Genomic DNA, 57,671 nt, shown 5'->3' on the forward strand with positions numbered 1-57,671 from the left:
TGGTCGGTGTGCCGTGTAGCGACCAGTCGGACATTTCTACTTTGCATATCGGCGGACATTTCAACATGGCTGCCACAACGTATGTAGCCGGGTGGGTTCAAGGATGAAGTGCGACTTGCGAATGATACCAATGGGTTGTCACTCGCAAGGAAGCTGCAATGAAACGCACCTACTCCCACATCGACATGGATGAACGGCGTAAGATCGCCCGCTGGCGCATGGCGGGCCTGACTGTTGACATCATCGCCGAGAAGCTTGGGCGCCATCGCTCAACGATTTTCCGGGAGATCAAGCGCAACATGTTCATCGACGAGGTCATCCCGGATCTCAACGGCTGTTACTGTGTAACAGCGCATGACATGGCCTGCGAACGACGCGCCAAGCTGAGGAAGCTGGCGCGGTTCGCGCGCATCCGTCAGTCGGTGATTGATCGGATCAAGCACGGTTGGTCGCCGCAGCAGATTGCCGGAAGGATGCGTTTGGAGCGTCATCCTATATCGGTCAGTCACGAAACGATCTATAAGTTCGCGTATTCGCCCGACGGCCAAGCGATCAAGTTATGGCGGCACCTCCCGGAGCATCGGGCTCGGCGGCGACCTCGACATGCAAGACGCAAGCATGGCCGACGGTTTAGCCCGGAACTCAACATTCTGCGCCGCCCTGACACTGTCGCTGACCGAAAGCAGTTCGGGCACTGGGAATGCGATCTCAATCAGTTTCCGCAAGACGTTCGGAAAAGCCAATGTGACGTCGCTCGTCGAACGCGTGAGCCGCTTTGCCATCTTCCTTCGCAACAATGATCGGCAATCCCGGCCGGTCATGGACGGCCTCGTCCAGGCACTGCAAGCCCTGCCCCATCTAGCGCGTCGCTCCATCACTTTTGACCGCGGCACGGAGTTCACCGACTGGCCTTATCTGCAAGCCAGCATCGGTACACAGACCTGGTTCTGTGACCCGCAGTCGCCGTGGCAGAAAGGAACCGTCGAAAACACCAACGGCAGAGTGCGGAAATGGCTTTCGAGAGATGTCGACCCGCCGACCGATTGCTGATCAGTGCGACGTCCGCCGCCAATATCCGGTAACGAGGTGATCGACGTTTCCAAATGTCGGCTCTGCCCGCAGCTTGCTGCGAATACGGCGTGCAACTTCGGCCTCGCATCCAACCCAAAGGCAGACCGGCTCGGCGTCGATCGATCGAAGACAGGTGTCAATAACCTGTTCAAGCGGCAAAGGCGTCTCGCAGCGCTTGAGCCAAGTCAGCGTCACTCCGGCAGGAAGCGCGAGCGGCAATGTATCCGCCGCCTCGGAAACCTCCACGAAGACGTCACCCCTTGCGTCCACCGGCAGCATCTCCAGGATCCGGGCGATAGCCGGAAGCGTTGTCTCGTCGCCGGCAATCAGGTACCGGCCGGCCTTGCCGATGCCGATACCGCCGCCGCTCGGACCCGCGACACCAACCATATCACCCACGGCAAGTGCCGACGCCCACGCGGCGCCCGGACCGTTCCCCCCGTGCAGAAACACGTCAACATCGATCGTACCGTTCGAAACATCAATCGAACGAACGGTGTATCGGCGCCATATCGCGGCCGGCTTAGCATCATCCCTTGCCTGGGAAAGCGCCGCGAAATTTACGAGCAGTTGAATGTGAAGCGCATCCTTTCGATCAAAACGAGCGACATCCGGACAGCTGAGCGTGATGCGCTTCATGCTTCTCGAGATCATCCGCATCGCCTGCACTTTCAGGATCGAGAAGCTTGGCGGCAATCCGCGCGTCTTCCAGTTTTCCTCGAAGCTGACCCTAACGGGTTCGCCAGCGGCAAGATGCCGAAACGCCGCGTCCAGCCAGCTTCTGACGAAATAGGCCGTTTCCGCATCCTTGGACGTGGCCTGAACGACCAGTTGGCCGTCCTCGCACCACATTCGACCATGCACGTCAGGAAGCGTGACGATCAGCGCGCCATGTTCCTCGGCAAGCTCAAGACCATCTTCCCTCAGATGCTCGGCCAGATGGCGCAGACAGTGTTCAGGTTCAGGCAATTCGGCGCACGCCTTCAAAACGAAGGCAGCTGGCATGCTCACGGTCATTAATTGGTCTTTCGCTCGTCATCGACGGGATGCCAGAGACGATCCGAAAAGAACTTCCGGCGGGATATCTCGACGATGGCGGCCCGTTTGTTGGGTAGCTCCACTGTGCCGGTGCGTGAAAAGCCGGAACGCTGGAGATTGCGGAGCTGGCGGTGGTGATCGGCCTGCGGCTCCTGGACGATGCGCTCGGTACGCGGATCGTCCAGAAACATGAAGTGCAACAGCGAGGGCAGCCACGCCGTAAACCAGGCGCGGCCACGGCAGGCCTCCTCGCCAATGATGACGTGGCATCCCCGATCGTAATCGCCTGCCGCGCAGAAGGGGCCGATCAGGTCCTCCTTGGCCCAGTAGACCTCGAAATATCCGAACGAACGGCCCTCGAAGCGCGCAATCAAAGGGATGATATGCGGATCCGCGAACATGCCTTCGAGATATCGACGATGACGAAGCTCATCGCCGGCCTCCTGCCAGAATTCGTTGACGCGCGGCTGGTTCATCCATCGGTGAACGTCAGGCAGATCGCCAAGTGTTGCGACATCGAGCGTCAGCTCGCCGCCAAGCCAGGGAATGAAGCGCGCATAGACGCGTCCGCTTGGCTTCGGCGGACGCAACGGGTGGAAGGTTCGGCCGTCATAGACATCGTGCCGCGGATAAGGAACGGCTTGCGTCGGGCTCCACAGGCGCGCGGCCTGCCAGAACATATCCGCTCGCACGCTTGGACCGGCCGCGTCGAAGTGGCCACCGATCGCGCATAGGCCGCCGATAAAAGGCTCCCAGCCCTCCCCGCTGAGATGAACCGCGAGACAGTCCGGCTCCATCGAAAATACGAAACCGAGCAGAGCGCTGAGAAGGCGCGTGTGGTCTTCTGTCGATAGTTTGCTGTCCGCCCTCGGCTCGGTCAGGTCGTTTGCGTGCGCGGCAACAGTCATCCAGTTGCCGCGCTCGTCGCTTGCCGTGAGAGTTGATCCTTGCCTGATGACGCGCAGGCCGCCGCACGCGTCAAGCGAGAAGCAACGATAGCTGGGAAACGTCTCGGATGCGGTATCCTTGATGCGCGTCGATTGCAAAGCGGTTCTATCTCCCGATCAGAATATCTTGGTCAACGAGACCGCGAAGGTGCGACTGCGACCGTGATAATCGAACACGGATTCGTCGGCGAGCGCACCGTAGAGCGCCTTGGCCCGCGAACCCCAGATGGTCGTGTAATCCGTGTCGAAGACGTTCTGGATCCCGAAGTTGATCGTGGTGTCGGTGTTTTCGAACGTGTAGCTGCCCAGAAGATCAAACAGCGTGTAGCCATCGATCTTGAAGTCGTCGGCATCCGTCAGGCTGAATACGTGCTGACCGGAGAAGCGAAGCTTCAGCTCATCATTGCTCCAGCCGACATAGCCGCCAAGCTTCGAAACACTGGCCGTGCCGATCGTGTCGTTTTCCCAGCCGTTGTCGCCCTTGACCTCGGTCTTCACCCATTGGCCGAGCGCGCCGACATCGAAACCATGATCGAGCTTGACGCCGGCCTTGGCTTCGATCCCGTAGACCCGGCGTTCGCGATCGAGCACATCGACGGCAAGCGTGGTTCTGTTGAGCTCGATGGAGCGATCGGAGAACGAGTAATATGCCGCGGTCTCAAGGCTGTAGGTGCCATCGTCGAGACGGTAGCCAACTTCGAAGGAGTTGGTCTTGATGGCCTCAAGCGCAGACGATCCGACATTGACGCTGTTGTTCAGGCTGAAAATGCCGCCGGCAAGGGTATAGCTGCCGACACCGTAGTATTTGCCGGGATCAGGCAACTCGAAGCCCTGGCTGAAATTGGCATAGACCTGCTGATCCGGTGTGAGTTCGTATGTCACGCCGGCGTTGACCAGAAGCGCGTCATAGCTCACCTCTCCGCCGGGAATCGCCGCGGCTGACGTCGCGCGACCCTGAAGGATCGCGACCTGCTGCGCGGCACCAACAAAATCCGAGACCTCGGTGTTCACGAACTGGTAGCGAAGGCCGCCATTGAGGGTCAGCCGGTCAGTCGCCTCGTAGGAGGCTTCCACGAAGCCGGCGATCGTCGATACGTCGATGTCGGGATACAGACCCGTCACGCCCATTGTTTCGAAATTCAGCCCGCCGGTCGTGGCCGCGGTCAAGAGATCGAACACGTTCTGGCGCGATGTAAAGCTGTCGCGGTCGGCGTCGATGCCATAGGTGATCTTCAGGTTATCGGTCGGCTCGGCGACCAGCGCCGCCTTGATGCTGTAATAGTCGGTGTCCTGCGAGCTCCCGGCGAAATACGAGCCGGTGAATGCGCTTGAGGACGGGAACGGGTTGAACTTCAGCCGTTCGCTGCGGAACGCGCCCTGGAGCAGCAGCTGCTGACCCAGAAAGTCCTCATCGGTATAGGTGACGTTGAACATCGAGCGGCGCGTTTCCGGATTGAAATCCGACTGGTAGCCAGGCCGCGTTTCGAAGAGATCCGGATTGGAAAGTGCTGCGAAGAACGGGCCGTAATAAAGGCCGTAGTCGGATTCCTGCTTGCTGTCGAAATACTGGCCGGAGAGTTCGAGACGCCTGTCATTGTCGATCTGGAAGCCAACCGAACCCATGATGTCGAGACGCTCGTTGAAAGCCGTCGACGTCTGCGTGATATCGGGCACGACCATCGTACCGGTGCCGTCGTAATAGGCGCCGGTCTTGTTGCCGGAGATCGAGAAACGAGCGTCCCAGTCGTCGCTGTTGTAGGTGATCGCGCCGCCGGCATTGCGGTCGAAATCCTTGCTGCCCTGGAAGCCGCCGCCAAGGCCGACGGTGCCTTCGCCATGCAGGCCGGGAGCGGCATCCTTGCCCTTCTTGGTGATGATGTTGATGACACCACCGGTCGCGTTGCCGCCATAGATCGACGTCGCACCCGACAAGACCTCGATACGCTGGATGTTGAAGGGATCGATGGAATCGAACTGCCGGCTGAGCGAGCGCGCTGAGTTCATCGACACGCCGTCGATCAGGATAAGCGCCGTTCGCCCACGAAGGTTTTGTCCATAGGACGTTCTCGCCCCCTCGCTTGCGGGGTCAAAGCTTGGAACAGTGTCGGCGAGGATCTGCTGCAGGCTCTTGCCCGAACGCGCTTCGAACTCGATATCCTCGGAGGTGACGACATAGATCGTCTTGGCGGTCTCGGAAATCTGCTGCGGCGAGCGGGTACCCGTTACCACAATGGTCTCAAGCAGCGTCGTGGAGCCTTGTGTCTTGTTCTCCGTTGCCTCAGACTGCGGCCGTTCCTGCGCGAATGCGCCGACGCCCCAGCTTACACTGCCCGCCACCGCGCAAAGTAAAATGCCGCGCTGTCTAATTCTACCCATTCATGCCCCCAAAACAATAAAATCAATTTCGGAACCGTGTTCAGCGGCTCCATTTTTTTAAATAGAAGACTATTTAAGTCATGTTTTATGGGGTAAGGCTGCGAGCCGCTTGGATCAGGGCGAACCTCATTTGGACTGACGCGAACAGCAACAGGAAAGCCAAGGCCCCATGGAGACTATCCGACCGCTGAAATTGGGAGCGCTGTCGTTGCCCGACAATGACAGCAGAATCATGTGCCGCAGCATCCTTCTCGACATGCTCGGCGAAGCAACCATTACCGTGCAAAATGGCGATCTTTCGGGTCTGACCGGCCTGTTCTGGCGCTATGTTTCGCTGTCCCTGGCGACGATCTACCTTCCCAGAACACCGCTCACGCTCACCGCGAAGGGCGTGGTCGATGCGGGCGTGGTGATCTTGCGATCCATGGATGGTCCGCTTGAACTGAGATACCGACGGCGCAAGATCATAGTGCCGCGTAGCGACGTCATCTTTATCCCGGCGGACGGCCCAACCGATATCGTGCTGCCGGAAGGCGGGCGACTCGATTTCGCGCACCTGCCCGCCTATTCGCTGGCGGCCAAGCGGGATCTCCTCAAGCCGGTGATGCTGAAGCCGATCGACGCCGGATGCCTGCCGCTGCAACTGCTGACCAACTACGCGGGATATCTGCTGCGCCAGGAACATCACAGCGAACAGGACGCCGGCATGATGGTGGAGCACTTCTACGACCTGCTGCCGGTTCTCGCCCAGCATATGGGCAACGGTTCGGCGCCAAGCGCGCCGCAGACGCGGCTGGATTCCATCAAGGCAAGGATCGAGGAGAACCTGGCGAGCGGGACCTATTCCGTCAGCGATGTCGCCGAGGCAGAAGGGATCACGCCACGCGCCGTCCAGAAATTCTTCAGCCGCGAAGGCGCGACCTTCTCGCGCTACGTGCTGGAAAGGCGCCTTGCGGTCGCCAAGACGATGATCATCGCGGAGGGCGCCACCCGCCCGATCAGCCAGGTTGCCTATCTCGTCGGCTTCAACGACCTGTCCTATTTCAACCGGACTTTCCGCAATCGCTACGGCATGAAACCATCGGAATGGCGCAAGGTTGCCGCCGGCCGCGAAGCCTGATGTGATCTCAAAAACGGCCGGATGTGGATACATCCGGCCGTCTGTTTTTCATCTCTATGCCGCGTTGCTGCGCCGCTCGAAGACGACGAGAGGATTGTCGACCGTGCCCTGAAAATCGGGCACCGGACGCTCGTCGTCTTCGGCATAACCATGCGTGAACAGGCGCACGCGGTTGAGGCACAAGCGCGGATACTCGTCGCCGAAGAGATCGAATGCCGCGAAGCGATCGGCAAGATCGGGGAAGCGTTTCTGGTAGCGCAGCACGCTGTCGCGCGCCAAGCTCCAGAACGTGTTTTCCGACAGACCCGAGCGCTGATCGAGCAGCACCGAGATGTAGCGGAAGACGCAGATGAAGAGCGTCGTCTGGATGAAGTGCACGAGGAAATCGGCAGGGAGCTTCAGAAGCACCGCCTTTACCTCGTCCGGCAGACTTGCCGTCTCGGGGAAATCGAGGTCGCAGACGATGACGTCATCGATGAAATCGCGCAGCGCAAGACGCTCCGGCCGGCCGTGCTTCAGGATCAGGGTGGCATTCTGGCCATGCGCCGAAAACGCCAGCCCGTGCTTGGCAAGCAGATGGAAGACCGGCGGGATGACCACGTCGAAGAACCGCGCCATCCACGCTTCCACCGATAGCCCGGCCTTGTCGGCCAGCGCTTCGATGATCGGTCGCCCGTCCGCCCCCGCATGCAGCAGGCCAGCGAGAGGGATGCCTGTCTCGCCGTCCTTCAGATGTCCCGCGAGGCTGTCGCGCCAAAGGCAACCGAGCATTTCGTTGAACTGATAGGGCGCGCCATCGACCTTGGAGAATTGCGGGTGCACGTAGTGCACGCCGGCCCGCTCTCCGAGCAGCACCAATCCGCACTCGTCACGCAGGAAGCTGTCGCGCGCAAGCAACCCGTCCAGCCAGGTCGTCAGTGGCGCTGCCGTCAGCGCGCGCTTGCCCGGAATGCCGCGGTAGACGGCGGTATTCAGGATCGTCATGCAGAGCTTCAGCGTCGAGGCCTGCGGCCGCGTGACGTTCGATAGCGTTCTCACCGACTGCTGCGGCAGATAGAGATCGTCGCCCTGGCCGAGATAGACGATATGGCCTGCCGCGATGTCGGCGGCGAAGTGCGGCACGATCATGTGATCCCACTGCCATGGATGCGCGGGCATGACCGAATGCGTTTCGGCCGAGCCGCCGCCTTTCTTGAGCGTGTCCATGAACTCACGATAACGGTCCGCGCCGACGGCCTCGGTGACCAGATGTTCGTTGGTCAGCCCTTCCTCGGCGACGAAGGAGGCGCGCTCCTTGCTGACGCCGAGCCAAAGGATGGTTGTCGGGGTGCGGTTTTCGGGTGTGTAGGCGAGATAGTCCTGATAGCCGAGGCCGATGCGTCCCTTGCTTACCGTGACCCATGGATGGCCCGTCGTCTCGCCTTCCATCCTGATGTCATCAAGCTCCGCAAGGTCCGCCGCGGTCTTGTCGGCGCTCGCGACGATATGGGCATCCGATACCAGCGTATTGCCGAGCTCCTTGATGAAATGCGCGACGGTCATCGGCTTCACGCCGAGCTGCGGCAGGAACTCGGCGCAGAAGGCCAGCGGATCGGAAATCGGCGTGGCGATCCCGCCGTCATGCCTGACGATGCTGCCCGGCTCGACCGAGAGATTATCGAAGACATAGCGCTTCGCCCGGAAGCGGATCCTCACCGTTCCGATATCAACGCGGTAATGTCCCGGCTTTTCGGCGACAGCATCGAAGACGCGCTCATAGGCGAATTCTTCGATCACCTTGGCAAGCAGGCGCGATGCAGCAAGCTGCCAGACCTGCGCGGAAAAAGCCGAGGGAACGGTGTTGTTAAGAGGCTTGTGCATAGAGATCTCCCGAAATGTCTGCGGCGCTCAGCGCGCCCTGCGGCAGGCCAAAATTCTGGAATGCGGCATTGGTCTTCACGCGATAGCGTTCGTGACCGAGTAGCTGGTTGACGATCGCGGCGTTGCGGAAGGCACCCAGGCCAAGATCGGGTGCCCCTACCCCGTGATGGAACGTCTCGGCGTTCTGGACGAAGACCGAGCCTGGCCCGCCATCCGCCCGTTCCGCCCGGAAGTCTTCGCCGACGATCAGATCGCCACGGTCGCATGTCTTCAAGACGCCGCCCTTCAACGCCTCTAGCCATGCCGGCCATGCGTGTCGGTAGCCGGTCGCGACAACAACCGCATCGGTTTCGATGGTGGCCCGCTCGTCGAGTTCGCTATGCCGAATGCCGAGCCTGAAGCCGCGCGGCTCCGCGTCCAACGTCTCGACAGCGCAATTGGAGGCAAGCGTCAGTCCCGAGTTCTTGCCGGCCGCCGAGCGGTGGTAGAGCAGATCGAAAATCTCGCCGATCGTCGAGAAGCTGATCCCCTTATGCAGCAGGTCCTGGCTCGCCACGATCTGCCGACGCTTGTCCGGCGCCAGGCGATGGAAGTGGTGCATATAGTCGGGCGTGAAATACTCCAGACCGAGCTTCGAGTATTCCATCGGGAAGAAGCCCGGCGAGCGGGTGATCCAGTGGATCGATGCACCAGTGGCAACCGCCTCCGGCGTCAGGTCGTTGAAGAGCGCCAGCACGCATTCGGCCGCACTCTGGCCGGAACCGACCACGGTGATGCGGCGGCGCTTTGCAAGCTCGGCCCGGCGTTTGCCGAACTCGCTTGAATGCATAATCGGCGCACGCGCTTTCACGCGCGCCCATTCGGGCATCTGCGGTACCGTGCCGATGCCGAGCGCGATGTTGCGGCTGTCGTAGCGGCGTGTCTTGCCGGCCTCGTTCGTCGTCTCGACCGTGAAGAGTTCGAGATCCCGGCGATAGATCATTTCCGTCACCTCCTCGCCGAAGCGGCAGGACGACAGGCGCTGCGAGGCCCAGCGGCAATAATGGTCGTATTCCTCGCGTGGGATCATGAAGTTCTCATAGAAATAGAACCTGTAGAGCCGGTCGTGAGCCGCGAGGTAGTTGAGGAAGCTCAAGGGGTGCGTCGGATCGGCCATCGTCACGAGATCGGCCATGAAGGGAACCTGCAGCGTCGTGCCGGGAAGGATAAGCCCTTCGTGCCAGCGGAAGGCCGGCTTCTTTTCCAGGAAGACGCCGTCGAGCGTCTCGTTCGACGAGACGAGTGCGGCCAGACCGAGATTGAACGGCCCGATGCCGATGCCGGTGATATCGAGTGGGGTCATGTCACAATCCAAACTGCTGTGTGAAACGGTCGCGATGGCAAAACATCAGCTTCGCCCGCTTGTCGGGAAGGTCGATCTCGCCCTGCTCCTCGAAGGCGCAGGCGGGCGCGTAGCGAAGCAGCCGCCGCGCCGCCACGCTCGGTTCGCCAACCACCTTGGTGGTCGCGGGGTCGTCCAGAAACAGGTAGCGCGTGAAGGCCCGGATGATCGCCGGGGCAACACCTCGACCGAAGAAGGCGGGTTCCCCCACCAGCATATGCCAGCCGCGATCCTTGTCCTCGGCCGCATAATGGCGGCCGAGAATGTCGTCCTTGGCCCAGTAGGCCTCCCAATAGCTCATCGGCTGGCCATCGATCAGGCCGATGTAGGGGTCCTGATGCGGATCGGCGAGATTGGAGTCGATGTAGCGCGCGATCTCCTCGATCGGCTTGGCCATCTTCCATTGCGGGACCACATGCGCCTGGTTCATCCAGCGCCACAGCAGCTCGAGATCCGTGCCCTTGTCGAGCAGCCGGAAACTGACCGTACGTCCGATATCGGGGTCGTAGCGTGAATAGGCGAAATCGGCATCCCGCCGCGCGGTATCAAGCATAGGCCAGCTCCCGTGTCCGCGCGGCCAAAGGGTTGTCCAGCGCCAGATAGACCGATTGCGTCTCAAGCGGTCCGACCAGCTCGTCCATCTGCGCAAACCGGGTCCTAAGGTTACCCTTGGTGAGCAAGGTCGGCGCCAGCATCTTGGCTACGAGCTCAGATTGGCCGCCTTCGGCATCATGCAACGACTGCAACTCCGCACGCAGCATGGACAGGAGCACGGCCTCGTCGACGAGACCTTCACGGCCAAGCGCCCCGATCATTCCGAGCGTCGAGTTGATGAAGGCGTAATAGAGCAGGCGCTCGTCGACCGGCTCCTCGCCGAAGACGGATTCGCTGGCTATACCCAGCTCAGGAAGCACCTTGACCAGTGCCTCATGCCCGCGGTGGTGATGGAAGAAGCCCTGGTTGTCGCGGTAGAGCGTTCCGACGGGATAGCCGTCCTCGATCTCGATCAGCATGTTCTGCTGATGCGCCTCCATCGCGATGCCGAATTTCAGATAGAGCGCGAAGACCGGCCGCACGAACACGGTAAGGAAACGTTCGAACCACGCGGTCGCCGCTTCGTCCAGCGGCCGCCCTTCCCTGGCCGCTACATCGCGTATCAAGGCTCCGAGCCGACTTCCGCGTTCGGGCAGATGCTCGCAAAGCGATGCGAAGAGGCTGACATTGCGCTCAGCTCCAGCGCCGTGGAAGGGATTTTCACGCATCGACACCGAAAGCCCGTCGAGGACCTCTCCGCTAGAGGTGACACCGAGATAAGCAGGATCCGGGATGAGCGTCAGGCCGGGATAGCGGCTCTGAAAATCCTGCCACAGAGGGCTCGCCCGGAAGCGATACATATCGTCCCCGCGCAGAAGCTCACGGGCGAGATTTACGCGCACCGAATTGGTGATCCCGACGCCGAGCGAGAGCTTCAGCATGAAGGGAGCGTCCGGCCGGTAAAGCGTGCGTACCGACGATGTCGGATACCACAGGCCACCTGCTTCGCCGCAATCGACGATCAACCCCTTCTCCGCCAACGCGGCCACGTCAGGATCGGCAAGCATGTGATCCGCCTGCCAGGGATGAACCGGCAGCAGCGCGTAGTTGTCGGCTGGGAACCGGGCACGAATGCCCTCGAGTTCCGCTCCGCATGCCTGATCGATCCATGCTTCCGGCGCCGGCGAGCCGGCTGAGTGACCGCCATGGGCGACGCGCCGATCGACGGCGAACCAGCGCAGCGCGAAACCGGCGGCGAATTCCGGCGAATAGCGGCGCGATTGCGCTTCGTTCATACCCTCGCGGCTCTTCGGGCACGGATGGACGCCGTGGCCGGCAATCAGCCCTTGCTCGGCCTCGATGAACGTCACGTGGCTTCCCGCGAGGCCCGCGAGATCACCTTCGCGCGCGTCCAGCGCCTGCGCGATCAGGCGTCGGCTGGATCGCAGGCGGTTCAGAAGATCTTCTCGCCCATCCTTGGCGGCGTCACCCGGCTCCAGTCGCTCGACGATGAGATCGGCGGCCTCGGCAGGCGTCAGGCTGCGCTTTGAGCCAGCTTCCGTCAGGCTGGTTTCGTCACCGAAGAGGTGATGACCCGTTGCCGAACGATAGAGCACCGGCACGGATAGAGTGCCGCCCGTTTTCGGAAAAGCGATGACGAACGACAAGCCACCTGCACCATTTTTCCAGCTGGCGATGTCGGAGTATTCGCGTGCAACGCAATTGAGAAGCGAGCGAAGCGAGAGCGTGGCGGCGGTTTCAGCCTGCATCGTTGGTCTCCCTGTCTTGTGAAACTATGTCTTTTGTCTGGATGTCCTCGGCAGCCTCGCCAATCGCGTCGAGCACGCGGTTGACGACATCTGGCGTCGAGCGGGGGTTGAGAAGGGTGAACTTGAAATGGACCCGCCCATCGAGAACCGTTGTTGCCAAAGCCGCGACGCCGGCTTCGAACAGCTGCGCCCGCAGCCTGATCGTCATCTCGTCGTCATGGCTCGGTCCGTGGGCAGATACGTAGCGGAAGACGACCGTCGACAGCGAGGGACGGCGGGCAAGCCGCAGATAGGGTCTCGCATCGACGGCTCGCGCGGCGGCGATCGTGTTTTCGAGTGTCCGGTTGATGAGATCGTCGAGACCGTCGCGGCCGAGTGCGCGGGCGGTCATCAGCACCTTCAACGCGTCGGCGCGTTTCGTCGTCTGAAAGGAACGCTCGACCAGATTAGGCGCGCCGGGGAAGACCGCATCCTCTGGATTGAGATAGTCGGCCTTGGTGGCGAGCGGCAGGAAATCCGCCTTGTCGGCCACGAGAAGCACGCCGCAGCTGATTGGCTGGAACAGCATCTTGTGGAAATCGAGCGCGACCGACTGTGCCCGTTCCAGCCCCTTCAGTCTGTTGCCGTGGCGCGAAAACAGGAGCCCGCCGCCATAGGCGGCATCGGCGTGCAGGAATACATCGTGCCTTGCCGCCAAGTCGGCAATCGCGTCCAGCGGATCGATTGCACCGAGGTCCGTCGTCCCTGCCGTCGCAACGATTGCCACCACCGGGCGCCCCGATCGCCTCGCCTCGTCGAGACGGCGGCCGAGGGCTTCCGGTCGCATGCGCCCGTCTTCGTCCGTTTCGACCGTCACCACGGCATCAGCGGCAAATCCGAGGATACGGGCGCTCTTTGCAATGCTGAAATGCGCCTGCTCGGAGGTGAAGACCAGGCCGGTATGGCGCGCCTCGAGACCGCATCGCTCGGCCGCCAGATGCAGCGCCGTCATGTTCGACTGGCTGCCGCCGCTGGTAAAGCTGCCGCTTGACGTGGCCGGCAAGCCGGCTGTCTCGCAAAGCCATTCGATCACGCGCTCCTCGACCATGGTCGCGAAGGGCGACTGATCCCAGGAATCGAGAGACTGGTTGGTGGCGGAGATCAGTACCTCCGCCGCCAGCGCCGGAATGGCGACCGGGCAATGCAGATGCGCGACGGCGGCCGGATGACCGACGGCGAGCGCATGCTGGACCGCGGCCTTGCCGATGTCGTTGAGCGCCGCCGAGGTCCCCTGCCCGATTGCCGGGCACGGGTCGATGGCATCGACGAGGCTTCTGAGGTCCTCGGCGCTCGCGCCTGAGTAAGGGCCGTGCGTATCGCCAGCCTCTTCCAGTGTGAGATCGACAGCCTGCATCATGGCGCGCAGGTAAGCGTGCCGAGAGACGGCGTCCGGGCCAAGAACCTGGGAGAGCGGATCAGGCGCTGGCGCCGATCTTGTCTTGAAGGAGAGCACGTTCATGGTCATGCCGCCTTTCTTTCGAGGCGATCGAAGGCGTTGGCGAGGATCGCGCCCACCTGATCGATTTCCGCGTCGGAGATGATCAGCGGCGGAAGCAGGCGCAGGACGCTACCGAAGCGGCCGCCGGTTTCCATGATCAGACCCTGACGGAATGCATCCGCCTGGATCGAGGCGGCGGCCTCGGCGCCGTGTGGCAGATGTCCGATTGCGTCGCGACGTCCGGCGGGATCGACGATCTCGATACCGAGCATAAGACCGGCACCTCTGACCTCGCCGACATAGGCCGAGTTTCTGGCGATCCGTTCGAGATGACCGCGCATCCGCTCGCCGGCCGCGGCAGCCCGTGCAACCAATTCATCACGCTCGATGACCTCAAGCGTCTTTTGGCCGGCGGCCATTGCCAGCTGGTTGCCACGGAAGGTTCCGGCATGGGCGCCGGGTTTCCATACGTCGAGCGAGGAGCGGTAGACGGTCACCGCAAGCGGCAATCCGCCGCCGATCGCCTTGGAGAGGACGACGATGTCGGGCACGATCCCTGCCTTCTCGAAGGCGTAGAAGCTGCCGGTGCGGCCGACGCCACTCTGGACCTCGTCGATGATCAGCGGGATGCCGAGCTCGCCGGTAACCTCGCGCACCTTGCGCAGCCATTCGGCCGGAGCCGGGATCACGCCGCCTTCGCCTTGCACGGCCTCGAGAATAACGGCGGCCGGGCGATTGACGCCGCCTTCAGGGTCACGCAGTGCCCGCTCGAAATATTCGCCCGCCAGCCTGGCCGTCTCCTCGCCGCCGCGTCCGAATGGGCAACGATAGCTGTAGGGGTAGGGGAAGAAGTGGGCGCCTGGCACCAGCTGCCCGACCCCTGCCTTCGGGCCAAGCGAGCCCATCAGCGAAAGCGAGCCCTGCGACATGCCGTGATAGGCGCCGCGGAAGCAGACGATGTCGGTTCGCCCCGTTGCCGTCTTGGCAAGCTTGATCGCCGCCTCGACCGCGTCCGTGCCGCTCGGCGAGCAGAACTGGATTTTCGCTTCTCTCCTGAGCTCCTCGGGCAAGGTTGCGAAGAGATCGGACACGAAGCGGTCCTTGACCGGCGTGGTGAGATCGAGCGTGTGAAGCGGCAGTCCTGATGAAAGAACATCCTTTAGCGTGTCGATCACCTCGGGATGATTGTGCCCTAGCGCCAGCGTACCGGCGCCGGCAAGGCAATCGAGGTAGGTCCGCCCTTCGACATCGGTGACAGTGCATCCTTTTGCCGACTTCAGGGCCAGGGGAAAGCGCCGGGGATAGCTGCGGGCGTTGGATTCCCGCTCGGCCTGACGGGCCAGATAAAAGTCATTGCGCAGCAGTTCGGAGGTGTCCATGTGTTCGGCTCCGTTTCTTTGAGGTCAGAAGTGCTGGGAAGTCAGAAGTGTTTGGAGGCCAGGAGTGCCGGACCTTGGTCAGGTGGTGGCGGGCAGCGCCTCCACGCTGCGCTTGATCTTTTGCAGCATCCAGACCGACAGGCCGACGCCGAGGACCGAGATCACCGTGGCGATGGAAAACAGTGCCTCAAATCCGAGGCGATCGGCGAGGTAGCCGGCGATCGACGCGCCGATGAGATAGATGACGAGTTCCGCGCAGGTCAGCAGCGTGAAGTCCGTGCCCGGTTGCTTGTCGGAGGACGAGGCCATGAAGAACGAGTAGATCGCCACAAGCTCCATATAGCGGATGAAGGTCTGGAATGCTGACGCCGACAGCGCCACCGCAATGCCCGGCCAGATCCCGAAGGCGTTCAGCGCGAAGGCGAGGAAGCACAGACTGCGCAGGCCACCAAGAAGAATGAGCGTTGCCGACAAGCCCGCCTCGCGGATGATGAGAGCGGCGATCGCGGCGCCGAGCAGGCCGGCGGTCGCGGCGGCCGCCCCAGACATGTAGCCGATCCATTCGGTCGGCACCTTGATGTCGACGAGGTAGGTCCCCTCCATGCCGCGCACGAGACCTTCGCTGGCGCGATAGCTCAGGGCGAAGGCGAGGATCAGCCATGCGTTCGGCCGGCGGAAGAATTGCAAGAGCCCGATACGCTCCTTGGATTTTTCAGCCGGTTGCGAAACGGGCGGCTCCTCGTCCATCCAGAAGGCTGCGACGAGGGGAAGAAGCGACAGCGCGGACACGAGCAGAATGGTCGGCGTCCAGCCAATCCTGTGAACCAGGACGAGAGCAAGAGTTCCGCCGAGGATAACGCCGAGAGCAACCGCGCCGGCCTGCACGGCGTTGCCGACAGGGCGGGACTTCGTGGTCAGCCGGCGGACGGCATAGCCATCGGTGGCGATGTCCTGGATCGACGAGAGCAGCGTGATGAGTAGCGCGATCGCAAACAACGCGCCCGCCTGATGCGGCTCGACAAAGGCCATGATGGCGATACCCGCGCTGACCAGGAGCTGCGTTGGAATGACCCAGCCACGGCGATGGCCAAGGCGTGGAAAGAGCGCGAACCGATCGACGAACGGGGCGATGGCGAACTTCAACACGAGTGGAAGCATGAGAAGCGAAAACAGGCCAATCGCCGTGCGCGACGCACCGGCTTCCCGCATCAATGGCGGCAGAGCCACGAGAAGCAGATAGGTCGGAATGCCCTGAGCGAGATAAAGCCCGCCGAGAATGGCGTAGAGCCTGCTCTGGCCTTCAGCACCCGGCCGGGCGGTCGCGGGTATCATGTCTTTATGCAGGTCCATCGCGGTCACTGGCGTCTCTTCTTTCAGATGCCGGCACGCCGGCTAAATATAACAGGAGTATTTTTATCATATTTAAAACCAGACGCACGACTTGGCTTGGATCGAAGCGAACCAGAGTTGGACAATAGCGAACATGCAAGTTTTGATTGCATACCCAGTCGGCCGCAAGGCCGTTGCCTGCGTTTGGCCTATCGTCGAAAATCACTGAAAAGCGGCCGCTCGGAAAGAGCTGTTGCGCTCATTGAGCGTGGCCGGCACCTGCCTAGCCGTGGCTGGAGTCGTTCGGCACCAGGGGCTCGACATCCTTGACCTTGGCGCGATGGAAGATGAACAACCCTGCAAGAACAATGATGGCGGCGCCGATTAGCGTTTGCCGATCGGGGAACTCGCCAAAAAACAGCCAGCCGAAGAGGACAGCCCAAAGCAGCAGCGTATATTGCAGCGGCGCCAGCAGGGAGGCCGGTGCAAGCTTCAGCGAGCGCGTGATCATCAGGTGCGCCGAACAGGAAACGACGCCAAGCAGCAGCAGCGCCAGCAGTTGCTGACCGCTGAAAGCGCTCCAGTTGCCAATACTGAGGAGCGCGCCGGTGGCGAGGCAGCCGAGCGTCTGCCAGGTCACAAGCGTCGCATCCGGTGTGGAGCGAAGCACGCGGCCAAGCACCAGCGTCAACGAAAAGGAGAGACTGCCAACCAGCCCGAACATCGATGGCCAGGACAGCATCGCCGTCGATGGGCGCAGCGCGATGACAACGCCGACAAACCCGATCAATACCGCCAGCCAGCGCCGCCAGCCGATCGTCTCGCCGAGAAGAAAATGCGACAGCGCGGCCACATAGATCGGCCCGGCCATATAGAAGGTCATGACGTCGGCAAGCGGAAGATAGGCGACGGCAGCGTAAAAAAGGCCGGTGTCAGCGGTGGCGAGGATGACGCGGATCAGCTGCCATTGCGGCTTCTCGACCCGGTGGAGCGACGTCAGTGGTTGGCGCGAGAGCATCGGCCCGAGCACGAAGAATGCACCGAGCGAGCGCACCAGCAGCACCTGGCCGACAGAAAAGCTGGCAACCAGCCATTTGCCCATGGCGTCGTTGAGGGCGAACATGAAGTCGCCGACGAGCATCAGAAGAATACCGGCCAAGATGGCGTTGCCGCCCAGGACGAAAGCCGCCTGTCTGTTCATGATTTGCGGGCGCTCCACGACGCCATTTGTCCGATGAGGTTCGGGCGGTCAAAATAGGTTTGCACGCTGCCGCCCATATCGATGCCTGTTTGGGTGGCAGATGCTTACTCCGAGGGCACGACATCTTGCAAGCGGCAAGCGCGTGGTTGCGTTCGCGCCGCCACTTGCGAACACACAAATCAATCCAAATGGCCGGCGCCTGCATCCGGGAACTCGGCGTTCCAGAAGTCGGTAGCCTGAAACGTCCAGAGCGTGCTCGGCGTGAACCTCTGGTCAGGTGTAGCCGCAACCACATCCATCAGCAGGGCGGCGTCGCGCAGTTTCACGTTCACGCTATTCGCCCGCAGCAGAGCCAGCATACTCTCCGCGCGCTTCGTCTCGCCGAACGTCAGCCGCACGAGATATCGGTATGTCCGATCCTTGAAGAATATCTCCCGCGCGGCCGCCTGCAGAGCATCATGCTCCGCTCCGGTGAGCAAGCCGAGATCCAGACACCGCGATAGTGTCGCCCGGACATTGACGAGCGGTTCGCTGAGCGGAAGGTATCCCAACTCGGCCGGCGCGTGCGATTGGGCGACGTCGGAATCGTCTTCGAGCGTGTTGGATGCGTAGCCCTCGTAAATCTCACCAATGCCGATCATTCCGAATGGGCTGCACTCCGCCGCACGCAATGCGCCCATGCTCGCTGCGCCGAAGATGTGCACGCCCCGCGACAGCCCGAACAGGATCTCCTTGTGCCAGATGGCCGGTACATGTTCGTAGATGCCGTCGATCAACCCGATGACATTGGCCCCGTCGACGATCGCCCGGTAGACGTCACCCTGCCTCGCGGGTGGTCGAATCTCATAATCGGCACGGGACAGCTCCGCACCGTTAAGCGTTGGCCCGGCAAAGATCACCCGCATCCCGACACCGCCATCCTCACGCCAATGTTCTTCTGCCTCGCCGCCAATATTTAAGATCCGCAGCCGCCAGCGCTTCGATCCGCTGGCCGCAGAATAATACAACCTTTGCGTCTCGCAACCGCGAATGCAGCTGTTGAATGTCTGGGAACATCGTGACAGACTGAGGCATGGGACGAGCCGTGCCCAAAGAAAAACGGGCTGATCAGGGGTGAAATGACGTTCGTTCTGGAGACCTTTGGAAAGCTGCGGTTGGCCGACGAGGATGGCAACGTCATCGCCTTGCCCGAGAAGGGGCTGTTGCTGCTTGCCTACCTGCTGACACTCGATGAGGGATCGGCATACCGCACCACGATCGCCCGCTTCCTGTGGGGCGAAACGGATAACGGCGCATCCGACACGACCTTGCGAAAGCTGCTATCCAGAGTGAAGGCTTACCAGAGCGATCTTGGGTCCAGCTTCGTATCCTTCAAGGGCAGCACCATCGCGATCGACCGCGCGCTGCTGACGTCGGACATCCAGCTCATTCGGGAAGACGAGGCCTCAGCGCCCTTCGCGCGGCTGCGGCGGCTGGTCAAGCTGCTCGACCAGCCCTTCCTCGGCCCGGTCAAGATCCAGAGCCGGGAGTTCAAGAGCTGGGTCGTCGATGAAGGCAACCGGCATGTCGAGCTTCTCGAGCGGACATTGAGGGAGGCTCACGCCGATGCGCAGACGCGCGACGACGCGGAAGTCTTGCGCAAGGCGGCGGTCATCCTCTTCCGTTCGGAGCCGCAGGATCCGGAAACACTGCAGTTATTGCTGAAGATCTTCAACGCCGAGCAAGACGTTGAATCGCTTCAGAATTATTTCGCCAAGCGACGCGGCTCGATCGAGCGCGGCGCCAAATTCTCGGCATCCGACAAGGGTAACGGCAGCACAAAGGTTGCCGCTGAAGCGAGACCGCCTTTGCGCAATGGCGCGGCAGCCGGCTTGGCCGTCGAAGCAGGCAGCATCGCCCACGCGATCCCGCGCCTCGTCCTGCTTCCACCAAGCAACCAGTCGGTCAGCCCCGACGCGGGCCTCATCGCCTCGTCGCTGATCGAGGACATCACCATCGGTTTTTGCGCCTTCAACAGCCTGCGGGTGATCGCGCCCTACTCCGCGGTCCAGGTCGGTCACAACGTCGAAACGCAGGCCGCCTTCTTCGAACGGCAGGCCGTCAACTATGTGTTGGAGACGCGCATCAGCGGCGGCGCGGACGACGTGACGCTGTTTGCCCAGCTGATCTTCGTCGATGATGCGCAGGTTCTCTGGGCGGAACGCTTCGGCCTGCACCGTCTTGACCTGCTGCGCGACAAGCGCGCGATCTCTCGGCAGATCGCCTTGTCCGTCTCGCGCGAAATCGCCCGCCACGAGGAGCAGCGCGCCGATATCGAACTCAATCCCGCGGCCTATCACCGCTATCTCGCCGGCAAGCGCGACATGACGCGCATGACGCTTCCCAACCTCCGGCGCGCGCGCAAGGAGATGAAGGCAGCGCTCGCAGCCAGCCCCGATTTCGCGCCGGCGCTGAGCGCCATGGGGCGTACCTATTCCAAGGAATGGTTGCTCACCGCGCGTGGCGATATCGAGCTCCTGAAGCAGGCGGAGAACCTCTCCAGGCAGGCGATCGAAAAGCGATCGGACTTCGCCGACGGATACCGCGAATTCGGGGTGGCCAAGCTGTTGCAGGGCGATTTCGACGAGAGCGCCGAGGCGATGGAAGTGGCCGAAGCGCTGGCGCCGCATTACGCCGACGTCATCGCCGACCACGCCGATACGCTGGTGCATTGCTCTCGCCCGGGCATGGCGCTGCAGAAGATCGAACGGGCGATCGAACTGAACCCGCTGACCCCGGACATGTATCTCTGGACAGCGGCGGGCGCCAACTACGCGCTCGGCGAATTCGGCTCGTCGATCGACTACATCGGCCAGATGTCCGACCCGAGCCTTGCTGATCGCCTGGCGGCAGCCAGCTGGGCGATGATGGGGCATGCCGACAAGGCACGCATTCTTGTGCGCCGCGTGCGCGAGGCAAACCCGAATTTCGACGTCGATACCTGGCTGGCGGCAGTGCCCAGCAAGGAGCAATGGCATAAGGACCTCTACCGAGAGGGACTCAAGAAGGCAGGCTTTTAACCGTTCATCTTAGAGGGAAAGAGAACATGAGCGCAGTCGTTGTCATCAGCATCACCGGCGAAGAAGGTCTTTGGGTCGCCGATCTCAGCGCGGGAACCGTAACCCCGCTCGATCCGCCGGCAGGTAGCAAGCTCAAGGAGGTCGCCGATCTCCGCAAGAGCGGAACGTCGATCACGAAGGACGTCAATTTTGCCGTCGTCGTAAAGTCCGCCAAGGAAGCCGCGTCCGGGCACTACGAAGGCTAATCAAGGCCGGAAGATCCAAGTCAGTCAGTTGGTCGGCGCCTTGTCTTGCTCAAGGCGTCGGCTTTGTCGTGCGCGTTGTTTGCGAGGGTCCAGCGGCCCCGTTTCCGGCAATCCATCATCCTGACTCGCTCCCATCTTCGCTCGGTCAAATTGCACTCGCGGGTAAAGCCATATCAAAATAAGCGGCGACGTCTACATTTTAGATCGTTTGATCCAACTTCCGGCAATTCCGCCCAAAATCAGGTGAGTTTGCTCGGCCCGTTCCAGATTACATTCCACGTCGCCATCCCCAGCAAGGAGAACGACCGTGGAAACCCCTCGCCTCGCCCCATCGCACACAGCGACAACATTGTCGAAATTCCGCGACGGTCTCGCAAGCGCCGATGTCATCGCCGCTCTTCGCGACGGGCTTGTCGGAGCGAAAGCGAAGATATCCGGTCCCTATGGCGAAAAGAACCTCGTCTACGCCGACTATGTCGCGTCGGGCCGCGCGTTGCACCAGGTCGAGCGCTTCGTTCTCGAAGAGGTTCTCCCCTATTACGCCAACAGCCACACCGAGGCCTCCTATTGCGGTGGCTTCATGACGCGCATGCGGCGCGAAGCTCGCGGATTGATCGGCGGATTCTGCGGCGCGAGTGCTGATCATGCCGTCATCTTCACCGGCTCCGGCGCGACGGCGGGCATCAACCGGCTGGTCTCGCTGCTCGGCGTGACGGACGCGATTGCGTCAGGCAAACGCGTGCGCGTCGTCATCGGCCCCTACGAGCATCACTCCAACATCCTGCCCTGGCGCGAAAGCGGCGCGGAGATCGTCGCGATCCCCGAGCAGGCATCCGGCGGCCCCGACCTTGGTCTGCTTGAAGCAGCACTGCGCGATAGCGACGCGGACCTCACGATCTGCACCCTGTCCGCCGCCTCCAACATCACCGGCATCACCAGCGACGTCTCCAGGATCACCGGCCTCGTCAAGGCAACCGGCGCGAGGATGATCTGGGACTACGCCGGCGCTGGCCCTTATGTGCCGATCGCCATGTCTCCGGCATCAGGTGCCGACATCGACGCCATCGTCGTTTCGCCGCACAAGTTCATCGGCGGCCCCGGCGCTTCCGGTATCCTGATCGTGCGGCGCGACGCTGTCTCGGCGACCAAGCCTTCCTGGCCGGGTGGCGGCACGGTGAAGTTCGTGTCGCCCACGACGCATGACTATAGCGACAGCCTCGAAGCCCGGGAGGAAGCCGGCACGCCGAATGTCGTCGGCGACATCAGGGCGGCACTCGCCTTCATCGTCAAGGACGCGATCGGCGCGCAGGTGATGGCCGAGCGCAATCATGCATTTGCCGAGCGCGCTTTCAGCGCCTGGAGACATATCGAGCGGCTGGAAGTCCTCGGCCTGCCCGGCCCCGACCGCCTGCCGATCTTCTCGTTCCGCGTGAAGGACGGCAAGGGCGGCTATGTCCATCAGCAGCTGATCACGCGCATGCTCAGCGACCGCTTCGGCATCCAGGCGCGTGGCGGCTGCGCCTGCGCCGGGCCTTATGTCCACCGACTGCTCTCGATCGACGATCAGCAGTCCGAGGCTATCCGGCAGGCCATCCTGTCCGGCGACGAGATCATGAAGCCTGGTTTCATCAGGTTGAATCTCAGCGTTTTGCTTGATGACGAGAAGGTCCGCTTCATTCTCGATTCCGTCGCCCAGATCGCAGCCGATGCGACCGCTTTCGTAGCGGATTACGATTTCGATCCGAGCCGGGCGATCTTCTTCCCGCGCGCTGCGTCCATGGAAGATGAAGTCCATGCCGCAGCCTGAGGTCGCCGGCTTCCACGATGCGCGCACGGGCAGCATTCAGTATGTGGTTTCCTGCCCGACCACCCGCAAATGCGCGATCATCGACCCCGTGCTCGATTTCGACGAGAAGTCGGGCTCGACGGCGACGACGAATGCCGACAGCCTGCTCGACCATATCGCGCGCCATGACCTAACGCTTGAGTGGATCCTCGACACGCATCCGCATGCCGACCATTTCTCCGCCGCCTCCTACCTCAAACAGCGCACCGGCGTGCCGACGGCGATCGGCGAGCATATCGTGCAGGTGCAGGAGATTTGGAAAGAAATCTACAACTGGCTGGACCTCGCCTGCGACGGATCGCAATGGGACCGGCTGTTTTCCGACGGCGACACCTTCATGATCGGCGATCTCGAAGCCCGCGTCATGCATTCGCCCGGCCACACGCTGGCGTCAATCAGCTACGTCATCGGCGACGCGGCCTTCATCCACGACACGCTCTTCATGCCCGATAGCGGCTCGGCGCGGGCGGATTTTCCGGGCGGCAGCGCCGATAGCCTGCGGACGTCGATCGAGCGCATTCTGGATCTCCCTGACCAGACCCGGCTTTTCACCGGTCACGATTATATGCCCGGCGGACGCGAGGCCCTGTGGGAAAGCTCGGTCGCCGAACAGAAGCAAAAGAACCCGCATATCGCCGGTCGTTCGCGCGCCGAGTTCATCGAGATCAGGGAGGCGCGCGACAGGACCCTGCCGATGCCGAAGCTCATCTTGCATGCGCTGCAGGTCAATATTCGCGGCGGCGCCTTGCCAGAGCCGGAGGCCGATGGCCGGCGCTACCTGAAGATCCCGCTCGACGCCCTGTCCGGATCGGTCTGGGGAAGATGACGCCGTGGATGGATCGCTCCAGCATGTCCTCTTCGCGCTCGGCTCCGGCTCGCTGGTCGGCTGCACGCTGGGCCTGATCGGCGGCGGCGGCTCGATCCTCGCAACGCCGCTTCTGATGTATGCGGTGGGCATGCGTGACGTGCACACGGCGATCGGAACCGGCGCGCTCGCCGTCTCCGCCAATGCCTATCTCAACCTCGCCGGCCACGCCGCCAAGGGCCACGTCTGGTGGCGTTGCGCGGTAATCTTCGCAGCCGCCGGCGCGCTCGGCGCCTATCTGGGTTCGAGCCTCGGAAAGCTCGTAGACGGCCAGAAACTGCTCTTCATGTTCGGCCTGCTGATGATGTTCGTCAGCTTCACCATGCGAAAGACCCGCATCGCTTCTGACGTCACCGCCCACTCGCTGACCATGGCGGTACACGGCAAGACGACCGCGATCGCGCTGCTGACGGGCATGTTTTCAGGCTTCTTCGGCATCGGTGGCGGCTTCCTGATCGTGCCGGCGCTGCTGCTCGCCACGGGCATGCCCCTCATCAACGCCGTCGGCACCTCGCTCATGGCCGTTGGCACCTTCGGCCTGACCACCGCCGCCAACTACGCCACATCAGGCTTGGTCGACTGGCTGACCGCTGGCTATTTTATCGCGGGTGGCATCGGCGGCGGTGTCATCGGAACGATCGCGGCCACGCGGCTCGCCGACCGGCGCAACACGCTCGCGACGATCTTCCGCGCCGTCATCTTCGCCGTCAGCCTTTATGTGCTGTGGCGCAGCTATATCGCGCTTTAGCCGCTCAGGGTCGCTCGGCGATCCCCGAGCCTGACGCCGGATTGTTCTTGGACTGCGCGCGATGCTCCCGCCACATGGTGAAGAGGCCGGCGCCGACGACGATCGCGGAGCCGAGCAGCATGTTCCAGCTCAGCGTCTCCCCAAAGAACATCACCGCGATCACCGCGCCCACGACGAGCTGAAGATAGGCGAACGGCTGCACCTCGGAGGCCTGCAATGAATCATAGGCGCGAATCAGGCAGTAGTGGCTGACCGTGCCACAGACGCAAAGTGCGGCGACCATCGGCCACTCCGAGACGGCGATCGGCGTCCAGTAGAAGGGGCCAAGCAGCGAGATCGCGACCGCGCCGCCCACGGCGGTATAGGCCAGGCTGGTGAAGGTCGAATCATTGCGGCTGACCGCCCTCGTGGCGACGCTGTAGGCCGCGAACATGGTGGCGCAGGCGAGCGGCAGCAGAAGATAGAGGCTGAAGGCGCCACCGGTCGGGTTGATGATCAAGAGCACGCCGAACAGCCCCGCGACGACGGCAAGCCACCGCCGCCAGCCGACATGCTCGCCCAGAAACGGGATCGACAGAATGGTCACGATCAGCGGCGTCGACTGGAAGATGGCCTGGGTGATCGCAAGCCCTGTATGCGCAAGGCCGAACACGAAGAGCGCGATCTCGGCGACCAGCAGCACGCCGCGCATCCCCTGCATCAGCGGATGCTTCGTCACGAAGGCGCCACGCACGCCGCCCGGCTTGCGCATCGCCAGCAGCATCACGAAAGCCGCGAACGCCCAAAAGCGGATCATGGTGATCAGGATCGGCGAATATCGCTCGCCGAGATATTTCGAGAAGCTGTCCTGAACCGCGAAGATGAAGACCGCCGCCAAGGTGAATAGGTAACCCTGCAGCTTGGGGCTGGTGCTGTTGGAAATTGTCGTGCCCTCCGCTGTCACTCCAGCGAAGGCACTAGTCCAGCCCGCCCGATTGCTCAAGCCACGGAATCGTTTGAATCCGATCTATCTCGAAGTTTATTTCGACACCCGCGTCAAACGACGGTTTCGCCGCCGTCGACGACCAGAATCTGCCCGGTCATGTAAGATGAACGGTCTGAGACGAGAAACAGGATGGGCTCGGCGATCTCGGAAACATCGGCCCATCGTCCAAGCGGCACCTTCTCGGCGATGTAGCTCTCGATCGCATCTCTCCCGCCCATCTGCGCGATGAACGGCTCGTTGAACGGCGTGTCGACCCAACCGGGGCAAAGCGCGTTTACGCGCACACCGAACTTCGCATAGTCGCCGGCCATCTGCCTGGTCATGGCGATGACCGCGTGTTTGGTCGTGGTGTAGGCGATCATTTCGCGATCGTAGAGAACGCCCGAGGACGACGAGGTGTTGAGGATGACGCCCTTGCCCGCCCGCGTCATAAGCGGCATCACGAGCCGGGCGGCGATGAAATGAGCGCGCACGTTCAAGGCCCAGGACTTGTCGAACCCCTCTATCGCGACCTGCTCGAGATCACCCGCCACCTGCGCGCCGGCATGATTATGCAGGATGTCGATGCGGCCATGCCTGCTGGCAATCGCAGATATGCCCTCTTCCAGAGCCCTGTCGTCCGTGACATCCAACTCCAGGGATTCGGCGCTGCCGCCGGCTGCAACGATCTCCTGGACGGTTTCGTCGGCATTCATGAAGTCGACATCGGCGACGACGACATGGGCGCCTTCCCGCGCCATGATCGAAGCCCCTGCCCTGCCGATGCCGGAACCGGCGCCGGTGACGATTGCAACGCGGTTGGCGAGAATCATGATGTTTCCCCTAATGTCTTTTGTTGTCTTTCACGCATCAGGAACCGTGCGATCAGGATCATCGCGAGCGACGCGACCAGCACCATGGTTGCGATCGCATTGATCTCTGGCGTCACGCCACGGCGGATCGACGCGAAGACATAGATCGGCAGCGTGGTGTTGGAGCCCGCAACGAAGAAGGCGATGATGAAGTCGTCGAACGAGAAGGTGAAGGCGAGCAGGAACCCGGCGAGGATCGACGGCAGGATCTGTGGCAGGACGATCTCGCGAAATGTAGTTAGCGGCGTGGCGTAAAGGTCGCTCGATGCCTCGACGATATCGCGGCCAAGGCTGGCGATCCTGGCTTTCACGATCATCGTCACGAGCGCCATCGTGAACAGCCCGTGAGCAGCGATGATCGAGCCGAAGCCAAGCTGGAGCCTGGGTGGCTGCTCACCCGGCCAGACGGCGGCGAGCAGGGGATTGAGGATACCGAAGACCTCGACCAGCGCCACCAGCGTCGCAATGCCGATGACAACGCCTGGAACGACGATTGCCGCGGCGAAAAGACCATCAAACACCGCGCGAGCTTTTGGTCCGAGTCGCTCCATGCCGATCGCCGCCATCGTCCCGAAGATGGCGGCCAGGGTCGCGCTGGTGAAGGCGATGATCAGGCTATTTTCGAGCGCTTGCATCAGGAAGGTATTGGAGAGCGCCTTCCCGTACCACTGCGTCGAGAAGCCAGTGAAGTCCGATGCGTTGCGCCCGGCATTGAACGAAAACAGCACGACCAGCGCGATCGGCGTATAGAGAAACAGATAGACGGCGGTGACGAGACTGCGCATCAGACGAGATCCACCTGTCGGGTGCCGGCAACGTGCCATGCGATGCGCATGGCGACGAGCAGCACGATGACAACGACCACCACCAGCGTAACCGCGATCGCGGAGCCGAAGGGCCAGTTGCGCGACTGCAGGAAGAGATCGACGAGCGCGTTGCCGATGAAGAAGACCTTGCCGCCGCCAAGCAGCTGCGGGATCAGGTATTCGCCAAGCAAGAGGATCGTCACCAGGGCCACTCCGGTCATGACGCCGGGAAGCGAGAGCGGCAGTGTTATGCCAAAAAAAGTCGATAGCGGCTTGGCGCCAAGGTCGGCCGAGGCTTCCAGCAGACGGCGATCGAGCTTTTCGAGGCTGACATAGATCGGCATGATCATCAGCGGCAGATAGCCGTAGACGATGCCGAGCAGCACCGCGCCAGGCGTGTTCAAAAGTCTGACATTCTCGATGCCGACAATTTCGAGCAGATGCGGAATGCCGCGCGCGCCCAAAATATACATCCAGGCATAGGTGCGCACGAGCAGGCTGGTCCAGAACGGCACGACGACCAGCGACACCAGAAGCAGGCGATGCCGCGGGCTCGACTTCACGGCCAGATAATAGGCCACGGGATAGGCGACGAGCAGGCAGGCGAAGGCGCCGATCGGTGCTAGCACCAGCGTATTCTTGAATGCGGCGGCGCGCGAGCCGAGATTGGCGAATTGCGCGAAGGTGAAAGCCGCCTGATAGCCTCCTTCCGGCGCCCGCTCGCCAAAGGAGAAAACGACGATGGCGATGAAGGGCAGCACCAGGAAGATAAACAGCCATGCGCTCGCCGGCGCGACCAGCGCGGCGGTGACCAGGCGTTTCTTGGTGTCCGGTGTCAGGTTCATCTTGGTCCAGAGAAGCGTTCGTGAAAAGGGCAGTGTGATCGATGCAAGGCACGCCTCCTTTAAGGGCGACGTGCCTTGGCGATGGATCAGGCCGACTTGAAGCGTGCCATCAGTTCGGCACGGCTCGGGTCTGTCAGCGTCACGGCGGCGCCGAATTCCAGCGGCGTCAGCGAAGCTTCATCCGGATAGACGATCTTGTTGGAGGTGATCTCCTGCGGCAGCAGCGCGATGACGCGACTGTCGGTGGCCGGCGCGCCATTGGCGATGTGCTCCTTGGCGGCGTTGGCGGGGTCCATGAGGTAATTGAGCAGCGCGTAGCCGGCGGCCTTGTTCGGCGCATCCTTCGGGATCGCGTAGTAATCCGTCCAGATTTCGCCGCCGTCCTTGCCGAGAACGAAGGCAAGCTCCGGCATGTCACGGTTGAGCTGGGCGCCGTCATTGGTCCAGCACATGGTCATCCAGGCGTCACCGGCGCGCATGCCGGGTTGGTAGTCGCTGTTGATGGCGAAGAGATGCGGCTTGACCTTGATGAGCAGCTCTTCGACCTTGGCGAGCTCGTCGGCCTTGATCGAGTTGAAGTCGTAGCCGAGCGACACAAGCGCGCTGCCGATCGTCGTCAGCTGGTAATCGTGCACCATGGCGCGGCCATCGGCCTCGGTCTGGGCGATCTCGAAGAAATCCTTCCAGCTGGTGAGCTTGGTCTTGATCTTCGAGGTATTGACCGAGAAGCCGGTCGTGCCCCAGTTCTTCGGCACGGCGTAGGTCTTGCCGTCGATCTGGCCTTCCTTGGTGAAGCGCGGGTTCTCGGCTGTCTGGCTGAAGTTCGGGATCTTCGAGAGATCGAGCTCATCGATCAGGCCGAGCTTGTGGTGGGTCGAGATCGTATAGTTGGTCGGCACGAAGAGCGACCAGCCCGAAGCGCCGGCCTGGAGCTTGGCCAGCATCTCTTCGTTGGAGCCGAAGACGTTGACCTCGACGGCAACGCCGGTGGCGGCCTTGAAGTTTTCGAAGGTGGCGGGGTCGTGGTAATTCGGCCAGGTGGCGATCGACATCTGCGTGCCGAGTTCGCCGGCGGCATAGGCCGGTGTCGACAGCGCGCCGGGGAAGCGCGACATGACGGCGGTGGCGAGACCGAGGCCGGTGATGCCAAGGAAATGGCGGCGACTGATGGAGCCGCGCTTCAGGCGCATGAACTCGTTCATGAAGCCTTCGGCGGAAATGGGGAGATTATCCTTGTAGTCCTTGCTCATGATGCTGTTCCCTGTTTGTGTTTTATGCTGCATTGGAAGCTGGAAAAACATGCGCCCCGGCCGGATCGAAGCCGAGGAAGACCATTTCGCCGGGTTCGACGAGATCGCTTTGGCTGTCACGCCGATCGGCCGTGACCAGGAAGTCGCCAAGCCCAGGCACCGCCACGGCATATTCCGCCGAGGATCCCAGGAAGATGCGGTGCGTGACCGTGCCCTTGAAGCTGGCGCCGCCGCCCGCCTGAACGCGGGTAAGCCTGATCGCTTCCGGGCGGATCGCGACGATGGCCTGGCCGGACAAGGCGCCCTGCCCCGCCGAAACAGGCAGCGCCGAACCGTCGCCCAGCCTGAGGGTCCGGCCGTCCGTCTCGACCGTTGCATCGACGCGGTTGGTCTTGCCGACGAAATCGGCAACGAAGAGATCCGCCGGCCGGTCGTAGACCTCTCGCGGCGAGCCGAGCTGACGGATGCGACCAGCGCTCATGACGCAGACGATATCGGCCATCGACAAGGCCTCTTCCTGATCGTGCGTGACCAGGACGAAGGTAATCCCGAGCTCCCGCTGCAACGTCTGCAACTCGATCTGCATGGCCGACCGCAGCTTCTTGTCGAGTGCGGCCAGTGGTTCGTCGAGCAGCAGCACCGAGGGGCGGTTGACGATGGCACGCGCCAGCGCCACGCGCTGCTGCTGGCCACCGGACATTTCGTGAATACGGCGCTTGGCGAAGCCGCCAAGGCGGACCATTTCAAGCGCCTCGCCGACACGACGGTTGATCTCGGCGGCAGCGATCCTCGGCCGCATCTGCCGCAGCCCGTAGGCGACGTTTTGCTCGACGTTGAAGTGCGGAAACAGGGCGTAGTGCTGGAACACCATGTTCACCGGCCGCCGATAGGCAGGCACGCCGTTCATCTCGCGCCCGTCGATCAGCACCGTACCGTCGCTCGGCTGCTCGAAGCCGCCGATCATGCGCAGGCACGTCGTCTTGCCGCAGCCCGATGGCCCGAGCAGCGCCAGGAATGCGCCCTTGGGCACATTGAGGTTGATGTCCGTTACGGCGGTCACGGAGCCATAATTCTTGGTGACCGAACGGAATTCGATATCGTTCGTCGAAGCGGATGCCACGTCTGTTCCCTGCGGTTGGTTTGGCGGCAGTCTACGCTGCCTTTTGCCACCGGCGTTGGGAAAAGACTAAGCCCGCCCTTCCCTGACGGTATATACCCCAAGAGTGGTATTTAAGGCCTTGCGGCTTCGTGGAAGGTATATACAGGGTATACGGATATCGGCGGCCCAATCGGGAGGTTTTCGGCATGAGCATGGATCTGGAGGCGCTGTTGCAGGCCTTCAAGGCCACCGTCGGCAAGCCCGTCATGAGCGATGCCGAATTCGGCGAGACCTTTCGCCAGATGATGGCATCCCTTGTGCGCTTCGACTACGTCGTCGTCTTCGCCTACCGCGGCAAGGAACGGCCGATCGATCTCTACAGCACCTTCGATCCGAAGGAACACATCATCTTCGTCACGCTCTACCAGGCCGGTCCCTATCTGCTCGATCCTTTCTACCACACCGCCCGCGCCCGCCGCAGCGGCGTTTTCCGGATGCGCGAGCTCGTGCCGGACCGCTTCTTCTCCAGCGAATATTACCGGACCTACTATGTGCAGACGGGTCTGGCCGAAGAGATCGGCTTCTTCGTCGAACAGGACGACGACATTACCGTCGTGCTGTCACTGATGCGCCGGGAAGCGACCGGCGTTTTTCCGCCGGCGGAGATCGCCCTGCTGAAGAAGGCCGAGCCGCTCGTCACCCGGCTGGCGCAGCATTATTTCGCGGGGCTCGCCGAGCGCTTCGACGGCCAGGCGCAAGCGACGAGGCGGCCCACTCGCAAGCGTGGCGAAGACAAGGCCGACATCCAGCCCGCAGACGCCGTGTGGCAGGATCTGAACCTCACCAACCGCGAGACCGCCATCGTCGACCTGGTGCTGCAAGGGCACTCTTCGGAATCGGTTGGGCTCAAGCTGAACATCTCAACCGGCACCGTGAAAGTGCACCGCCGCAACGTCTACCGCAAACTTGGAATCTCCTCGCAAACGCAACTGCTGGCGATCTATCTCAAGGCGTTCGGTGGGCTCAGCCAGTAGAAAGCGTGCTTGCCATAACAGGCGTTGATGGCTTGCGACTTCAATGACATAGTGCGCCCCGCGCATCCATTTTCCAAGCAAAGACATGAGCATGACCAATCCCGCCGCCTCGCCTTCCCATAAAGCATCGCGGTCCCCTCGCCCGCTGGCGAAGATCAGCCTGAAATGGTCGATGATCGAGGAGGACGGTCTTTCCGTCCTCGAAAAATTCCAGCTGCTGCGGGACCTCGGCTTCGATGGCGTCGAGCTCGACTCCCCCAACGACCTGCCGTCCCGCGAGGTGCTGGATGCACGCGACAAGACCGGCGTCGCCATTCCCGGCCTCGTGAACTCGATGCACTGGAAGACCCCGCTCACCGATGCCGATCCCGCTGTCCGTCAGGCCTGCGTCGATTCGATGATAACGGCGCTTGATGATGCCAAGCTTTACGGCGCCGATACCGTGCTTTTGGTTCCCGGCGTCGTTCGCAACAGCCCCACGAGCTACAAGACGGCCTATAGCCGCGCGCTGGAGGAGATCGCCAAGATCATCCCTCACGCCGAAAAGACGGGTGTGTCGATCGCGCTCGAGAACGTGTGGAACGACTTTCTGCTCAGCCCGCTGGAAGCCGCCGGCTTCGTCGACGCCTGCAACCATCCGAAGGTCGGCTGGTATTTCGATGTCGGCAATGTGCTGCGCTATGGCCGGCCCACCGACTGGATCGAGGCGCTGGGCCACCGCATCCTGAAGATCGACGTCAAGGAATACAGCCTCGACAAGATGAACAGCGAGGGTCCGTGGAAGGGCTTCGAGGTCGAGATCGGTGATGGCGACTGCGACTGGGCGGCGGTCAACCGCGCGCTCGCCGAGGTCGGCTATTGCGGATGGGCCTCCGTCGAGGTTCCCGGCGGCGACCGCCACCGGCTGGCGGCGATCAAGGAGCGCGTCGATCGCATATCCGCGTTGATGGCACCGGCCTGATTTTGCTAGCGCTTGGCCAAAGCCACCCGCCCCCTCTTCGTCGTCGAATGAAGTTTGGCCTTAATCAGATCGAAGAGTTCAGGCGGGACCATCCATAACGATAGCGGCTAGGATCGGACGGCAGCGCCCTGAGATGGATGCCGGGCCACTCGAACCTGTTGACCTCGCTAACGCGAATCCAGTTGGCGTCGTCATCGAGGCCGAGTTGGCCACGAAGTTCCGCCGGAACCTCGATCGACAGGTCTTCCTCGCCGCGTTCGGGTGGTGAATGCGTGATCGGCACGACGATCGTATCACTGGTCCGGGAGTGATACACGACAACGGCACAAGGCCGATCCTTGCTGCCCACAGCGAAACCCTCGCTCTTTTCCTTGTCCCACAGGTAATTGTATCGGATGACAAGGCCCGCAACCGGCGTCGGGGAACTCACTCGGAAACTTTTCCGTACTCGGAGTTCATGATCAACGCCATGGTTTCGTCATCCATGTCGCTGACCCGTATCACCTCGCGCTCACGCCTTATCATGTCGTGATAGTGGCTGAGTTCCGCGGCGGACAGGAAGCCTCCGATCGTGCGGTCATGAGCGGTGATCTCGATGACTCCCTCAGACTGCACGCGCTCCCTGAAGGTCGTGAATTTACGAGCGAACTCGGTCGCAGACACTTTCAAAGCTTGAGCCATGATCTTTGCTCTCCCCATCAATTTGCAAAATACGCATTTTACACATTTCGTCAAGGAGCTTGCCGATCACCGCCCGCAGCCTTAGCCCTTGAGTTCGGCAAACAACCTGCGGGCGTTGGCAAGACCGGTCTGGCAGCCATAGAGCGTCGGTTCGTTGCCTTCATATTCGAGCGAGACGAAGCCGTCATAGCCGGAATCCACAACGCTCTTCAGCATCGATTTCACCGGCAGGTCGCCGAAGCCAAAGACGGAACCACGGATAAACTGCCCGTTGAGCGTCTCCAGCCAGCCCGGGCCCGGGCTCTCGGCGCGCACGTAGAAATCCTTGATGTGCACGAAGCTCGCATGGGCGATCGACGCGCGCGTGCCGGTCACCGGGTTTTCGTCGACGCAGAGGAAGTTGCCGACATCGAGCGTAATCTTGAAGTTCGGGCTGTCGACGGCGTTCAGCAGGCGCTTGACGCGCTCGCTGGAGTTCATGAAGAAACCGTGGTCCTCGACGCTGGCGGTCACGCCAAGGCGCTCCGCATGGTCGGCCACCTCGCGGCAGGCGTCGACAATCATTGGAAAGGCCGCCTCGAACTGCGCGGCATTCGTCGCCCGCAGCGACCACGGCACGACATCGTGGCGCAGGAAGCGGACGTCGAGGCGGTCGCACAGCTCGACATAGCGCTTCACCCGGTCGATCTGCGCCCGTCGGTCGTCGCCGATGAAGTTTCCGGCGATGCAGAGGCCCGACAGCGGAATACCGGTCTCGGCCGATGCCTTGCGCAGGCGCTCGATGCTGGCCTCATCCTTGATCAGCTCGTAGTTCAGGTCGTCGCCACCTGGCGCGATCGACAGCGTCGCAAGCTCGATGTGCTCGCCACCATTGTCCCTGAGCCAGGTGAACAGGTCCTCGATCTGCATCGAACCATCCAACATCAGCGGGCGGAAACTGTAGGAACTCAAACCGAACTTCATGGCGACTCCTCGCGATCTGTGACGCCACCATCGGAAACGCGGTTGAGACTGTCAATATCGCGATTGACAATCACCACGATACATCCTTGTTTGTTATCAAAGAGATGAAGTGCATGGAGCATGCGGGAATGGCAATAAAGTCCGCAGACGTCGTCATTGTGGGAACCGGTCCGACTGGCTCGGCCTATGCCCGGGTCATTCGCAACGAGTGGCCCGAAGCGCGCATCGTGATGGTGGAGGCCGGGCCGCAGATCCTGCCGAAGACGGGCGCACATCTCGACAACGTCGCCGATCTCGACGAGCGCGGCGCGCTCGAGGTTCTCGCCCAGGGCGGCGACCGCAGTCCGCGCATGCCGATCAACAAGGAAGAGTGGGAAGCCCGCCGCGCCGGTGGTTTCGACGGCTCGCTGCTGCGCCGCTCGGGCCTGTTCATCGCCAATGACGGCGACCCGCAGGACGAAAACCTGTTCGCCGGCTTCTCGGCCGCCAATGTCGGCGGCATGGGCACCAAATGGTCGACCGGCACGCCGGTGCCGTCGGAAATCGAGCTCGTGCCCTTCATCCCGGCCGGCGAGATGCAGGCAGCACTTGCTACCTCCGCCAAGCTTCTCGGCACCAACACCGATCCGAACGCCGGCGATCCTGCCGCCATTGCACTGCGAGACCGTCTCGGCGCCGTCTTCAATGCGGGCCGCACGCCCGACCGCTTCGTCCAGCCGATGCCGCTCGCGGCCACGCCCGGCCCCGACGGCCTGCATTATCACGGCACCGACGTCGTACTTGGCGATCTCGTCGATGAGCCGGCCGAGCGCTTCTCCATCCTGAAGGAGACGGCCTGCCGCCGCGTCATCCATGACGGCAAGACCGTCACCGGCGTCGAGCTCGCCGGCACCAGCTCCGGCGACACCTTCGTGGTCACCGCTGGCACCGTCGTCGTCGCCTGCGATGCGCTGCATTCGCCGCAGCTTCTCTATGCATCCGGCATCCGCCCGGAAGCGCTCGGCCGCAACCTCAACGACCACTACATCGTCTCGCAGATTTCCGAGATGGACACCGATGTGCCGATGAAGGCCATGAACTGGATTCCGGCCACCAAGGAGCTCCCCTACTCGGTGACAATCGCGCCTGCCAGCCTGCACAGCATGCCGCGTTCGGGCGATATTCTGGGACAGCCGATCGGAATGGGCGTCTTCGTCTCCTCCGATATCAGCCCCGACAATCGCGTGACGTTTGACGACACCCGCACGGATTGGCTCGGCCTGCCCGCCATCTCGATCCAGTGGCGCCAGTCGGAAGGCGACAAGGCGCGCCTCGAAGACGCGAAGAGCCTCGCGGTGAAGATTTCCAACATCATCGGCCGGCCCGCTCCTGGCTTCGCCACCTTCGTGCAGCCGGTGGGCTCGTCGCTCCACTTCCAGGGCACCATTCGCATGGGTGAGGCCGACGATGGCACCAGCGTCTGCGACAAGACGTCGAAGGTCTGGGGCTTCGATAATCTCTATGTCGCCGGCAACGGCGTCATTCCCACCGCAACCGCGACCAATCCCACGCTGTTCTCCGTCGCCCTTGCCAGCATCGGCGCCCGCGCGATTGCCGAAGCGCGCCGGACGGCGGCCTGAAAAACGAGGCGAATGTCATGACAAATCCAAAGCTTAAAGTCCTTGTGGTCGGCCTCGGCCAGATGGGCAAGAGCCACGCGCTCGCTTACCACGCGCATCCCGGCTTCGAGATCGTCGGTCTCGTCAACCGCTCGACACCGACGCTGCCGGAAGAGCTCTCCGGCTATCCGGTGCGTAACGACTATGCCGCCGCGTTGGCGGAGTTTTCGCCCGATGTCGTCTCCGTCGCCACGCATACCAACACCCATGCCGACATGGCGGTCGCGGCCCTTGAAAGCGGCGCGCACGTATTCGTCGAAAAGCCGCTGGCCGCCAATGTTGCCGACGCGGAGCGGGTCGTCGCAGCAGCCAAGGCCAATGGCCGCAAGCTCGTTATCGGCTACATCCTCCGTCACCATCCCTCGTGGATGCGCATGATCGCCGAATCGCGCAGCCTCGGCGGTCCCTACGTGTTCCGCATGAACCTCAATCAGCAATCGAGCGGCGCCGCATGGGACATTCACCGCTCCATCATGCAGACGACCTCGCCGATCGTCGATTGCGGTGTGCATTATGTCGACGTCATGTGCCAGATCACCGATTCCAGGCCGGTCGAAGTTCGCGGCATGGGCGTTGGGCTGGCGCAGGGCCTGCCCAAGGGCATGTATAATTACGGCCACTTCCAGGTGCTGTTCGAGGATGGCAGCGTCGGTTGGTACGAGGCCGGCTGGGGTCCGATGATGTCGGAGACGGCCTTCTTCGTGAAAGACGTGATCTCGCCCAACGGCTCGGTCTCGATCGTCATGGACGAAGGCGCAAGCTCCGCCAGCCTGGACGCCCACACCAAGACGTCGCGCCTGCGCGTGCACCACGCGGGTACCGATGCGGCGGGGGCGTTCACCCGATCCGACGACTGGCTCGACATGCACGACGAGCCCGACCACCAGATGCTGTGCCACCGCGAGCAGGATTTCGTCTATCGCGCCATAACGGAAGATCTCGACCTCGCCCGCCATATGGACGACGCCGTCACCTCGCTGAAGATCTGCCTCGCGGCGGACGAAAGTGTGCGCACCGGCCAGGCCGTCAAGCTCTGACGCTGCTAAAACCGACGACCGGCTCACATAGTTTTGACTTGATGAACCGGCCCGAAGGCCCGATGCGGTGGTGGGGAATAAACATGCCAGCCACCGGATCGTCTCAATGGTCATCAGCCGCCGCCAAATGCTGCAACTCGCGGGCGTGAGCTCGCTCGCAGCCGCATTCAATCATGCCGTAAAGGCCGAAGCAGGCACGATGCCGGCGGCCGCCGCATTGCCTTATGGCGTGACCACCGCCGCGCATATCAAGAGCGCGGCGCTCCGCGTCCGCGATCTCGCTGGCATGAGCCGCTATTACCAAGACACGCTGCGCCTCCAGGTGCTTGCCGAAAGCGCCGACGAGGTCATGCTCGGCGTGGAGAATGAACCGCTGCTCTACCTGACCAGCATACCCGACGCCGGCTACGAGGATCCGACCTCGGCAGGCCTCTTCCACATCGCCTATCTGATGCCGACGCGCGTCGATCTCGCGCGCTGGCTGGTGCATGCCGCCGTCGCCAAAATCCCGCTGGATGGCTTCGCCGATCACAGCGTCAGCGAGGCGATCTACCTGACCGACCCTGAAGGCAATGGCATCGAGGTCTATTCCGACCGGCCGCGAGACCAGTGGCAGTGGAAGGACGGCATCGTCACCATGGGCACCAGGGAGCTCGATATCGACGCGATCGCCGCACTGACCGACATGTCGAAGGACACCTATGACGTCGCACCCGAGGGGTTGCGCATCGGCCATATCCATCTGCGCGTCGGCGACATCGACGAGGCGAACGGCTTCTACCGCGATCTGCTCTGCCTTGCCGCCACCAGCGCCGAGCGCGACAACGCAGCCTTCCTGTCGTCTGGCGGCTATCACCATCACGTGGCGGTCAACACATGGCGCAGCGCCGGCGCCGGCGGCCGCGACAGCTCAAAGACCGGCCTCAGCTGGTTCTCGCTGACGATCTCCGAACCGCTGCTTTACGAGCAGCAGATCAAGCGCTTCAACACGGCCGGCATCGGCGGCCACGTACCGGGCGGCTATATCGCGATGGATCCCTGGGGAACCGAGGTTCGGCTGATCAAGGCCTGACGCCCCCTCACTGCCGCGCGTGTGCCTGATCGCCTCAGCCGGCCATCAGGTGCTCGTAGAGAATGGTCGAGCCGAGAATGATCAGCGCGACGCCGGCGACACCCTCTGCATAACGACCGAAGCGCTCGCCGATCAGGCGGCCGACCAGCATCCCGCCCGATGCCATCAGGAAAGTGGCGGCGCCGATCGCCACCGCGATGACAAGAATGTTGACCTCCAGGAAGGCCAGCGAAACGCCGACGGCCATGGCATCGAGGCTGGTGCCGATCGCGGTTGCGATCAGCATGGCAAAGGACATGCCGGGCTTTTTCTCTTCCTCCTGCTCGCTGCTCATCGCGGCCCGGAGCATGTTGATGCCGACCGCGGCAAGCAGGCCGAACGCGATCCAGTGGTCGACTGCCGTCACGAAACGGGCCGCTGCAACACCCGCCGCCCAGCCGATCAGCGGCGTGATCGCCTCGACGATGCCGAAGACGACGCCGGTGCGTAGCGTCTCGCTGAAACGCGGGCGACCAAGCGCGGCTCCCCGGCCGACGGAGACGGCGAACGCGTCCATGGACATGCTGAAGGCCAGCACGATGATCGATAGCAATGACATAAATTAAACCCTTCGGAGATTCGTAGCTGAGCCAATTCAAGCTGTTTTGGCCCGGTTCTGGCGAGCCGATGTCCGCCACGGTCTTGCCGAGCCGATCTCGTCGGCCGAACGCGCCACGTGCTCTCGCACGAGTATGTTGACACGCTCCCGCCCTCAGGCGGTGGCTACTCCCCGATGAGCGCTGGGTAGGCGACCCGCATCTTTCTGTCAACAATCAAAGTGGAAAAGGAAACAGGAAAAATCTCTACTTAACAATGACTTGCAAGTGCATCTTCCAGTTTTTAATGCAGCTGCGAAGCATTCGCAGAATGGGGCGTTCATCTGCATCGTGGCGGCAGCCGCGACACGGTCGGCTCACTGCTCTGGCAGGCCAGCCCTGCGCAATCCATCGGCCATCTCATCCGCCCATGTCGGCACGGCGCGAAAAACCGGTCGGGTCAGATAGCGCTGGATCGTGAAATCCGGCTCTGCTGCAAGCAACTTCGTAGCCGCCCAGCGCGCCGTCTCCTCATCCCCCTGCATCGACGCCCAGGCCGTCATCATCCGGTAGGGCCAGGTCACATCGGGATGTCGGGTGACGACCTCCCGGGCGATCGACACCGCCTCGGAAAGGGAGCCGGCAAGTGCCAGCGCCAGTGCGAAGCCCATCCGCATGTTGAAGGCAAGCGGATCGGCCGGGCTGAGCGTCATCGCGCGCTCGAAGCGCTCCCTGGCGTGGTCGGGTTCTCCCCTGTAGCTCGCGACCCAGCCAATCTCGCCCACGCCCAGGAATTATTCGGATCGAGCGACAGCGCCCGCTCCAGATAGACCGCCGCGCGCGGCTGATCACCACAATGGCTGATTGCTCCGCCGACCGCGGTCAGGGCCGTCGGGTCATCGTCGATCGCGCGCGACGCGGCATCGATCGCGGCAAGCGAGAGCGCGAGTTCCCGTTCCGGGTCATGGGTCCAGATATAGCCGAGGTTCTGGGCGTGACACCATGCCAGAAACGCGTGGGCACGACCGTAGGCGGGGTCGACCGCGATCGCGTCTTGAAGAAGCGGAATGGCGCGCGCGATGCCATCCTTGTTGTGGCCCCAGAGGTAGGGACAGGCGCGCATGACGAGGTCGTAGGCACGCAGGCTGCTGGGCGGCTTACGCTTCGCCAGCTCGATTTCAGCGCTGCGGATGGCCGGATGGATCGCGCCCGCGACTTGCGCCGCAATCCGGTCCTGGAACTCGAAGAGGTCCTTGGTCATGCCTTCGTAGCGCTCCGACCAGAGCTGGGTCCGCCTTTCTGCGTCGACCAACTGGACAGAAATGCGCAACCGGTCCCCGCCTCGGCGAACCGTGCCCTCGACAACGTAGGCGACCCCGAGCTCCCTGCCGACGTCACGGACATCGATGAACTTGCCCTTATAGGTGAAGGCGGATTGGCGCGCGATGACGAAGAAGTCCCGAACGCGCGATAGTGCCGCCGTGATCTCCTCCACCACCCCGTCCACGAAATATCCGTCGCTCGGGCCGCTGAGATTGTCGAAGGGCATGACCACAAGCGACGGCTGATCCTTGTCGAGCCGGTTGGCGGACCAGACCGAAGTTACGACCTGATCGTCGCTGGCCTCTTGCGACCAGTTCACGCGAAAGACGGAAATTGGCCTCGGGATATTCTTCAAGACACGCTCGCCGAGGCTGGCAAGCGCAAACGGAACCTTGCCGTCGAGATGCTCGCGAACGGAGCCGGAAATCGAGATTCCCGACGGGCCGGCTATCTCCTGAAGGCGGGCAGCGATATTGACGCCGTCACCGAGCAGATCGTCGCCCGCGACAACCACATCGCCGAGGTTGACCCCGATGCGGAATTCCAGGCGCCGGTCGGCAGGCAAGCCTTCGAAATGGCGCAGAAGCTGGCGCTGGATCTCAACCGCGCACCTTGTGGCTTGAACCGCGCTGGGGAACTCCGCGACCAGCCCATCGCCGGCGCTGCCGAAGACGCGTCCGCCGTGCTCGTCCACCAAGTCCGCGATATGCCCCTGGCAAACATGGAGCGACTGGAGGGTGCGCTCCTCGTCAAGCGCGGCAAGCCTGCTGAAGCCGACAACATCGGTGCACAGGATGGCTGCAAGCTTTCGATCCATCGCGGCGGCCGCTCATGCAAGGACAAGATTGTTGCATGGATATGCGCGCATTCCCTGCCGCGATCCTACATCCGCTCGCGCCCGAAATCCATCGCGGCGCCTTGGTGGCCGGCGGCGCCTCCCTTAGGCGCCTTGTTCCGCTCAGTAATCCGCCAGCAGATACTCCGCATCCGGGCTACCGAAGCGTGGCGCGACGCCGAGCAGTGGCCCGGCGCGGCCGATGATGGATTTGATCATCGGCGCGGCCGTCGACGCCGCCGTTCGGCCACCATGCTCACCCGTCTCCGGCGCGTCGATGATGGTCAGCACGATGTATTTGGGCCGGTCCATCGGAAATGCGGCGACGAAGGCGTTGAAGTTCTTGTCGCTCGCGTATCGGCCATCGACGACCTTGTCGGCCGTGCCGGTCTTGCCGCCGATGTTGAAGCCTTCGACCTGGGCGCTGCGGCCGGAGCCCTTGATGCCGTTCCAGGTGTAGAGGTAGCGCATGTCCTGGCTGGTCTTGTCGCTCAGAACGAGCTTGGCGATATCCCCCGCCTGCTGGGAACTGCGCGGCAGGAAGGTCGGAGGCAAAAGCTTGCCGCCGTTGATCAGCGAGGCGGCCGCGACCGCCGTCTGAAGCGGCGTCGTCGCGACACCGTGGCCGAAGGAGATCGTCACCGAGTTGATCTTCTTCCAGGTTCGCGGCTGCGTCGGCGTCGCAACGCCTGGCATCTCCGTCTCCATCTTGGAGAGCAGCCCCAGCTTGGTCAGGAACTCCCGGTGCCGGTCGATGCCGACCATGTCGGCGACGGCGGCGGTGCCGATATTCGAGGAATACTGGAAGACCTCGGGGATCGAGAGAACGCGGTTCTTGCCCTTGAAGTCCTTGATGATGAAGCCGCCCATGCGGATCGGCCGGGTGGCGTCGACCATCGAGTTCAGGTTGATCTTGCCCTCGTCGAGACCCATCGCCAGCGTGAAGCTCTTGAAGGTCGAGCCCATCTCGAATGTCGCGTTGCTGATGCGGTTGAACCAGCCCTTCTCGTATTCCTTGTCGACCTTGCCGTTGGCAAGCGTTCGCGATGGCTGGTTGGGATCGAAGTCGGGCACCGATGCCATCGCCAGAACCTCGCCCGTCTCCACGTCGAGAATGACGGCGCCGGCGGCTTCCGCACGGTATTTGACCATGGCTTCGGCGGCGACCTGGCGCACGATGTTCTGCACGCGCAGATCGATTGAGAGCTTCACCGGTTCCAGCGGCATGTCGCTCGTCAGCCCGGCGGCGCGAAGGTCGAGCAGCCCCTGCTGGTCGAGATATCGCTCCATTCCGGCCACACCACGATTGTCGATATCGACATAGCCAAGCACGTGCGCCGCCGTGTTCCCGCCCGGATAGAACCGCTTCTTCTCCGGCCGGAAGCCGACACCCGGGATGCCCAACTCGAGGATCTGGCTCTGCTGGCGTGGCGTGATCTGCCGGCGCAGCCATGCGAAGCGTGACGATTTCACGGAGAGCTTGGCGTAGGTCCCCCTCCGATCGAGATCGGGGAAGATCGTGGCGAGCTTTTCCACGGCATCATCGACATCGACGATCTTGTTGGGCTCGGCGAACATCGAGACGGTACGAACGTCAGTTGCCAGCAATTGCCCGTGCCGGTCGAGAATGTCGGGCCGCGAGGCCAGAAGCTTGTCCGATGGCAGGATGCCGGATGTCGCCTCGGGATCGCGAGCCCCGTATTCGACGAGCCGAGCGGCACTGGCCGTAAAGCCCATGACGAGCGCCAGCGCGACCAGAAGCACACGCGTCTTGCCCTGCCTGTAGAGATCGACCTTCTTTCGGCGTCCCTTGTTGAGCGCCGAGACATTGAGATGGCCGCGGCGTTTCGCGAGGATGATTTTCGATACGAGGGTCATCGTGCGCGCGCTCCCGGTATCCGGAGATATCGCGGCGAGGCAGGCAGGCTCTTGGGTGCGTTGACGAGTAACAACATCGGGGCTCTCTCTCGAGCAGCCCTGATATCATCAGGAGATCGTCAGGCTGCTCTGGCTAGTGAATCGGGACGGGAAAGAGCGCCGCCGCCGATCGGCGGCCGATACATGGGATCGAGCGTCCGGCCTTCGAGATGGATCGGGAGATTGGGATGGTAGCTTATGTCGGCGAGTTCCCAAGCACTGGGCCAGGCATCGACAGGCGGCCGTCGCGTCCAGTGCTCGGCGTCATGGATATGGCTGACGTCGCGGCTGTCGTCACCGGAGAGCGCATCGCCTTCGGTGACAAACTCGGTCTGACAGGGGGCCGCGAAGGAAGCGCTCGGCAGGCAAAGCTGCGCACTGCCGATCGTGGTCAGCATGATCATCACAACAATGAGGATGCGCCGAATCATCTTCCACCGAGTAAGGCTTCGTTAACGCTAACCAGCCTAGCGCCAGAACCTTACCTAATTCTCAATATTTCAGACGACGCATACTCCGCTGTCCGCGCCTCCCCTTCACCGGCTTTCGTCCGTGCAAAACGGCCATTGGTCCTTCTTCTGCTCAGGCGGAAACATCGATATGCTAGCGTAATGAATGTCGTTTCGGTCACCCAACCCCGCAAGATATCGCGCCAAAGGCTTACTTTGGCGTGGCAATTCGGCATCGCCGGTGGCCTGGTGCTCGTGCTCGGCATGGCGCTCATCGAATTGTGGGTGACAAGCCGCATCGAGGGCGCAGCGGTGCGCAATGCCGCCAACGCCACCGCGCTCTATGTCGATAGCATCATCGCCCCGCTCACACAGGAGCTCGCCTCGGCCACCTCGCTTGGCGAAGGCGCCAAGCTGGCGCTGACCGAAACATTGCAGCAGGGCGTGCTGCGCGACAGGCTCTATTCGTTCAAGATCTGGCGACCCGATGGGACGGTGCTTTTCAGCAGCGAGCCCAGCCTCGTCGGCAAACACTTCTCGATGACCGAGGGGCTTGCCACGGCGCTTTCCGGTTCGGTTCATGCCGAATTCGACGACCTCAAGGGCGAGGAGAACCAGATCGAGCAGAAAAGCGGCCAGCCGCTTCTGGAGATCTACAGCCCGATCCGCGAACCCTGGTCGGGCGACATCATCGGTGTCGCGGAGTTCTACGAGATCGCCAGCGACCTGCGCGCGGAGCTCGCGGTGGCCAGGCTGCAGAGCTGGCTGGTCGTCGGCACGGTGACGGCCGGCATGCTCGCACTGCTTTTCATCATCGTCGCGAGAGGCAGCCATCTGATCGACGTCCAGCGCCGCTCGCTCGACGCGCAGGTGATCGAGCTGTCGCGGATGCTCGACCTCAACCGGGCGCTGCGAAAGCGCGCCGACAGGGCAAACCAGCGCACGGCGACGCTCAACGAGCGCTATCTGCGCCGCATCTCAGCCGAGCTGCATGACGGCCCGGCGCAGCTGCTCGGCTTTGCCGCGCTGAGGCTGGAGGCGATTGCCAAGGGCAAGGCAAAGGGCGACGACGAATCGCTCGTCAGCAGCTCGATCACCGAAGCCATCCAGGAGATCCGCGACATCTGCCGCGGCCTGACGCTGCCCGAACTCGAAACGCTCTCGGGCGACGATGTCGTTCGCCGCGCCATCCAGGCGCACGAGACGCGTTCGCGTACCAGGATCATCTCGAATGTGGGGCCGCTCGATATACCCGCGCAGGCCGCCAAGATCTGCGCCTACCGCTTTATCCAGGAAGCCCTGAGCAACGCCACCAGGCATGCCGGCGCGTCGAAAATTTCCGTCACGGCGGCTGAGGACGACCAGCATATCAGGATCGCGGTCGAAGATAACGGAACCGGCTTCGTCCGCTCGGGCGACGAAGACGGCCTTGGCCTTGCCGGCCTGGAGGAACGGCTCGCCGGGCTTGGTGGACGTCTCGACATTGCGTCCGACGCGAAGACCGGCACCCGTATATGCATGACACTACCGAGGAGGACGGCGGAATGACGTCAGACATGCTCAGGGTCGCGATCGTCGACGACCACCCGATCTTCCGCAACGGCCTCGCCCGCAGTCTCTCCGATGAGCCGGGTTTCGAGGTGGTTGGCGAAGGCGCCAGCGCCGCCGACGCCATCGCGCTTTTCAGCCAGCACCGTCCGGATGCGCTGCTGCTCGATCTCTCCATGCCCGGCGGCGGTCACCACGCGCTGAGCATGATCATGAAGGCGGATGCCGCCGCGACCGTCATCGTGCTCACGGCCTCGGAAGAAGACAGCGATCTGTTCGACGCGCTGAAGGAAGGGGCGAAAGGCTACATTCTGAAAGGCGTGAACGCATCCACGCTGGTATCGGCGGTGCGCAATGTGGTGGCCGGCGAGAGCTATGTGTCGCCAAGCCTCGCCGCGCGTATCCTGACGGAGATGAAGGGCGAGGCCACCCAACCGCAGCCGGCCGCAGAACGCACCCCGCAAGAAGATGCCCTGGCCTCGCTGACGCCACGCGAGGAGCAGATCCTCGGCCTGGTCGCAGATGGCAACAGCAACAAGGAAGTTGCCCGCCAGCTCAACCTTCAGGAAAAGACGATCAAGCACAACATGACGCGCATCCTGCAGAAGCTGAAGGCGCGCAATCGCACGGAAGCCGCGATGTTCCTGCGCGACGCGCGATCGCGGTCCTGATCAGTCAGGATTTCGATTAGCGGAAACGGTCGATATCGGCTTTCTTGGCGTCGCGACGGATCACCAGGCGCCCCTCGGGATCGAACAGCTCGTAGCGGCCGTTCCGGATGCGCTCGCGCCAGCCACCATCATACGCCCGGTCCTCGCGTTGAGGTATCGAGCCGGTGCGATCATCCCTGCCGCCATGCCGGCCACTTCCCGAGCGGCTGCCGTCATCGTCGTCCTGCGAGTGCGACCCGGACGAACCTGATGTGCCGGAACCGGAGGATCCGGAATGGTCGGAGCCAGACGAGCCCGAGCCCGAGCCGGACCCCGATCCCGATCCGCTACCCCCCGAGCTGCCACTACCACTTCCGCCCGAGCTCCCGCTTCCGCTCGACCCGCCGCCGCCGCTTCCCTTGTCCGCCCATGCGCAGACCGGACCCGCCACGACTGACATCGCGCAGAGAATGACGGTACAGGCGATTTTCGGCCACGTGCTCACGATCGATCTCCTTGAGAACGGTCCCGGCCCTCAGTGGGCCAGGACATGATTGACATCGCGACTAGCGGCGCCCGCCATGATCGTCGCCGCCACGGCCACCGTCGTGGTCGTCGCTACCGCCACCGCCATGGTGGTCTCCACCGTGGTCGTCGCCCCCATGATGCTCGTGGCTTGCGGAATCATCGGAGCCGCGCCCACGCGACGAGGAAGATGCCGACGACGCGGACGAACTGTGGCGGACATGGCCAGGAGCGTCATCGAGCCCGCGGCCGTGGCGCTTGTGCTTGACGAGATCGTCGGCGCCCTGGCGCACGAGTGTTGGCAGCGGCGGCTTGGTCGCTGTCATGCCGGCATTTGGAGATAGTGGCCCGGCCCCGGCCGTGCCAAGCGCAAGCAGCAGCGATCCGGTGGTAACGCAAGTGTGAACGATGATATTCTTCATGCGTGTGCTCCTTGGTTTTCCGACCGAAACGGTTGCCATCGGTTGATTGCGACCGGCCGGATGCTGCAATTCTCGACGATTGCGCGCCCATTCCTAGCGGCCCCGGCCCTCTACGCCGCCACTAGGGACTTTAGTCCCCATGGTCACGTACCAAGGCTCACGATAAGTGGAGTGCGTTGGAATAGTTTTAGCCGGCAACGCTGGCCGAGACATTCAGACGCGTGAAAAGACCAATTCATAGCGACCGAAAACTTGAGCCCATGTGCGCTTGGTTTCGCTCCAATCGGGAGTTTGACATGAAGAAATCCATGAGCCTGAAGCTGGCTTCCGCCGCAGCACTTCTTGCCGCGACAGCCTTCGTAAACGGCGCGTTCGCGCAGGATGCCGAAGGCGTCGTCGTGTACAACGCCCAGCACGAGGGTCTCGGCACCGAGTGGGCCGAAGGCTTTACCAAGGAAACCGGCATCAAGGTCACCGTCCGCAAGGGCAGCGATATGCAGTTCGCCAACCAGATCGTCCAGGAAGGCGACGCCTCGCCGGCCGACGTGTTCCTGACCGAAAACTCCCCGGCCATGGCGCTTGTCGCTTCCGCCGGCCTCTTCGCACCGGTCGACAAGGAAACGCTGGCTCAGGTTCCGGCCCAGTTCCACCCGGCCGACGGCACCTGGACGGGCATCGCCGCCCGCTCGACCGTTTTCGCGTACGACAAGACCAAGCTTACCGAAGACAAGCTGCCGAAGTCGATGCTCGATCTCGCCGATCCGGCCTGGAAGGGTCGTTGGGGCGCTTCGCCCGGTGGCGCCGACTTCCAGGCGATCGTTGGCGCGCTGCTGCAGCTGAAGGGCGAGGAAGCGACCGCTTCCTGGCTGAAGGCCATGAAGGAAAACGCAACGCCATATAAGGGTAACAGCGTTGCCATGAAGGCCGTCAATGCCGGCGAAGTCGAAGGCGCCGTGATCTACCACTACTACTGGTTCGGCGATCAGGCCAAGACCGGCGAAAACAGCAAGAACGTCAGCCTCCACTACTTCAAGAACGAAGATCCGGGCGCCTTCCTCAGCGTTTCCGGCGGTGGCGTGCTGAAGTCCAGCAAGCATCCGAAGGAAGCCCAGGCGCTGCTGAAGTGGATCACTTCCAAGGCTGGCCAGGACGTTCTGAAGAACGGCACGTCCTTCGAATACGCGGTTGCCGGCGATTCCAACGCCAAGCTGGTTCCGATCGCCGACCTGAAGGCACCCAAGGTCGAAGCTTCCAAGCTCGACAACAAGAAGGTCGTCGAACTGATGACCGCAGCCGGCCTGCTCTAAGGTTTTGAGCCTCCCAAGGCTTTAGAGCCGCGCGTCGAAAGGCGCGCGGCTTTTTCATTTCTGCGGGCAACGTATGTTCGTCAATCAACAGCTTACACGAATCTGCTGCTTCAATTTTCCCCATTCGAAAAACCTCGGCCTAGAATAACGCCGTCCCGTCATCGGATACCCCGGCAGGCGTGCCGGCGAGGCGGGATCGGCGCGGAGCGTGAGGGTAAGACGCGAAACCTCATGACCCGGGTCCGCGGAAAATGGTCTCCCTCCAGTGACGGTGGGTTCCGTCGCAAGACGGGCCTGAGTTGAGCCCGGACGTGCCTGTGTGGCACACATGGTCTCCAGGGGAAGCGCAAGCTTCTCCCCCGGCGAAGTTGGGCGAGAAGGCAGAGAGACCGAAGTTGCGTTCATAAACCGCTGAATGGGGTGCTGGGAAGCGCCACATTCTACTTACTCAATCGAGGTGATTTCCAGCGCCCCGTCCCAGTGAAGTTTGCATGGTGAAAACACGAGCTTTCGGTCGGCGTGAGGATTTGGTGTGTGGTGGATAAGATGTGGTTATCGAGGGGTTTTGCCGTGCGGCCCCCTCATCCCAGGTGCAACTTTGTTGCACCTGAAACCTTCGGGCCACCTTCTCCCCGCTGGGCGAAGGGAAGAGGGAGGAGCGAGCGGCCGGCCCAGAGTCTCTTCTCCCCCGCGGGGAGAAGGTGACGGCAGCCGGATGAGGGGGCCGCACGGCACAACCTCTCAGTCGCCCGTCAGACCGAACGCCCAGCGCTCAAGACGCCGGCGTAAACCGCGCCACCAACGCATGCTTGTCACCGGGATAGGTAAACCGCACATGCGTGACCGGCCCGACATTGCTCCAGGTTCGGCGCTCGACCACGAGGCAGGCCGTGTTGCGCGCAATATTGAGCAATACCGCAGCCTCACTTCCGGCTGCGACCGCGTGGATACGGTGTTCGGCGCTCGACCAGGGAATCTGATTAATCAGCCAACTGCCCGGCGGAACCGTCGAGAAATCGGCCTCCTCGGCCTCGGGCACCGTGGCGAGGCTGATCAGCCGCTCCTCGAGACAGAAGGGACGACCGCCGGCCAAATGGATGCAGACCACCTCGACGACCGAGGAACCCGGCTGCAATTCGAGACGCCGGTTATCGTCGGCATCCGCCTTGCGCCTGGCGCGTCTGGCAACCGAAAACGAATAGGCGAGGTTCAGCGATTTCACCTCGGCGGCGATGTCATGAATTTCGAGAACCGCCGATTGCGCCTGCGGTTGAGTGACGAAGCTGCCGGACTTCTTGCGGCGCTCGATCAGGCCCGCCTTGGCAAGCTGGGTCAGCGCCTTGTTGACCGTCATCCGCGAGCAATCATATTCCTTGGTGAGCTCGAGCTCGAACGGAATGCGATGACCCGGTGGCCACTCGCCCGAGACGATGCGGCCTTCGATGTCGTTCACGATCCGCTGATGCAAGGTGATATCCCTGCCCTGATCCATCGTCACGCTCCGCTTTTCTTCTCGGTCTATCGGCAATGCCTGAGTCTGGAAAGACTGTCGGGAAAGGCCGTCAGGCCGCCAGCAATTCGCTCATGGCCTTGAGGAAGCGCCGGCTGATCGCCTCGCGACCGATATGCCGGCCACCCTCGACCCTCTTCTCGCCCAACGCCCAGACGCTATCGACCGCGACGCCGCCGGCAAACATCCAGTGGTCGAGCAGCTGATCGCCGGCGAGAAAGGGGACGGCTGATGTATCGAGCGCGACGATATCGGCGTGATACCCAACGATCAGCCCGCCCGGCGCCTTCAGCGCCACGCCGCCGCCGGTGATCGCATGGTCGAAGAGGCTGCGCGCCGTCGAGCCGCCGGACGCGGCGATGACGTTGCGAGCCCTCAGCGCCAGACGCTGCGAATATTCGAGCTGTCTGAGCTCGCCGGGCAGCGAGATCAGCACGTTGGAATCGGAGCCGACGCCGTAGCGCCCGCCCTCTTCCAGAAACAGCGGCGCCGGGAAGGTGCCGTCGCCGAGATTGGCTTCCGTGATCGGGCAGAGACCGGCAATCGCGCCACGCCGCGCTATTTCGCGTGTCTCCTCGTCTGTCATGTGGGTGGCGTGGATCAGGCACCAGCGGCCATCAACATCTGCATTGTCGAGCAGCCACTCGACCGGCCGGGCGCCGGACCAGGCTGTGCAATCCTCGACCTCCTTCACCTGCTCGGCGACGTGGATATGCACAGGCCCATCGCCCGCCATCGGCACCACCTTGATGAGCTCTTCCGGCGTCGCCGCCCGCAGGCTGTGTGGCGCCAGCCCGAGCTCGGCGCCGGCAAGCCGCGACGTCACCGTGCGGCAGCCGTCCATCAGCGCCGCGAAGCTGTCGAGCGAATTGATGAACCGGCGCTGGCCCTCGATCGGCTCGGCGCCGCCGAAGCCGGAATGGGCGTAGAACACAGGCAGCAGGGTCAGCCCGATGCCGGCTGTGGCACTCGCCGCGCCAATCCGCTCGGCCAGTTCCGCGATGTTGGCGTAAGGCCGGCCATCCCTGTCATGATGCAGATAATGAAACTCGCCGACGCGGGAGAAACCGGCCTCCAGCATTTCCATGTAGAGCTGCGCGGCCACGGCCTCGACATGCTCTGGTGTCATCGACAAGGCGAACTTGTACATGACGGTGCGCCAGCTCCAGAAGCTGTCGTTGGCGGGGCCCCTCACCTCCGCAAGGCCCGCCATGGCGCGCTGGAAAGCATGGCTGTGAAGGTTCCCCATGGCCGGGACGAGCGTATGATGGCGTTCGTCGGCAGGTTCGGCCTGAACCGATGCCTCGATGCGCGATATGCGTCCGCCCGCAAGCGTCAGCCGTACATCCTCCCGCCAGCCCTCCGGCAGAAGTGCCGCTCGTGCGTGGAGTGTCGTCGCAACGGTTTGTGCCATGATCGATTTCTCTCCTTCTGGCGCAAGCGTCTCTTTCTTTTCCAGAGATACGCCCAAATTTTCCCTTGTCACCTGTTTATTATGTATATACATGTTGAGACATAAGGAAAGGCGCAAAGCTGATGAACGGGAACAATTTTTCAGACGAGCAAGCCCCGGGGGAGGTCCGCCCGCACCTATGGCGCAACGCCCGCCTGGCAACGCTCGACCCGAGCAAGACCGGCCTCGGCGTCATCGAAAAAGGTGCCGTTGTCGTCGAATCCGGCCGCATGACCTATGTCGGCCCGGAAAGCGAATTGCCGGTTCTGGCGATCGAGCGCGCCGAGATCTCCGATCTCGAAGGCCGCTGGGTGACACCCGGTCTCGTCGATTGCCACACCCACATCGTTTATGGCGGCAACCGTGCCCGCGAGTTCGAGATGCGCCTTGAGGGCGCCACCTATGAGGAAGTCGCCCGCGCCGGCGGCGGCATCGTCTCTTCGGTCAAGGCCACCAACGCGCTCTCGGTCGACGGCCTCGTCGCCGCCTCGCTCCCGCGTCTCGACACGCTGCTCTCCGAGGGGATGACGACGATCGAGATCAAGTCCGGTTACGGCCTCAACATCGAGGCCGAGCTGAAGATGCTGCGCGCCGCCCGTGCGCTGGGCACTATTCGCCCAGTCCGCGTCGTCACCTCCTATCTCGGCGCCCATGCCACGCCGGTCGAATACAAAGGCCGCAACGGCGACTACATCACCGATGTCGTGCTGCCGGGCCTTGAGCAGGCGCATGTCGAAGGCCTGGTCGATGCCGTCGACGGCTTCTGCGAGGGCATCGCCTTCTCTGTCGAAGAGATGCGCCGCGTCTTCGATCGCGCCCAGCAACTGGGCCTCCCGGTCAAGCTCCACGCCGAGCAGCTCTCGAACCTCGGCGGTGCCCGCTTCGCCGCCTCCTATCTGGCGCTTTCGGCCGATCATCTCGAATACCTCACCGCCGATGACGCAGTCGTCATGGCCGCGGCCGGAACCGTCGCCGTGCTCCTGCCCGGCGCCTTCTACGCCATCAACGAAAAGCAGAAGCCGCCGGTCAAGGCGCTGCGCCAGGCCGGCGCCCACATCGCCATCGCCACCGATTGCAATCCCGGTACCTCACCGCTGACGTCGCTGCTCCTGACCATGAACATGTCGGCCACCCTGTTCGGCCTCACCGTCGAGGAATGTATCGCCGGCGCTACCCGTGAAGGAGCTCGCGCCCTTGGGCTCATCGACGAAACCGGCACGCTCGAAGCCGGCAAGTCGGCCGATTTCGCGATCTGGGATGTCGAGAGCCTCGCCGAGCTCGTCTACCGCATCGGCTTCAACCCGCTTCACGCACACGTCTTCAAGGGCGAAAGGATCGACCGTTGACCATCACTCTCCATCCCGGCTCCGTATCGCTCAAGCATCTGGAAACGATCTACTGGACCGGCGAACCCGCCGTGCTCGACCGCTCCTTCGACGCCGGCATCAACAAGGCCGCCGCCCGCATCGCCGAGATTGCCGCCGGCAACGCGCCTGTTTACGGCATCAACACCGGCTTCGGAAAGCTCGCCTCGATCAAGATCGACAGCGCCGATGTGGCCACGCTCCAGCGCAATCTCATCCTGTCGCATTGCTGCGGCGTCGGCGCGCCGTTGCCTGAAAACATCGTCCGCCTGATCATGGCCCTAAAACTTGTCTCGCTCGGCCGCGGCGCATCCGGCGTGCGTCTGGAACTGGTGCGGCTGATCGAGGGCATGCTGGAAAAGGGCGTCATCCCCGTCATTCCGGAAAAGGGCTCCGTCGGCGCCTCCGGCGACCTCGCGCCGCTGGCGCATATGGCGGCCGTGATGATGGGCGAGGCAGAAGCCTTCTATAGGGGCGAGCGCCTCTCCGGCGCCGCAGCGCTCGACAAGGCTGGCCTGACACCCGTCGTGCTGGCCGCCAAGGAGGGCCTGGCGCTGATCAACGGCACGCAGACCTCGACCGCTCTGGCGCTCGCCGGCCTCTTCCGCGCCCACCGCGCCGCCCAGGCAGCGCTGATCACCGGCGCCATGTCGACCGATGCCGCCATGGGCTCGTCCGCCCCGTTCCACCCCGACATCCACACGCTACGCGGTCACAAGGGCCAGATCGACACCGCCGCCGCACTGCGGGCGCTACTCGACAATTCCGTCATCCGCCAGAGCCATATCGAGGGCGACGAGCGCGTCCAGGATCCCTACTGCATCCGCTGCCAGCCGCAGGTGGATGGCGCCTGCCTCGACCTGCTGCGTTCGGTCGCCAAAACGCTGGAGATCGAGGCCAATGCGGTCACCGACAACCCGCTGGTGCTGTCTGACAATTCCGTCGTCTCCGGCGGCAATTTCCACGCCGAACCGGTCGCTTTCGCCGCCGACCAGATCGCCATCGCGGTCTGCGAGATCGGCGCCATCTCCCAGCGGCGCATCGCGTTGCTCGTCGATCCCGCCCTCTCCTACGGCCTGCCCGCCTTCCTCGCCAAGAAGCCCGGCCTCAACTCCGGCCTGATGATCGCGGAAGTCACCTCCGCGGCGCTGATGTCGGAGAACAAGCAGATGTCGCATCCGGCCTCGGTCGACTCGACGCCGACCTCGGCCAACCAGGAAGACCACGTCTCCATGGCCTGCCACGGCGCCCGTCGCCTGCTTGCCATGACCGACAACCTGTTCTCGATCATCGGCATCGAGGCGCTGACGGCGGCCCAGGGCGTCGAATTCCGCTCGCCGCTCGCGACAAGCCCTGAGCTTTCGAGCGCCATCGCCGCGATCCGCACGGTCGTGCCGACGCTGGAGGTTGACCGCTACATGGCTGACGATCTGCAGGCGGCGAGCGATCTGGTGGCCTCGGGTGCGCTCAACGCGGCGGTGTCCTCGGGCATTCTGCCGGGGTTGGAGGGGTGATGGTGATGAATATTGAGTTCTGGAGTTCAGTCCCCTCCCCAACCCTTCCCCACAAGGGGGAGGGGCTAATTCGTGGCGCTGGTTATGCCCACTCGTTCAACTCAGCGCCTGAGGTTCATGCCGCGACGGTGAGGCAGGTCTCGACCGTAAGCCCCTCCCCCTTGTGGGGAGGGGTTGGGGAGGGGTCTTCGCGATGACCACCCACGAAACCCGCCAGGGCACATCCCCCATCATCCTCGGCTTCCCGCACACCGGCACCGACGTGCCGCCAGCCATCTGGGACCGCCTGAACGACAACGGCAAGCTCCTCGCCGACACCGACTGGCACATCCACAATCTCTATGACGGCCTCCTTGATGGCGTGACCACCGTACGCGCCACCTTCCACCGCTACGTCATCGACGCCAACCGCGACCCATCCGGAACCAGCCTTTACCCCGGCCAGAACACCACCGGCCTCGTGCCTGACACGGATTTCGACGGCCTGTCGATCTGGAAGGAAGGCGCCGCACCCAACGAGGTCGATATCACTGAACGCCTGCGCGATTTCCACGCGCCGTATCACGCGGCGCTTGCCGCCGAGATCGAGCGGGTGAAGGCGATCCACGGCGTCGCCATCCTCTACGATTGCCACTCGATCCGCTCGCACATCCCGTTTCTCTTCGAAGGCAAGCTGCCGGACTTCAATATCGGCACCGATATGGGCAAGACCTGTGCCGTGGAGTTCGAGCGCGTCACGGCCGAGATCGCCGGTTATGCGGCCGGCTACACCAGCATCGTCAACGGACGGTTTAAGGGTGGCTGGACCACCCGGCACTATGGTCAGCCCGCGAATTGCGTCCACGCCATTCAGATGGAACTGGCGCAATCGGCCTATCTTGAAACTGAACAAGTGCCCTTCGCCTATGACGAAGAGAAGGCGACGGCCTTGAGAACGCATCTGAAGACTATTCTCGCCCGCATCGAAACGGCGGCCCACGAACTCAAAGCAATGGGGAACTGATCATGAACAATCCACGCCACAACATCCGCGAAGTCAGAAGCCCTGTTGGCCCCGAGCTCAACGCCAAGAGCTGGATGACCGAAGCGCCGCTGCGCATGCTGATGAACAATCTCGACCCCGACGTCGCCGAAAACCCGCACGAGCTGGTGGTCTACGGCGGCATCGGTCGCGCCGCCCGCACGTGGGCGGATTTCGACCAGATCGTCGCGACGCTGAAGACGCTGACGGAAGAAGAGACACTGCTGGTGCAATCCGGCAAGCCGGTCGGCGTCTTCCGCACCCACAAGGATGCGCCGCGCGTCCTGATCGCCAATTCCAACCTCGTGCCGCACTGGGCGACCTGGGACCATTTCAACGAGCTGGATAAGAAGGGTCTGGCCATGTACGGCCAGATGACCGCCGGCTCGTGGATTTACATCGGCACGCAGGGCATCGTGCAGGGCACCTACGAGACCTTCGTCGAAGCCGGCCGCCAGCATTATTACGGCGACCTCAAGGGGAAATGGATCCTGACGGGTGGCCTCGGCGGCATGGGCGGCGCGCAGCCGCTGGCGGCCGTCATGGCCGGCGCCTGCTGCCTTGCGGTCGAAAGCGACGAGACCCGCATCGATTTCCGCCTGCGCACCCGCTATGTCGACGCCAAGGCCAAATCGCTCGATGAAGCGCTTGCCATGATCGCCGAATGGACGGCGAAGGGTGAAGCCAAGTCGGTCGGCCTGCTCGGCAACGCCGCCGAAATCTTCCCCGAGCTCGTGGCTCGTATGAAGGCCGGCGGCCCGCGTCCCGATATCGTCACCGACCAGACCTCGGCTCACGATCCGCTTAACGGGTATCTCCCGATCGGCTGGACCGTTGCCGAGCACAAGGCCAAGCGCGAGAGCGATCCGAAGGCTGTCGAAGCAGCCGCTCGCGCCTCGATGAAGAAGCACGTCGAAGCCATGGTCGCCTTCTGGGAAGCCGGCGTGCCGACACTCGACTACGGCAACAACATCCGCCAGGTCGCCAAGGATGAGGGCCTGGAAAATGCCTTCGCCTTCCCGGGCTTCGTGCCGGCCTATATTCGCCCGCTGTTTTGCCGCGGCATCGGCCCGTTCCGCTGGGCAGCTCTCTCGGGCGACCCCGAGGATATCTACAAGACCGACGCCAAGGTGAAGGAGTTGTTGCCCGACAACAAGCACCTGCACAACTGGCTCGACATGGCGCGTGAGCGCATCTCCTTCCAGGGCCTGCCGGCGCGTATCTGCTGGGTCGGCCTTGGCGATCGTCATCGCTTGGCGCTTGCTTTCAACGAGATGGTCAAGAACGGTGAACTCTCGGCCCCCGTCGTCATTGGCCGCGACCACCTCGACTCGGGCTCGGTCGCCTCGCCGAACCGCGAGACGGAAGCGATGAAGGACGGTTCGGACGCCGTGTCCGACTGGCCGCTCCTCAACGCGCTCCTCAACACCGCGTCCGGCGCCACCTGGGTGTCGCTGCACCACGGCGGCGGCGTCGGCATGGGCTTCAGCCAGCATTCGGGCGTCGTCATCTGCGCCGACGGCTCCGACGATGCGGCCAAGCGCCTGGAACGCGTGCTCTGGAACGACCCGGCCACCGGCGTCATGCGCCACGCCGACGCGGGCTACGACATCGCGCTGGATTGCGCCAAGGAGAAGGGTCTGCGGCTGCCGGGAATTCTCGGGAACTGATAGAGCGAGACACCGGGCCTCAGAACGGTATGAGGCCCGGATATTGAAGGATGGTAGAGAGGCGACGATCAGCGCCGTCTCGAACGTCCCCGCTCATTCCTTGTCTGTTACGATCGGCTTGATTGGGTCTTCAGGAGGAAAGAGGTCACCGCCATGGAACATCTCTTCGATTTCCTCGGCCATCATCGTGTCGAAGTCATCCGGCGTGGTGAACATGCCTTCCATGAAACCAATGCGGCGCTTCTTCGGCGCCGTTTCCGGTTGATCGATCGGGGCGTCCTTTGCCATGTTGACGATGTCCATCACTCGCCTCCAATCCCGTGAGTGTCCTCCACTCCCCGCCCATTGCAACCTCCGGAGATCCCATGCCCCGCGCCACAATCCTGACCGCCAGCAGCTATCGCCGCATGCCGTGGAAGAACGGTGGCGGGGAGACGGTGGAGATTGCGGTTTCGCCGGAGGGGGCCGCACTGTCGGAGTTCGACTGGCGGATCAGCATGGCAACGGTCGCGACCGGTGGGCCGTTCTCGATCTTCCCCGGCATCGACCGGACCTTGTCGATCCTTGACGGCGAAGGAATGTCGCTTGCGATCGATGGCCGCGCGCCATTGCTGTTGACGCAGGAGAGCGCCCCCCTCGCCTTCCCCGCCGACGTCGCGGTGTCCGCGACGCTCAAATCCGGGCCGATCACCGATCTCAACGTCATGACCCGTCGCGGCGGGCTGTGGCACCGGGTCGAGCGCGTCGTGGTCGATGGCGAGGTGACATTCGGCGGCGCGGCCGGAACGCTGCTGGTGTTCTGCCATCGCGGCACGCTTGATCTCACCTGGACGGACGGCCAGGCATCGCTTGGCGAAGGCGACACGTTGCTGCTGCAGGACGCGGCCGGCATGTCGCTCGAGATGGATGGCAAGGCGCTCTGCTACCTGATCACCATGGATCCCGTCTGACGCGGCAACGACCGACAAGCCGCAATCGTCCGCCCGTCAAATCAGACGCAAAACAATATTGTCGCCATACTCTATAAAATAGATAGTTTTGTCTGTGTGCCGACCATGGCCCGCCGTAGTGTTTTCCCGTCGAAACAAGTTGAGCCGACGCACAAGCGCGGCATTCGGGGGCGAAACATGAATATCAAGGGCATTATAGCGGGACTTACACTTGGCGTGGCCGCCGTGGCCGCGCCACTGCTGGCGCAGGCAGCCCACAAGAAGGTCGTCGTTGCCTACCAGACGGATGCGCTGCCGTCGTCGGTCGCCATCGCCAATGGTGAGTTCGCCAAGGCGACGGGCTACGACATCGATTTCCGCAAGTTCAATTCCGGCGCCGAAATCTTCGCGGCGATCGCCTCGGGCGACGTGCAGGTCGGCTATGTCGGCTCCAGCCCGTTCGCGGCGGCGACCTCGCGCGGCCTCGCCGTCAAGGCGTTCTACCTCTCCTCGATCTCGGGCATCGACGAGGCGCTTGTCGTCCGCGACGGTTCGGGCATCAACTCGCTCAACGACCTCAAGGGCAAGAAGCTCGCGGCAGCGCCCGTCTCCACCGACCACTACCAGCTGCTGGCGCTGATCAAGTCGCTCGGGCTCAGCGAGAAGGACGTGCAGGTCTTCGCCATTCCGCAGCCCGAGATCGTCGCCAGCTACAACCGCGGCGATATCGACGGCGGCTTCGTCTGGGATCCGGCGCTGACGGAACTGAAGAAGAAGGGCAAGGTGTTGGTCACCTCCAAGGATGTCGCCGACAAGGGAGCGCCGACCTTCTCAGCCTGGGTCGCGGCCTCGAAATTCGCTGATGAAAACCCCGCATTCCTGAAGGGCTTCGCTGGTGTCATCAACACCTATTACGCCTCCTTCGCCAAGCACAAGAAGGCTTGGGAAGCCGATAGCGAAAACGCCAAGCTGCTCGCCAAGGCGCTCGGCGGCACACCCGAACAGCAGGCGGCGGCGCTGAAGAACCTGACGCTTCTGACGCCCGACGTCCAGGCATCCGAAGCATGGCTCGGCGGCGGCGAAAAGGCTGGTGCTGCCAAGATCCTCAAGGATACCGCCACCTTCCTGAAGGAGCAGGGCAAGGTCAGCGAAGTGCTGCCGAGCTACGCAGC

At 62.8% G+C, this 57,671-nt stretch carries 49 protein-coding genes, 2 pseudogenes and 1 riboswitch (1 of these 52 running past the window's edge); of the genes and pseudogenes, 21 read left to right on the forward strand and 30 right to left on the reverse strand.

The window, feature by feature from the left end; translation table 11 throughout:
• Nucleotides 1–158: 158 nt before the first annotated feature.
• Nucleotides 159–1,035, forward strand: a pseudogene (locus tag ACCD05_RS24180) (IS30 family transposase); the annotation flags it as partial.
• 15 nt (nucleotides 1,036–1,050) lie between these two features.
• On the opposite strand, the gene ACCD05_RS24185 reads toward ACCD05_RS24180, so the two are convergent.
• The 3 genes from ACCD05_RS24185 to ACCD05_RS24195 are packed head-to-tail and all read right to left on the reverse strand — an operon-like array spanning nucleotide 1,051 to nucleotide 5,432.
• Nucleotides 1,051–2,040, reverse strand: coding sequence for a siderophore-interacting protein (locus ACCD05_RS24185; protein WP_162724651.1), 990 nt, complete (start codon nucleotides 2,038–2,040; stop codon nucleotides 1,051–1,053).
• 47 nt (nucleotides 2,041–2,087) lie between these two features.
• Nucleotides 2,088–3,155 carry a GNAT family N-acetyltransferase gene (locus tag ACCD05_RS24190; protein ID WP_413395884.1) on the reverse strand — a complete coding sequence of 356 codons (1,068 nt, stop codon included), beginning with the start codon at nucleotides 3,153–3,155 and terminating at the stop codon, nucleotides 2,088–2,090.
• 18 nt (nucleotides 3,156–3,173) lie between these two features.
• Entirely contained in the window at nucleotides 3,174–5,432 is a 2,259-nt protein-coding gene (locus ACCD05_RS24195) for a TonB-dependent receptor (protein WP_413395886.1), read from the reverse strand.
• A 169-nt stretch (nucleotides 5,433–5,601) separates the two neighbouring features.
• Here ACCD05_RS24195 and ACCD05_RS24200 point away from each other — a divergent pair, with 169 nt between their 5' ends.
• Nucleotides 5,602–6,552 (forward strand): AraC family transcriptional regulator, encoded by a 951-nt coding sequence (locus ACCD05_RS24200; protein ID WP_112950164.1) that lies wholly within the window; start codon nucleotides 5,602–5,604, stop codon nucleotides 6,550–6,552.
• A gap of 54 nt (nucleotides 6,553–6,606) precedes the next feature.
• Here ACCD05_RS24200 and ACCD05_RS24205 read toward each other — a convergent pair whose 3' ends face one another.
• The 9 genes from ACCD05_RS24205 to ACCD05_RS24245 form a co-directional block, all read right to left on the reverse strand.
• On the reverse strand, nucleotides 6,607–8,412 hold the full coding sequence (locus ACCD05_RS24205) for an IucA/IucC family protein (RefSeq protein WP_112950165.1): 1,806 nt from the start codon (nucleotides 8,410–8,412) through the stop codon (nucleotides 6,607–6,609).
• Nucleotides 8,396–9,754: a putative histamine N-monooxygenase gene (gene basC, locus ACCD05_RS24210; RefSeq protein ID WP_112950166.1), complete on the reverse strand. Its 1,359-nt coding sequence runs from the start codon at nucleotides 9,752–9,754 to the stop codon at nucleotides 8,396–8,398. Before basC ends, ACCD05_RS24205 begins: the two co-directional genes overlap by 17 nt.
• A 1-nt stretch (nucleotide 9,755) precedes the next feature.
• A complete protein-coding gene (locus ACCD05_RS24215; protein ID WP_112950167.1) occupies nucleotides 9,756–10,346 on the reverse strand; it encodes a GNAT family N-acetyltransferase in 591 nt (196 codons plus the stop codon).
• Nucleotides 10,339–12,096 (reverse strand): IucA/IucC family protein, encoded by a 1,758-nt coding sequence (locus ACCD05_RS24220; protein WP_112950168.1) that lies wholly within the window; start codon nucleotides 12,094–12,096, stop codon nucleotides 10,339–10,341. The genes ACCD05_RS24215 and ACCD05_RS24220 overlap by 8 nt, the downstream gene beginning before the upstream one ends.
• On the reverse strand, nucleotides 12,086–13,600 hold the full coding sequence (locus ACCD05_RS24225) for a pyridoxal phosphate-dependent decarboxylase family protein (protein WP_112989306.1): 1,515 nt from the start codon (nucleotides 13,598–13,600) through the stop codon (nucleotides 12,086–12,088). The genes ACCD05_RS24220 and ACCD05_RS24225 overlap by 11 nt, the downstream gene beginning before the upstream one ends.
• Entirely contained in the window at nucleotides 13,597–14,952 is a 1,356-nt protein-coding gene (locus tag ACCD05_RS24230; protein WP_112950169.1) for a diaminobutyrate--2-oxoglutarate transaminase, read from the reverse strand. The genes ACCD05_RS24225 and ACCD05_RS24230 overlap by 4 nt, the downstream gene beginning before the upstream one ends.
• Nucleotides 14,953–15,030: 78 nt before the next feature.
• On the reverse strand, nucleotides 15,031–16,302 hold the full coding sequence (locus ACCD05_RS24235; protein ID WP_112950170.1) for a RhtX/FptX family siderophore transporter: 1,272 nt from the start codon (nucleotides 16,300–16,302) through the stop codon (nucleotides 15,031–15,033).
• Nucleotides 16,303–16,564: 262 nt separating this feature from the next.
• A complete protein-coding gene (locus tag ACCD05_RS24240; protein ID WP_112950171.1) occupies nucleotides 16,565–17,482 on the reverse strand; it encodes a DMT family transporter in 918 nt (305 codons plus the stop codon).
• Nucleotides 17,483–17,661: 179 nt separating this feature from the next.
• A complete protein-coding gene (locus ACCD05_RS24245; RefSeq protein ID WP_413395891.1) occupies nucleotides 17,662–18,489 on the reverse strand; it encodes a TfuA-like protein in 828 nt (275 codons plus the stop codon).
• A 111-nt stretch (nucleotides 18,490–18,600) separates the two neighbouring features.
• On the opposite strand from ACCD05_RS24245, the gene ACCD05_RS24250 reads away from it, so the two are divergent.
• The 5 genes from ACCD05_RS24250 to ACCD05_RS24270 all read left to right on the forward strand — a co-directional run bounded on the left by ACCD05_RS24250 (nucleotide 18,601) and on the right by ACCD05_RS24270 (nucleotide 24,245).
• Nucleotides 18,601–20,541 carry a hypothetical protein gene (locus tag ACCD05_RS24250; protein WP_413395893.1) on the forward strand — a complete coding sequence of 647 codons (1,941 nt, stop codon included), beginning with the start codon at nucleotides 18,601–18,603 and terminating at the stop codon, nucleotides 20,539–20,541.
• Between the two features lie 26 nt (nucleotides 20,542–20,567).
• The gene (locus ACCD05_RS24255; RefSeq protein ID WP_111560357.1) at nucleotides 20,568–20,786 is read left to right on the forward strand and encodes a hypothetical protein; all 219 of its coding nucleotides are present in this window, start codon (nucleotides 20,568–20,570) and stop codon (nucleotides 20,784–20,786) included.
• Between the two features lie 307 nt (nucleotides 20,787–21,093).
• Entirely contained in the window at nucleotides 21,094–22,593 is a 1,500-nt protein-coding gene (locus ACCD05_RS24260; protein ID WP_112950174.1) for an aminotransferase class V-fold PLP-dependent enzyme, read from the forward strand.
• Nucleotides 22,580–23,458, forward strand: coding sequence for an MBL fold metallo-hydrolase (locus tag ACCD05_RS24265; RefSeq protein WP_111560359.1), 879 nt, complete (start codon nucleotides 22,580–22,582; stop codon nucleotides 23,456–23,458). Before ACCD05_RS24260 ends, ACCD05_RS24265 begins: the two co-directional genes overlap by 14 nt.
• 4 nt (nucleotides 23,459–23,462) lie before the next feature.
• Nucleotides 23,463–24,245 carry a sulfite exporter TauE/SafE family protein gene (locus tag ACCD05_RS24270; protein WP_111560360.1) on the forward strand — a complete coding sequence of 261 codons (783 nt, stop codon included), beginning with the start codon at nucleotides 23,463–23,465 and terminating at the stop codon, nucleotides 24,243–24,245.
• Nucleotides 24,246–24,249: 4 nt separating this feature from the next.
• Here ACCD05_RS24270 and ACCD05_RS24275 read toward each other — a convergent pair whose 3' ends face one another.
• From ACCD05_RS24275 to ACCD05_RS24300, 6 genes are all read right to left on the reverse strand, one after another.
• On the reverse strand, nucleotides 24,250–25,143 hold the full coding sequence (locus tag ACCD05_RS24275) for a DMT family transporter (RefSeq protein WP_111560928.1): 894 nt from the start codon (nucleotides 25,141–25,143) through the stop codon (nucleotides 24,250–24,252).
• A gap of 137 nt (nucleotides 25,144–25,280) precedes the next feature.
• Nucleotides 25,281–26,042, reverse strand: a complete 762-nt coding sequence (locus tag ACCD05_RS24280) for an SDR family oxidoreductase (protein ID WP_111560361.1) — start codon at nucleotides 26,040–26,042, stop codon at nucleotides 25,281–25,283.
• Nucleotides 26,039–26,866, reverse strand: a complete 828-nt coding sequence (locus ACCD05_RS24285; RefSeq protein ID WP_111560362.1) for an ABC transporter permease — start codon at nucleotides 26,864–26,866, stop codon at nucleotides 26,039–26,041. Before ACCD05_RS24285 ends, ACCD05_RS24280 begins: the two co-directional genes overlap by 4 nt.
• Nucleotides 26,866–27,732 (reverse strand): ABC transporter permease, encoded by an 867-nt coding sequence (locus ACCD05_RS24290; RefSeq protein ID WP_111560363.1) that lies wholly within the window; start codon nucleotides 27,730–27,732, stop codon nucleotides 26,866–26,868. Before ACCD05_RS24290 ends, ACCD05_RS24285 begins: the two co-directional genes overlap by 1 nt.
• 86 nt (nucleotides 27,733–27,818) lie before the next feature.
• Nucleotides 27,819–28,982: a spermidine/putrescine ABC transporter substrate-binding protein gene (locus ACCD05_RS24295; protein ID WP_112950175.1), complete on the reverse strand. Its 1,164-nt coding sequence runs from the start codon at nucleotides 28,980–28,982 to the stop codon at nucleotides 27,819–27,821.
• 22 nt (nucleotides 28,983–29,004) lie between these two features.
• Nucleotides 29,005–30,102, reverse strand: coding sequence for an ABC transporter ATP-binding protein (locus ACCD05_RS24300; RefSeq protein WP_111560365.1), 1,098 nt, complete (start codon nucleotides 30,100–30,102; stop codon nucleotides 29,005–29,007).
• Nucleotides 30,103–30,287: 185 nt separating this feature from the next.
• Between ACCD05_RS24300 and ACCD05_RS24305 the strand changes: the two genes are divergently transcribed.
• Together ACCD05_RS24305 and ACCD05_RS24310 are read left to right on the forward strand one after the other, a co-directional pair.
• A complete protein-coding gene (locus ACCD05_RS24305; protein WP_112950176.1) occupies nucleotides 30,288–31,115 on the forward strand; it encodes a LuxR family transcriptional regulator in 828 nt (275 codons plus the stop codon).
• 91 nt (nucleotides 31,116–31,206) lie between these two features.
• A complete protein-coding gene (locus ACCD05_RS24310; protein WP_413395898.1) occupies nucleotides 31,207–32,076 on the forward strand; it encodes a sugar phosphate isomerase/epimerase family protein in 870 nt (289 codons plus the stop codon).
• Nucleotides 32,077–32,140: 64 nt separating this feature from the next.
• Here ACCD05_RS24310 and ACCD05_RS24315 read toward each other — a convergent pair whose 3' ends face one another.
• The 3 genes from ACCD05_RS24315 to ACCD05_RS24325 form a co-directional block, all read right to left on the reverse strand.
• Nucleotides 32,141–32,506, reverse strand: coding sequence for a hypothetical protein (locus tag ACCD05_RS24315; protein ID WP_413395900.1), 366 nt, complete (start codon nucleotides 32,504–32,506; stop codon nucleotides 32,141–32,143).
• Nucleotides 32,503–32,757, reverse strand: coding sequence for a hypothetical protein (locus ACCD05_RS24320; RefSeq protein WP_111560929.1), 255 nt, complete (start codon nucleotides 32,755–32,757; stop codon nucleotides 32,503–32,505). Before ACCD05_RS24320 ends, ACCD05_RS24315 begins: the two co-directional genes overlap by 4 nt.
• Before the next feature lie 81 nt (nucleotides 32,758–32,838).
• Nucleotides 32,839–33,720 (reverse strand): sugar phosphate isomerase/epimerase family protein, encoded by an 882-nt coding sequence (locus ACCD05_RS24325; protein ID WP_112950177.1) that lies wholly within the window; start codon nucleotides 33,718–33,720, stop codon nucleotides 32,839–32,841.
• Between the two features lie 128 nt (nucleotides 33,721–33,848).
• Between ACCD05_RS24325 and ACCD05_RS24330 the strand changes: the two genes are divergently transcribed.
• From ACCD05_RS24330 to ACCD05_RS24340, 3 genes are all read left to right on the forward strand, one after another.
• On the forward strand, nucleotides 33,849–35,339 hold the full coding sequence (locus tag ACCD05_RS24330; protein ID WP_162724652.1) for a GMC oxidoreductase: 1,491 nt from the start codon (nucleotides 33,849–33,851) through the stop codon (nucleotides 35,337–35,339).
• 17 nt (nucleotides 35,340–35,356) lie between these two features.
• Nucleotides 35,357–36,415, forward strand: a complete 1,059-nt coding sequence (locus tag ACCD05_RS24335) for a Gfo/Idh/MocA family protein (protein WP_413395903.1) — start codon at nucleotides 35,357–35,359, stop codon at nucleotides 36,413–36,415.
• A gap of 106 nt (nucleotides 36,416–36,521) precedes the next feature.
• Nucleotides 36,522–37,487 (forward strand): VOC family protein, encoded by a 966-nt coding sequence (locus tag ACCD05_RS24340; protein ID WP_413395905.1) that lies wholly within the window; start codon nucleotides 36,522–36,524, stop codon nucleotides 37,485–37,487.
• Nucleotides 37,488–37,521: 34 nt separating this feature from the next.
• Here the strand turns inward: ACCD05_RS24340 and ACCD05_RS24345 are convergent, their stop codons facing one another.
• The 4 genes and pseudogenes from ACCD05_RS24345 to ACCD05_RS24360 form a co-directional block, all read right to left on the reverse strand.
• The gene (locus ACCD05_RS24345; protein ID WP_112950181.1) at nucleotides 37,522–38,085 is read right to left on the reverse strand and encodes a manganese efflux pump MntP family protein; all 564 of its coding nucleotides are present in this window, start codon (nucleotides 38,083–38,085) and stop codon (nucleotides 37,522–37,524) included.
• An 89-nt stretch (nucleotides 38,086–38,174) separates the two neighbouring features.
• A riboswitch (yybP-ykoY riboswitch) is annotated at nucleotides 38,175–38,270 on the reverse strand.
• A gap of 169 nt (nucleotides 38,271–38,439) precedes the next feature.
• A pseudogene (locus tag ACCD05_RS24350) lies at nucleotides 38,440–40,202 on the reverse strand (tetratricopeptide repeat protein).
• A 141-nt stretch (nucleotides 40,203–40,343) separates the two neighbouring features.
• On the reverse strand, nucleotides 40,344–42,098 hold the full coding sequence (locus tag ACCD05_RS24355) for a peptidoglycan D,D-transpeptidase FtsI family protein (protein ID WP_111560373.1): 1,755 nt from the start codon (nucleotides 42,096–42,098) through the stop codon (nucleotides 40,344–40,346).
• A 119-nt stretch (nucleotides 42,099–42,217) separates the two neighbouring features.
• Entirely contained in the window at nucleotides 42,218–42,568 is a 351-nt protein-coding gene (locus tag ACCD05_RS24360; RefSeq protein WP_413395908.1) for a hypothetical protein, read from the reverse strand.
• Nucleotides 42,569–42,802: 234 nt separating this feature from the next.
• Between ACCD05_RS24360 and ACCD05_RS24365 the strand changes: the two genes are divergently transcribed.
• Together ACCD05_RS24365 and ACCD05_RS24370 are read left to right on the forward strand one after the other, a co-directional pair.
• Complete coding sequence (locus ACCD05_RS24365; RefSeq protein ID WP_162724654.1) at nucleotides 42,803–44,134, forward strand: sensor histidine kinase; 1,332 nt, start codon at nucleotides 42,803–42,805, stop codon at nucleotides 44,132–44,134.
• The gene (locus ACCD05_RS24370) at nucleotides 44,131–44,805 is read left to right on the forward strand and encodes a response regulator transcription factor (RefSeq protein ID WP_111560377.1); all 675 of its coding nucleotides are present in this window, start codon (nucleotides 44,131–44,133) and stop codon (nucleotides 44,803–44,805) included. The genes ACCD05_RS24365 and ACCD05_RS24370 overlap by 4 nt, the downstream gene beginning before the upstream one ends.
• Nucleotides 44,806–44,821: 16 nt before the next feature.
• On the opposite strand, the gene ACCD05_RS24375 is transcribed toward ACCD05_RS24370, so the two are convergent.
• Nucleotides 44,822–45,289 (reverse strand): hypothetical protein, encoded by a 468-nt coding sequence (locus ACCD05_RS24375; RefSeq protein WP_413395910.1) that lies wholly within the window; start codon nucleotides 45,287–45,289, stop codon nucleotides 44,822–44,824.
• Nucleotides 45,290–45,350: 61 nt separating this feature from the next.
• A complete protein-coding gene (locus ACCD05_RS24380) occupies nucleotides 45,351–45,731 on the reverse strand; it encodes a hypothetical protein (RefSeq protein WP_111560378.1) in 381 nt (126 codons plus the stop codon).
• Between the two features lie 296 nt (nucleotides 45,732–46,027).
• Here ACCD05_RS24380 and ACCD05_RS24385 point away from each other — a divergent pair, with 296 nt between their 5' ends.
• The gene (locus tag ACCD05_RS24385; RefSeq protein ID WP_112950183.1) at nucleotides 46,028–47,038 is read left to right on the forward strand and encodes an iron ABC transporter substrate-binding protein; all 1,011 of its coding nucleotides are present in this window, start codon (nucleotides 46,028–46,030) and stop codon (nucleotides 47,036–47,038) included.
• Nucleotides 47,039–47,810: 772 nt separating this feature from the next.
• Here ACCD05_RS24385 and hutC read toward each other — a convergent pair.
• Both hutC and ACCD05_RS24395 read right to left on the reverse strand, forming a co-directional pair.
• Nucleotides 47,811–48,530 carry a histidine utilization repressor gene (hutC, locus tag ACCD05_RS24390; RefSeq protein ID WP_112950184.1) on the reverse strand — a complete coding sequence of 240 codons (720 nt, stop codon included), beginning with the start codon at nucleotides 48,528–48,530 and terminating at the stop codon, nucleotides 47,811–47,813.
• Between the two features lie 70 nt (nucleotides 48,531–48,600).
• The gene (locus tag ACCD05_RS24395) at nucleotides 48,601–49,962 is read right to left on the reverse strand and encodes a formimidoylglutamate deiminase (protein WP_413395912.1); all 1,362 of its coding nucleotides are present in this window, start codon (nucleotides 49,960–49,962) and stop codon (nucleotides 48,601–48,603) included.
• A 122-nt stretch (nucleotides 49,963–50,084) separates the two neighbouring features.
• Here ACCD05_RS24395 and hutI point away from each other — a divergent pair, with 122 nt between their 5' ends.
• From hutI to hutU, 4 genes are all read left to right on the forward strand, one after another.
• The gene (gene hutI, locus ACCD05_RS24400) at nucleotides 50,085–51,347 is read left to right on the forward strand and encodes an imidazolonepropionase (protein WP_112950185.1); all 1,263 of its coding nucleotides are present in this window, start codon (nucleotides 50,085–50,087) and stop codon (nucleotides 51,345–51,347) included.
• On the forward strand, nucleotides 51,344–52,879 hold the full coding sequence (gene hutH, locus ACCD05_RS24405; protein WP_111560382.1) for a histidine ammonia-lyase: 1,536 nt from the start codon (nucleotides 51,344–51,346) through the stop codon (nucleotides 52,877–52,879). The genes hutI and hutH overlap by 4 nt, the downstream gene beginning before the upstream one ends.
• A 193-nt stretch (nucleotides 52,880–53,072) precedes the next feature.
• Nucleotides 53,073–53,882 carry an N-formylglutamate deformylase gene (gene hutG, locus ACCD05_RS24410; protein ID WP_111560383.1) on the forward strand — a complete coding sequence of 270 codons (810 nt, stop codon included), beginning with the start codon at nucleotides 53,073–53,075 and terminating at the stop codon, nucleotides 53,880–53,882.
• A gap of 2 nt (nucleotides 53,883–53,884) precedes the next feature.
• Entirely contained in the window at nucleotides 53,885–55,570 is a 1,686-nt protein-coding gene (gene hutU / locus ACCD05_RS24415) for a urocanate hydratase (protein WP_111560384.1), read from the forward strand.
• Nucleotides 55,571–55,663: 93 nt separating this feature from the next.
• Here the strand turns inward: hutU and ACCD05_RS24420 are convergent, their stop codons facing one another.
• Nucleotides 55,664–55,873 carry a hypothetical protein gene (locus tag ACCD05_RS24420; protein WP_181459148.1) on the reverse strand — a complete coding sequence of 70 codons (210 nt, stop codon included), beginning with the start codon at nucleotides 55,871–55,873 and terminating at the stop codon, nucleotides 55,664–55,666.
• 62 nt (nucleotides 55,874–55,935) lie between these two features.
• Between ACCD05_RS24420 and ACCD05_RS24425 the strand changes: the two genes are divergently transcribed.
• The gene (locus tag ACCD05_RS24425) at nucleotides 55,936–56,520 is read left to right on the forward strand and encodes a HutD family protein (protein WP_111560385.1); all 585 of its coding nucleotides are present in this window, start codon (nucleotides 55,936–55,938) and stop codon (nucleotides 56,518–56,520) included.
• 177 nt (nucleotides 56,521–56,697) lie between these two features.
• Nucleotides 56,698–57,671: the 5' portion of a taurine ABC transporter substrate-binding protein gene (tauA, locus tag ACCD05_RS24430; protein ID WP_112950186.1), read on the forward strand. The gene runs 40 nt beyond the window's last position; only the first 974 of its 1,014 coding nucleotides appear in the window; it begins with the start codon at nucleotides 56,698–56,700; its stop codon lies off the right edge, out of view.

Source organism: Rhizobium sp. Rhizsp42, from assembly GCF_047304155.1.
GTDB lineage: Bacteria > Pseudomonadota > Alphaproteobacteria > Rhizobiales > Rhizobiaceae > Rhizobium.

Coding starts and splice junctions, on each gene's coding strand:
- ACCD05_RS24220 (WP_112950168.1), bottom strand. CDS start 12,096: ATGCAGGCTGAAACCGCCGCCACGCTCTCGCTTCGCTCGCTTCTCAAT.
- hutG (WP_111560383.1), top strand. CDS start 53,073: ATGACCACCCACGAAACCCGCCAGGGCACATCCCCCATCATCCTCGGC.
- ACCD05_RS24230 (WP_112950169.1), bottom strand. CDS start 14,952: ATGGACACCTCCGAACTGCTGCGCAATGACTTTTATCTGGCCCGTCAG.
- ACCD05_RS24310 (WP_413395898.1), top strand. CDS start 31,207: ATGACCAATCCCGCCGCCTCGCCTTCCCATAAAGCATCGCGGTCCCCT.
- ACCD05_RS24370 (WP_111560377.1), top strand. CDS start 44,131: ATGACGTCAGACATGCTCAGGGTCGCGATCGTCGACGACCACCCGATC.
- ACCD05_RS24325 (WP_112950177.1), bottom strand. CDS start 33,720: ATGAAGTTCGGTTTGAGTTCCTACAGTTTCCGCCCGCTGATGTTGGAT.
- ACCD05_RS24200 (WP_112950164.1), top strand. CDS start 5,602: ATGGAGACTATCCGACCGCTGAAATTGGGAGCGCTGTCGTTGCCCGAC.
- ACCD05_RS24305 (WP_112950176.1), top strand. CDS start 30,288: ATGAGCATGGATCTGGAGGCGCTGTTGCAGGCCTTCAAGGCCACCGTC.
- hutC (WP_112950184.1), bottom strand. CDS start 48,530: ATGGATCAGGGCAGGGATATCACCTTGCATCAGCGGATCGTGAACGAC.
- ACCD05_RS24345 (WP_112950181.1), bottom strand. CDS start 38,085: ATGTCATTGCTATCGATCATCGTGCTGGCCTTCAGCATGTCCATGGAC.
- ACCD05_RS24265 (WP_111560359.1), top strand. CDS start 22,580: ATGCCGCAGCCTGAGGTCGCCGGCTTCCACGATGCGCGCACGGGCAGC.
- ACCD05_RS24425 (WP_111560385.1), top strand. CDS start 55,936: ATGCCCCGCGCCACAATCCTGACCGCCAGCAGCTATCGCCGCATGCCG.
- ACCD05_RS24255 (WP_111560357.1), top strand. CDS start 20,568: ATGAGCGCAGTCGTTGTCATCAGCATCACCGGCGAAGAAGGTCTTTGG.
- ACCD05_RS24330 (WP_162724652.1), top strand. CDS start 33,849: ATGGCAATAAAGTCCGCAGACGTCGTCATTGTGGGAACCGGTCCGACT.
- ACCD05_RS24195 (WP_413395886.1), bottom strand. CDS start 5,432: ATGGGTAGAATTAGACAGCGCGGCATTTTACTTTGCGCGGTGGCGGGC.
- ACCD05_RS24295 (WP_112950175.1), bottom strand. CDS start 28,982: ATGAGCAAGGACTACAAGGATAATCTCCCCATTTCCGCCGAAGGCTTC.
- ACCD05_RS24360 (WP_413395908.1), bottom strand. CDS start 42,568: ATGATTCGGCGCATCCTCATTGTTGTGATGATCATGCTGACCACGATC.
- ACCD05_RS24250 (WP_413395893.1), top strand. CDS start 18,601: ATGACGTTCGTTCTGGAGACCTTTGGAAAGCTGCGGTTGGCCGACGAG.
- ACCD05_RS24240 (WP_112950171.1), bottom strand. CDS start 17,482: ATGAACAGACAGGCGGCTTTCGTCCTGGGCGGCAACGCCATCTTGGCC.
- hutI (WP_112950185.1), top strand. CDS start 50,085: ATGAACGGGAACAATTTTTCAGACGAGCAAGCCCCGGGGGAGGTCCGC.
- ACCD05_RS24290 (WP_111560363.1), bottom strand. CDS start 27,732: ATGAACCTGACACCGGACACCAAGAAACGCCTGGTCACCGCCGCGCTG.
- ACCD05_RS24420 (WP_181459148.1), bottom strand. CDS start 55,873: ATGGACATCGTCAACATGGCAAAGGACGCCCCGATCGATCAACCGGAA.
- ACCD05_RS24340 (WP_413395905.1), top strand. CDS start 36,522: ATGGTCATCAGCCGCCGCCAAATGCTGCAACTCGCGGGCGTGAGCTCG.
- ACCD05_RS24280 (WP_111560361.1), bottom strand. CDS start 26,042: ATGATTCTCGCCAACCGCGTTGCAATCGTCACCGGCGCCGGTTCCGGC.
- ACCD05_RS24380 (WP_111560378.1), bottom strand. CDS start 45,731: ATGAAGAATATCATCGTTCACACTTGCGTTACCACCGGATCGCTGCTG.
- ACCD05_RS24320 (WP_111560929.1), bottom strand. CDS start 32,757: ATGGCTCAAGCTTTGAAAGTGTCTGCGACCGAGTTCGCTCGTAAATTC.
- ACCD05_RS24205 (WP_112950165.1), bottom strand. CDS start 8,412: ATGCACAAGCCTCTTAACAACACCGTTCCCTCGGCTTTTTCCGCGCAG.
- ACCD05_RS24335 (WP_413395903.1), top strand. CDS start 35,357: ATGACAAATCCAAAGCTTAAAGTCCTTGTGGTCGGCCTCGGCCAGATG.
- ACCD05_RS24395 (WP_413395912.1), bottom strand. CDS start 49,962: ATGGCACAAACCGTTGCGACGACACTCCACGCACGAGCGGCACTTCTG.
- ACCD05_RS24385 (WP_112950183.1), top strand. CDS start 46,028: ATGAAGAAATCCATGAGCCTGAAGCTGGCTTCCGCCGCAGCACTTCTT.
- ACCD05_RS24215 (WP_112950167.1), bottom strand. CDS start 10,346: ATGCTTGATACCGCGCGGCGGGATGCCGATTTCGCCTATTCACGCTAC.
- basC (WP_112950166.1), bottom strand. CDS start 9,754: ATGACCCCACTCGATATCACCGGCATCGGCATCGGGCCGTTCAATCTC.
- ACCD05_RS24235 (WP_112950170.1), bottom strand. CDS start 16,302: ATGGACCTGCATAAAGACATGATACCCGCGACCGCCCGGCCGGGTGCT.
- ACCD05_RS24225 (WP_112989306.1), bottom strand. CDS start 13,600: ATGACCATGAACGTGCTCTCCTTCAAGACAAGATCGGCGCCAGCGCCT.
- ACCD05_RS24355 (WP_111560373.1), bottom strand. CDS start 42,098: ATGACCCTCGTATCGAAAATCATCCTCGCGAAACGCCGCGGCCATCTC.
- ACCD05_RS24285 (WP_111560362.1), bottom strand. CDS start 26,866: ATGCGCAGTCTCGTCACCGCCGTCTATCTGTTTCTCTATACGCCGATC.
- hutU (WP_111560384.1), top strand. CDS start 53,885: ATGAACAATCCACGCCACAACATCCGCGAAGTCAGAAGCCCTGTTGGC.